Annotated in this window: 54 protein-coding genes, 1 pseudogene and 2 riboswitches (2 of these 57 cut by a window edge); of the genes and pseudogenes, 27 read left to right on the forward strand and 28 right to left on the reverse strand. The window is 71.4% G+C overall.

The window, feature by feature from the left end:
• On the forward strand, positions 1–1,183 hold the 3' end of the coding sequence (locus tag I6J71_RS01065) for a BTAD domain-containing putative transcriptional regulator (RefSeq protein ID WP_204092996.1). 1,589 nt of this gene lie to the left of the window's left edge; only the last 1,183 of its 2,772 coding nucleotides appear in the window; its start codon lies off the left edge, out of view; the stop codon is at positions 1,181–1,183.
• Positions 1,184–1,504: 321 nt separating this feature from the next.
• Here I6J71_RS01065 and I6J71_RS01070 read toward each other — a convergent pair whose 3' ends face one another.
• The 6 genes from I6J71_RS01070 to I6J71_RS01095 all read right to left on the reverse strand — a co-directional run bounded on the left by I6J71_RS01070 (position 1,505) and on the right by I6J71_RS01095 (position 6,208).
• Entirely contained in the window at positions 1,505–2,110 is a 606-nt protein-coding gene (locus tag I6J71_RS01070; protein ID WP_204092997.1) for a hypothetical protein, read from the reverse strand.
• A 594-nt stretch (positions 2,111–2,704) separates the two neighbouring features.
• A complete protein-coding gene (locus tag I6J71_RS01075) occupies positions 2,705–3,589 on the reverse strand; it encodes a hypothetical protein (protein WP_204092998.1) in 885 nt (294 codons plus the stop codon).
• Entirely contained in the window at positions 3,586–4,062 is a 477-nt protein-coding gene (locus I6J71_RS01080; RefSeq protein WP_204092999.1) for a hypothetical protein, read from the reverse strand. The genes I6J71_RS01075 and I6J71_RS01080 overlap by 4 nt, the downstream gene beginning before the upstream one ends.
• Before the next feature lie 71 nt (positions 4,063–4,133).
• Positions 4,134–4,553: a LapA family protein gene (locus I6J71_RS01085; RefSeq protein WP_204093000.1), complete on the reverse strand. Its 420-nt coding sequence runs from the start codon at positions 4,551–4,553 to the stop codon at positions 4,134–4,136.
• Between the two features lie 5 nt (positions 4,554–4,558).
• The gene (locus tag I6J71_RS01090) at positions 4,559–5,293 is read right to left on the reverse strand and encodes an OmpA family protein (protein WP_239154353.1); all 735 of its coding nucleotides are present in this window, start codon (positions 5,291–5,293) and stop codon (positions 4,559–4,561) included.
• 87 nt (positions 5,294–5,380) lie between these two features.
• A complete protein-coding gene (locus I6J71_RS01095) occupies positions 5,381–6,208 on the reverse strand; it encodes an SGNH/GDSL hydrolase family protein (RefSeq protein ID WP_204093001.1) in 828 nt (275 codons plus the stop codon).
• A 276-nt stretch (positions 6,209–6,484) separates the two neighbouring features.
• Between I6J71_RS01095 and I6J71_RS47440 the strand changes: the two are divergent.
• Positions 6,485–6,676 (forward strand): annotated as a pseudogene (locus I6J71_RS47440) (DUF3159 domain-containing protein); the annotation flags it as partial.
• 151 nt (positions 6,677–6,827) lie between these two features.
• Here the strand turns inward: I6J71_RS47440 and I6J71_RS01100 are convergent.
• Positions 6,828–7,832: an N-acetylglucosamine kinase gene (locus tag I6J71_RS01100; RefSeq protein ID WP_204093002.1), complete on the reverse strand. Its 1,005-nt coding sequence runs from the start codon at positions 7,830–7,832 to the stop codon at positions 6,828–6,830.
• Entirely contained in the window at positions 7,829–8,872 is a 1,044-nt protein-coding gene (locus I6J71_RS01105) for an SIS domain-containing protein (protein WP_204093003.1), read from the reverse strand. The genes I6J71_RS01100 and I6J71_RS01105 overlap by 4 nt, the downstream gene beginning before the upstream one ends.
• A 156-nt stretch (positions 8,873–9,028) precedes the next feature.
• Between I6J71_RS01105 and I6J71_RS01110 the strand changes: the two genes are divergently transcribed.
• A complete protein-coding gene (locus I6J71_RS01110) occupies positions 9,029–9,784 on the forward strand; it encodes a GntR family transcriptional regulator (RefSeq protein WP_204093004.1) in 756 nt (251 codons plus the stop codon).
• Between the two features lie 133 nt (positions 9,785–9,917).
• Positions 9,918–11,405, forward strand: a complete 1,488-nt coding sequence (locus I6J71_RS01115) for an MFS transporter (protein ID WP_204096801.1) — start codon at positions 9,918–9,920, stop codon at positions 11,403–11,405.
• A 1-nt stretch (position 11,406) separates the two neighbouring features.
• Here the strand turns inward: I6J71_RS01115 and I6J71_RS01120 are convergent, their stop codons facing one another.
• Positions 11,407–12,351: a threonine/serine dehydratase gene (locus tag I6J71_RS01120; RefSeq protein ID WP_204093005.1), complete on the reverse strand. Its 945-nt coding sequence runs from the start codon at positions 12,349–12,351 to the stop codon at positions 11,407–11,409.
• Positions 12,352–12,502: 151 nt separating this feature from the next.
• On the opposite strand from I6J71_RS01120, the gene I6J71_RS01125 reads away from it, so the two are divergent.
• Positions 12,503–13,321: a hypothetical protein gene (locus I6J71_RS01125; protein ID WP_204093006.1), complete on the forward strand. Its 819-nt coding sequence runs from the start codon at positions 12,503–12,505 to the stop codon at positions 13,319–13,321.
• 4 nt (positions 13,322–13,325) lie between these two features.
• Here I6J71_RS01125 and thiE read toward each other — a convergent pair whose 3' ends face one another.
• Positions 13,326–13,991: a thiamine phosphate synthase gene (gene thiE, locus I6J71_RS01130; protein ID WP_204093007.1), complete on the reverse strand. Its 666-nt coding sequence runs from the start codon at positions 13,989–13,991 to the stop codon at positions 13,326–13,328.
• 30 nt (positions 13,992–14,021) lie between these two features.
• Positions 14,022–14,127, forward strand: a riboswitch (TPP riboswitch).
• Here thiE and thiO point away from each other — a divergent pair.
• The 4 genes from thiO to I6J71_RS01150 all read left to right on the forward strand — a co-directional run bounded on the left by thiO (position 14,122) and on the right by I6J71_RS01150 (position 16,868).
• Positions 14,122–15,222 (forward strand): glycine oxidase ThiO, encoded by a 1,101-nt coding sequence (gene thiO, locus I6J71_RS01135; protein WP_204093008.1) that lies wholly within the window; start codon positions 14,122–14,124, stop codon positions 15,220–15,222. It overlaps the preceding riboswitch by 6 nt.
• Positions 15,222–15,422 (forward strand): sulfur carrier protein ThiS, encoded by a 201-nt coding sequence (thiS, locus tag I6J71_RS01140; protein ID WP_204093009.1) that lies wholly within the window; start codon positions 15,222–15,224, stop codon positions 15,420–15,422. Before thiO ends, thiS begins: the two co-directional genes overlap by 1 nt.
• 1 nt (position 15,423) lies before the next feature.
• On the forward strand, positions 15,424–16,179 hold the full coding sequence (locus I6J71_RS01145) for a thiazole synthase (RefSeq protein ID WP_204093010.1): 756 nt from the start codon (positions 15,424–15,426) through the stop codon (positions 16,177–16,179).
• Between the two features lie 257 nt (positions 16,180–16,436).
• Positions 16,437–16,868 (forward strand): MarR family winged helix-turn-helix transcriptional regulator, encoded by a 432-nt coding sequence (locus I6J71_RS01150; protein WP_204093011.1) that lies wholly within the window; start codon positions 16,437–16,439, stop codon positions 16,866–16,868.
• 118 nt (positions 16,869–16,986) lie between these two features.
• Here I6J71_RS01150 and thiD (I6J71_RS01155) read toward each other — a convergent pair whose 3' ends face one another.
• Positions 16,987–17,820, reverse strand: coding sequence for a bifunctional hydroxymethylpyrimidine kinase/phosphomethylpyrimidine kinase (gene thiD / locus I6J71_RS01155; RefSeq protein ID WP_204093012.1), 834 nt, complete (start codon positions 17,818–17,820; stop codon positions 16,987–16,989).
• 115 nt (positions 17,821–17,935) lie between these two features.
• On the opposite strand from thiD (I6J71_RS01155), the gene I6J71_RS01160 reads away from it, so the two are divergent.
• Positions 17,936–18,955, forward strand: coding sequence for a phosphatidylinositol-specific phospholipase C domain-containing protein (locus I6J71_RS01160; protein ID WP_204093013.1), 1,020 nt, complete (start codon positions 17,936–17,938; stop codon positions 18,953–18,955).
• A gap of 49 nt (positions 18,956–19,004) precedes the next feature.
• Here I6J71_RS01160 and I6J71_RS01165 read toward each other — a convergent pair whose 3' ends face one another.
• Positions 19,005–19,928 (reverse strand): NADP-dependent oxidoreductase, encoded by a 924-nt coding sequence (locus I6J71_RS01165; RefSeq protein ID WP_204093014.1) that lies wholly within the window; start codon positions 19,926–19,928, stop codon positions 19,005–19,007.
• Between the two features lie 163 nt (positions 19,929–20,091).
• Here I6J71_RS01165 and I6J71_RS01170 point away from each other — a divergent pair, with 163 nt between their 5' ends.
• Positions 20,092–20,256, forward strand: a complete 165-nt coding sequence (locus I6J71_RS01170) for a winged helix-turn-helix transcriptional regulator (protein ID WP_239154354.1) — start codon at positions 20,092–20,094, stop codon at positions 20,254–20,256.
• 54 nt (positions 20,257–20,310) lie between these two features.
• On the opposite strand, the gene I6J71_RS01175 is transcribed toward I6J71_RS01170, so the two are convergent.
• From I6J71_RS01175 to I6J71_RS01190, 4 genes are all read right to left on the reverse strand, one after another.
• Positions 20,311–20,523, reverse strand: a complete 213-nt coding sequence (locus I6J71_RS01175; protein ID WP_204097629.1) for a hypothetical protein — start codon at positions 20,521–20,523, stop codon at positions 20,311–20,313.
• A gap of 17 nt (positions 20,524–20,540) precedes the next feature.
• On the reverse strand, positions 20,541–21,359 hold the full coding sequence (gene thiD, locus I6J71_RS01180; RefSeq protein ID WP_204093015.1) for a bifunctional hydroxymethylpyrimidine kinase/phosphomethylpyrimidine kinase: 819 nt from the start codon (positions 21,357–21,359) through the stop codon (positions 20,541–20,543).
• Positions 21,360–21,391: 32 nt separating this feature from the next.
• Positions 21,392–23,035 carry a phosphomethylpyrimidine synthase ThiC gene (gene thiC, locus I6J71_RS01185; protein ID WP_239154355.1) on the reverse strand — a complete coding sequence of 548 codons (1,644 nt, stop codon included), beginning with the start codon at positions 23,033–23,035 and terminating at the stop codon, positions 21,392–21,394.
• A riboswitch (TPP riboswitch) is annotated at positions 23,029–23,160 on the reverse strand. Its footprint overlaps the gene before it by 7 nt.
• 194 nt (positions 23,161–23,354) lie before the next feature.
• Positions 23,355–23,933 (reverse strand): peptide deformylase, encoded by a 579-nt coding sequence (locus tag I6J71_RS01190; protein WP_204093016.1) that lies wholly within the window; start codon positions 23,931–23,933, stop codon positions 23,355–23,357.
• A 137-nt stretch (positions 23,934–24,070) separates the two neighbouring features.
• Between I6J71_RS01190 and I6J71_RS01195 the strand changes: the two genes are divergently transcribed.
• Positions 24,071–24,379: a DUF3263 domain-containing protein gene (locus I6J71_RS01195; protein WP_204093017.1), complete on the forward strand. Its 309-nt coding sequence runs from the start codon at positions 24,071–24,073 to the stop codon at positions 24,377–24,379.
• Positions 24,376–25,014, forward strand: a complete 639-nt coding sequence (locus tag I6J71_RS01200; RefSeq protein WP_204093018.1) for a LytR C-terminal domain-containing protein — start codon at positions 24,376–24,378, stop codon at positions 25,012–25,014. Before I6J71_RS01195 ends, I6J71_RS01200 begins: the two co-directional genes overlap by 4 nt.
• 79 nt (positions 25,015–25,093) lie before the next feature.
• Here the strand turns inward: I6J71_RS01200 and I6J71_RS01205 are convergent, their stop codons facing one another.
• The 3 genes from I6J71_RS01205 to I6J71_RS01215 all read right to left on the reverse strand — a co-directional run bounded on the left by I6J71_RS01205 (position 25,094) and on the right by I6J71_RS01215 (position 29,190).
• A complete protein-coding gene (locus tag I6J71_RS01205) occupies positions 25,094–27,373 on the reverse strand; it encodes an AAA family ATPase (RefSeq protein WP_204093019.1) in 2,280 nt (759 codons plus the stop codon).
• A 96-nt stretch (positions 27,374–27,469) separates the two neighbouring features.
• The gene (gene pssA / locus I6J71_RS01210; protein WP_204093020.1) at positions 27,470–28,474 is read right to left on the reverse strand and encodes a CDP-diacylglycerol--serine O-phosphatidyltransferase; all 1,005 of its coding nucleotides are present in this window, start codon (positions 28,472–28,474) and stop codon (positions 27,470–27,472) included.
• Between the two features lie 2 nt (positions 28,475–28,476).
• On the reverse strand, positions 28,477–29,190 hold the full coding sequence (locus I6J71_RS01215; RefSeq protein WP_204093021.1) for a phosphatidylserine decarboxylase: 714 nt from the start codon (positions 29,188–29,190) through the stop codon (positions 28,477–28,479).
• A 254-nt stretch (positions 29,191–29,444) separates the two neighbouring features.
• Between I6J71_RS01215 and I6J71_RS01220 the strand changes: the two genes are divergently transcribed.
• The gene (locus tag I6J71_RS01220; RefSeq protein ID WP_204097630.1) at positions 29,445–29,615 is read left to right on the forward strand and encodes a hypothetical protein; all 171 of its coding nucleotides are present in this window, start codon (positions 29,445–29,447) and stop codon (positions 29,613–29,615) included.
• A gap of 48 nt (positions 29,616–29,663) precedes the next feature.
• On the opposite strand, the gene I6J71_RS01225 is transcribed toward I6J71_RS01220, so the two are convergent.
• Entirely contained in the window at positions 29,664–29,948 is a 285-nt protein-coding gene (locus I6J71_RS01225; RefSeq protein WP_204093022.1) for a GlsB/YeaQ/YmgE family stress response membrane protein, read from the reverse strand.
• 59 nt (positions 29,949–30,007) lie between these two features.
• Between I6J71_RS01225 and I6J71_RS01230 the strand changes: the two genes are divergently transcribed.
• Both I6J71_RS01230 and I6J71_RS01235 read left to right on the forward strand, forming a co-directional pair.
• Positions 30,008–30,559 (forward strand): helix-turn-helix domain-containing protein, encoded by a 552-nt coding sequence (locus I6J71_RS01230; RefSeq protein ID WP_204093023.1) that lies wholly within the window; start codon positions 30,008–30,010, stop codon positions 30,557–30,559.
• A gap of 571 nt (positions 30,560–31,130) precedes the next feature.
• Positions 31,131–32,381, forward strand: coding sequence for an MFS transporter (locus I6J71_RS01235; protein WP_204093024.1), 1,251 nt, complete (start codon positions 31,131–31,133; stop codon positions 32,379–32,381).
• An 82-nt stretch (positions 32,382–32,463) separates the two neighbouring features.
• On the opposite strand, the gene glp is transcribed toward I6J71_RS01235, so the two are convergent.
• The gene (gene glp, locus I6J71_RS01240) at positions 32,464–33,657 is read right to left on the reverse strand and encodes a gephyrin-like molybdotransferase Glp (protein WP_204093025.1); all 1,194 of its coding nucleotides are present in this window, start codon (positions 33,655–33,657) and stop codon (positions 32,464–32,466) included.
• A gap of 75 nt (positions 33,658–33,732) precedes the next feature.
• On the opposite strand from glp, the gene I6J71_RS01245 reads away from it, so the two are divergent.
• From I6J71_RS01245 to groL, 5 genes are all read left to right on the forward strand, one after another.
• A complete protein-coding gene (locus I6J71_RS01245) occupies positions 33,733–34,410 on the forward strand; it encodes a TIGR00266 family protein (protein WP_204093026.1) in 678 nt (225 codons plus the stop codon).
• Between the two features lies 1 nt (position 34,411).
• Entirely contained in the window at positions 34,412–35,032 is a 621-nt protein-coding gene (locus I6J71_RS01250; RefSeq protein ID WP_204093027.1) for an AIM24 family protein, read from the forward strand.
• A 103-nt stretch (positions 35,033–35,135) separates the two neighbouring features.
• A complete protein-coding gene (locus I6J71_RS01255) occupies positions 35,136–35,342 on the forward strand; it encodes a cold-shock protein (protein WP_204093028.1) in 207 nt (68 codons plus the stop codon).
• A gap of 69 nt (positions 35,343–35,411) precedes the next feature.
• Positions 35,412–37,025, forward strand: coding sequence for a serine/threonine-protein kinase (locus I6J71_RS01260; protein ID WP_204093029.1), 1,614 nt, complete (start codon positions 35,412–35,414; stop codon positions 37,023–37,025).
• Positions 37,026–37,286: 261 nt separating this feature from the next.
• Positions 37,287–38,915, forward strand: coding sequence for a chaperonin GroEL (gene groL / locus I6J71_RS01265; RefSeq protein ID WP_204093030.1), 1,629 nt, complete (start codon positions 37,287–37,289; stop codon positions 38,913–38,915).
• Positions 38,916–39,212: 297 nt separating this feature from the next.
• On the opposite strand, the gene I6J71_RS01270 is transcribed toward groL, so the two are convergent.
• The gene (locus tag I6J71_RS01270; protein WP_204093031.1) at positions 39,213–39,428 is read right to left on the reverse strand and encodes a PspC domain-containing protein; all 216 of its coding nucleotides are present in this window, start codon (positions 39,426–39,428) and stop codon (positions 39,213–39,215) included.
• Between the two features lie 872 nt (positions 39,429–40,300).
• The gene (locus I6J71_RS01275) at positions 40,301–41,236 is read right to left on the reverse strand and encodes an o-succinylbenzoate synthase (RefSeq protein ID WP_204093032.1); all 936 of its coding nucleotides are present in this window, start codon (positions 41,234–41,236) and stop codon (positions 40,301–40,303) included.
• A gap of 68 nt (positions 41,237–41,304) precedes the next feature.
• On the opposite strand from I6J71_RS01275, the gene I6J71_RS01280 reads away from it, so the two are divergent.
• Positions 41,305–44,058, forward strand: coding sequence for a BTAD domain-containing putative transcriptional regulator (locus I6J71_RS01280; RefSeq protein WP_204093033.1), 2,754 nt, complete (start codon positions 41,305–41,307; stop codon positions 44,056–44,058).
• A 287-nt stretch (positions 44,059–44,345) separates the two neighbouring features.
• On the opposite strand, the gene I6J71_RS01285 is transcribed toward I6J71_RS01280, so the two are convergent.
• The 3 genes from I6J71_RS01285 to I6J71_RS01295 form a co-directional block, all read right to left on the reverse strand.
• Positions 44,346–45,185: a DUF72 domain-containing protein gene (locus tag I6J71_RS01285; protein ID WP_204093034.1), complete on the reverse strand. Its 840-nt coding sequence runs from the start codon at positions 45,183–45,185 to the stop codon at positions 44,346–44,348.
• Between the two features lie 286 nt (positions 45,186–45,471).
• Entirely contained in the window at positions 45,472–46,233 is a 762-nt protein-coding gene (locus I6J71_RS01290) for a DUF4253 domain-containing protein (RefSeq protein ID WP_204093035.1), read from the reverse strand.
• A 525-nt stretch (positions 46,234–46,758) separates the two neighbouring features.
• Positions 46,759–48,405, reverse strand: a complete 1,647-nt coding sequence (locus I6J71_RS01295) for a DNA repair helicase XPB (protein WP_204093036.1) — start codon at positions 48,403–48,405, stop codon at positions 46,759–46,761.
• Between the two features lie 89 nt (positions 48,406–48,494).
• On the opposite strand from I6J71_RS01295, the gene I6J71_RS01300 reads away from it, so the two are divergent.
• The gene (locus I6J71_RS01300; protein ID WP_204093037.1) at positions 48,495–49,124 is read left to right on the forward strand and encodes a hypothetical protein; all 630 of its coding nucleotides are present in this window, start codon (positions 48,495–48,497) and stop codon (positions 49,122–49,124) included.
• Here I6J71_RS01300 and I6J71_RS01305 read toward each other — a convergent pair.
• On the reverse strand, positions 49,121–50,086 hold the full coding sequence (locus I6J71_RS01305) for an ABC transporter substrate-binding protein (protein ID WP_204093038.1): 966 nt from the start codon (positions 50,084–50,086) through the stop codon (positions 49,121–49,123). The two genes, I6J71_RS01300 and I6J71_RS01305, sit on opposite strands and share 4 nt — an antisense overlap.
• 196 nt (positions 50,087–50,282) lie before the next feature.
• Here I6J71_RS01305 and I6J71_RS01310 point away from each other — a divergent pair, with 196 nt between their 5' ends.
• The 4 genes from I6J71_RS01310 (at position 50,283) to I6J71_RS01325 (ending at position 55,315) form a co-directional block, all read left to right on the forward strand.
• Positions 50,283–53,063 (forward strand): nitrate- and nitrite sensing domain-containing protein, encoded by a 2,781-nt coding sequence (locus tag I6J71_RS01310; protein WP_204093039.1) that lies wholly within the window; start codon positions 50,283–50,285, stop codon positions 53,061–53,063.
• A gap of 11 nt (positions 53,064–53,074) precedes the next feature.
• The gene (locus I6J71_RS01315; RefSeq protein WP_204093040.1) at positions 53,075–53,752 is read left to right on the forward strand and encodes a copper homeostasis protein CutC; all 678 of its coding nucleotides are present in this window, start codon (positions 53,075–53,077) and stop codon (positions 53,750–53,752) included.
• 216 nt (positions 53,753–53,968) lie between these two features.
• Positions 53,969–54,547, forward strand: a complete 579-nt coding sequence (locus I6J71_RS01320) for a GAF and ANTAR domain-containing protein (protein WP_204093041.1) — start codon at positions 53,969–53,971, stop codon at positions 54,545–54,547.
• 27 nt (positions 54,548–54,574) lie between these two features.
• Complete coding sequence (locus I6J71_RS01325) at positions 54,575–55,315, forward strand: GAF and ANTAR domain-containing protein (RefSeq protein WP_204093042.1); 741 nt, start codon at positions 54,575–54,577, stop codon at positions 55,313–55,315.
• 235 nt (positions 55,316–55,550) lie between these two features.
• On the opposite strand, the gene I6J71_RS01330 is transcribed toward I6J71_RS01325, so the two are convergent.
• A protein-coding gene (locus I6J71_RS01330; RefSeq protein ID WP_204093043.1) for a sigma-70 family RNA polymerase sigma factor crosses the window boundary here: on the reverse strand, positions 55,551–56,000 show its 3' portion. 141 nt of this gene lie beyond the right edge of the window; only the last 450 of its 591 coding nucleotides appear in the window; the start codon falls outside the window, past its right edge; it ends in the stop codon at positions 55,551–55,553.

Below are 56,000 nucleotides of genomic sequence, written 5' to 3' on the forward strand. Positions count from 1 at the left end.
GTTGCCGGTGCGGCAGGTGGGCCCGCACCTGGCCGCGGCGGTGGCGTCCGTGCCAGTGGTCCAGGCCCGTCGAGTGTTGCGCACGCTCGCGGCGCACAACCTGCTCACCGAGACCGCCCGCGACGTCTTCGCGCCGCACGATCTCGTGCGGCTGTACCTGCGCGAGCTCGCGGAGTCCGAACTGGACGCTGCCGAGCGTGCCGCGGTGCTCTCGCGCGCGGTGCGGTTCTACCAGGCCGCCTCCGACACGGCGCGGCGGCGGATGCTGCGGATCGTCGACCCGCTCGATCTGAGGGAGCTGATGCCGACCGACGCGCTGCCGGTCTTCCCCGCGTTCGACGAGGCCCAGGACTGGTTCGCGGCGGAGTGGGCGAGCATCCTGGCCCTGCTCGACGCCGCCTCCGCCGCCGGCCTCCACACCGACACGTGGCGGCTCGCGCGCGTCGCCCACACGTACCGCGTCGTGTGCCCGCTGCTCGACGAGTGGACGCGCGTGGTCGACCTCGGCCTGGCGGCGGCCGAAGCGTCGGGCGAGGTGCTCGGCCAGTGCTGGATGCTCATCTCGCGCTGCGCGATCGCACTGACCTTCGAACTGCCCTCGCTGTGTCCCGGGGACGCCGAACGCGCCCTCGAACTCGCGGTCCGGCTCGGCGACGAGCGCTCCGTCACGGTCGCCAACATCCACCTCGGCAGCATGCTGTCCCTCGAGTCCCGCCACGACGAGGCCATCTCCCGCCTCCTGGACGCCGTGGCCGAAACCGAACGGACCGGCGACCTCGAACTTCGCGGCCAGGCCCTCAACAACTGCGCGGAGACGGAAAAACGGGCCGGCCGGCTGGAGGACGCGGTCGCCCACGAACTCGCGTCGCTCGCCATCGACCGCAAGCTCGGCGACGACAGCTACGCGACCGTTTCCCTGAACAACTTGGCCGAACTGTCGGTGCGGCTGGGCGACCCGGCGGCCGCTTCGCGCTATGCCCGCGAGGGGATCGCGCTGGCGCACGCCCGCGGCTTCGACCTGCACGAGGCCATCCTGCGGGTGACGCTGGCGCGGATCCTGCGCCTGGCGCCGGTGACGGTCGCGTCGGCTCGGGAGCAGTACGAGCTGGCAGCGCAGCTGTACGAGCGGGTGAACCCGCGGCAGGTCGCGGACGTCCGCGCTGAGGCGGCTTCGCTCGGCTGAAGATCGCCTCGGACGATCCGTGCAAGCGGGTTCTTGGACAATGTTCACCCGCGTTTGCGCAGGCCGGGGATACCCTGGCCGGGCATACTTAGCGGTTTCTTAGCGTCCCGGGGGCGAGGCCGCGTAGGGTCGGTGACGGTGCCGGCGGAGCCCTAGGGGAGGGGCAGGCTGTGAAGCCGGCGCCGCGGGCTCGCAGTCGCGTGCGGTGGGCCCGGAAGAGCCGCCAGGAGCGGCTCGGTGGCGGTTGGCCGGCCGACTTGGGGGTAGGCCGGCCGGCCGCCAGGCCCCGGGCAAGTGGCCCGAAACCCCGAAGTACCAGGCTTACTCGACGTTGGCGGTGCAGAGCGCGATCGTCGAGCCGCTGTTGTCGGCGACCTTCTGGCCGTCGACGGTGATGGAGCAGGAGATCTGGTTCGCGACGCTCGCGTTCGCCGTATCGGCGGTGAGCGAGAGGATCGGGGTGCCGCCGCTGAAGGAGCCGCGGCCGTGCCAGTCGTCGGTGCTCGCGGGTGCCGTTTCCGTGCGCTGGTCGTTCAGCGTGCCGTAGCGGACGGTCGCCCCGCCTGCCGAGGTCACGACGAAGTCGACCTGGTGCTGGTCGCCCGCCGCGGGCGGGATGTGGAGTTCGCCGGCGCTGCGGGCGCCGAACGCCGACGGGAACAGCACCATCGTCGCCGCCAGCAGCGCCGCCACGACCGCGACGACCACCGCCACGACCGCGATCGCCTTGCCGCGCGCTTTCCCGCGCGCGGACTGGACCACACCGGCGACCCCGAGCACCAGCCCGACGCCCGCCAGCGGCCAAGCCACGTACGCGTAATCGGGCACGAACACCGCCCCGGCCGCCGCGAGGCCCAGCACCACGCCGACGATCCCCAGCACGTTCTGCTTCGGCGGCGCCGGCGGCCGGTTCCGCGGCACCGGCACCACACCACCCGGGGCCGAGGCGGGCTGCCGCGCGGCCACCCCACGGGGATCGGCAGCCCGGTCGAGCCGTCGCGAACCGCCGAGCGGATCGGCCTGCCGCGAACCCGGGTCGCCACGGCCGGTCCGCGCCGCGGCGCCCGGCTCCACCGGCCACGAGCCCGAGTCCGAAGGGCCGCGAGCGGCCGGCCACGAGCCCGAGTCCGAGCCACCCCGACCCGGCGCCGATCCCGAGTCGCCCGGCGGAACCGCACGCCGGTCGCCCGGCGGTCCGGGTACGCGTCCAGTAGATCGGCCGTGGCGCGCGGGTGCGGACGGGTACCGCGGATCGGACGTCATGCGTGTGGGGCCTTCCGGGTCGAAGTGCGACGACGTTAACCCACACGTACGTGCAAGAGGCGAAATCGTTACGTACTGGAAAACGTCAGCTATTCACCACGCCGATGAACCACCGGTCATTTACCGCCCGCGGAACCAGCCTGTGACCTGGTCATTCGGCGCCCGGAAAGTCGGAAGACCCACCGAATAGGCCGCCTGTATACGCGGCGCATGCGAAACGGGACCGAATTCACGCTGGTGAACGAACCGAGCCCGATTTCAGTGGTCGAACAAGCTGACTTCGGGAGTGATCTCCAGCAGTTCGTGCACGGGCCGGCCGCGGCGCCCGTCGATGGTCGTCGTGCGGACGACGCGCAGGCGCGCCGTCACCGGCCGGTCCAGGTTTTCCTTGATCTGGTCCAGCAGGTCCTCGGCGACGGCGCCCTGGATCGTCCCGCCCGATTCGCGCTCGAGGTAGAAGATGCGCCGCCGCGTGCGGACGCCGTCGAGCCGGCCCGTCACGGTCTCGTAGCCGACCGCCTCGCGCGACTCGCGCAGGCTGCCCTGCAGCACCCGCGCCTGTTCGGTCGTCATGCTCCGCGTCACCTGTTCGCCCGCGGTCGGGGTCAGCGCCATGCCGATCCCGGCGTGCTTGCTCACCGCGTTGACGATGTCGCTCACCGCGTTGCGCACGGTGTCGCGCTGCAGCAGCACGGCATCGAGCGCGCCATCGTCGGAACCGTTGGCCGGCAGGAAGTCGCACAGTTCCTTGACGGCCCGCTCCGACAGCGTCTCGATGCCGTCGTGGATGAGCGCGTCGTCGAGTGCCGGTTCGGGGAAGCCGAAGAAGATCGCGTTGCCCGCCTGGCCCTTCTGGATCAGCGGCGCCTTGTCGCGGTCGGCCTGCTGGACGAACGTGACCTCGTTCGACGGGTTCCGGATGATGTGCCCGATCTTCGCCGTCGCGTCCTGCAGCGCGCGGCTGATGTCGGAGAACGTGTACGCGTCGATGTGCGTTTCGCCGATCACCGACACGTGCAGCAGCGGCGAGCGCGATGTGCGCTCGAACTTCGCGTTGGCGGCCATCGCCGACGCGCGTGCCAGGTCGTCGAGCCACGTTCCGCCGGGGATCTCGTCGGCGATGCGCCGGAACTCGTTCCTCACCACACCAACTCCGGAATCCCCTTGCCGCCCTCGGCCCACACGGATTCCCACACGTCCTCGTCGCCGGGCCGGCACAGGAACCCGTCGAGCATGCCGCCCACCGGCTGGACCTGGTCGAGGTACATCGCGGGCTGCCCGACGATGACTCCACGCAGTGTGAGCAAGCCGTACAACGCCGTCCGCCCGCTGTCGTCGAGCCGCTTGAGCGCACCCCACTCGTCGGGCAGCAGCACCACGTCGAGGCCGCGCGGCGGGTGGGCCGTGCGCGTGACGTACGCGCCGCCGATCCACGCGCGCCCCGACGGGATCACCCGCTGGGCGACGCCGAGGTAGCTGTTGAGCGCGCTGAACAGGATCTCGCGCTCGTTCTGGTGGGGTGCGTCGTACACGAGCCGCTCGTAAACGTCCGCGAGGTCGGCGTGGTGCCGGCCCGGCGGCAGCAGGTTCTGCGGCGTCCAGTGCGGGAGCGCCATCGGACCTCCTGACGTTGTCCGGGGCTCACGGCTCCCGCTCACAGTGCGTAGCCGAACTTACCAGGTGGGTGTCAGCCACCTCGCCCAGGCCGCCGGGGTGCGGACTCGTGCGCCTCGTCCTCGCGCGGCCAGTCGCCGGCGGGCCCGTCGGCGGCCGGCCAGTTCAGGTCGCCGGACAGGCGCGGTTCGGCGTCCGGTAGTTCTCCGGTCCGGTGGCCGGATTCGTTGTCCGCGGCGTACGGCTCGTCCGGATCGACGTCGGGGTAGTCGTTGTAGACGCGTTCCGGCGGCTCGTCGTAGTGCGTCACCGGGATGTACTGGGTGCGTTCGGCTTCCACGGGTTCAGGCACTTCGACGCGCTCCGGCACCGCCGCTTCCGCTTCGCGGCGCGGCTTCGGCCGGGCCGCGCGCGTGATCAGCCACATCACCAGCGCCCCCAGCAGGAACGCGACGAGCAGCCACAACCAGATCTGCCCGAAGAGCCACAGCATCCCCGTCACCTCTCTTCGACCGTGATCTCGACGCGCCGGTCGCCACCCTCACCCGGCGCCGCGGTCCCCGTGCCGCGCGCCAGCAGCCGGTTGGCCGGCACGCCCGACGCGGTGAGCAGCCGTACCACCGCCCGCGCGCGGCTCTGCGAAAGCCGGATCGCCGACGCGCGCCCGCCGGGGCCTTCGCCGACGTGCCCCGTGATGCGGTAGCGCAAGCTGTTCGGCGCTGCCGCGAGCAGCTTCGCGACGGCCCGCGCGGCCTGCGTGCCCTCGGGCGTGAGCTGAGCGCTGTTGGGCTTGAACGTGATCGGCGCGTCGGCCAGCTGCGCGTCCACCTCGTCCTGCACACCCGCGCGGTCGGTCGGCGGCGCCGACGACGTCGTGGTCGGTGCCGCGCTGCTGGACGGCGGCTCCGACGCCGCCGTGGTCGAGGGCGCGGGCGATGGCGGCACCGGCGCGGGCCCGCCGGACACCTGCGCGGACTCGACACCCTCCACTCCCTGCACGATCCCCAGCGCGCGCCCGGCCTGCTCCGCCCGCAAGCCCGACAGCGTCGCCTGGCGGCCGGAGAACGTCACGTCGCCGCCCGTGATCCCGGCGGCGGCGAGCGCGGAGCGTGATCGGCCGGCGAGGTCCGTTTCGATCCCGTCGGCCCGCACCAACGTCGCCACGCCCGCGAGCACGGCCGTCACGAGAAGCGCGATCGGGATCAGGCGGAGCCACCCGCGTACACCGGACATAAAGGGACCATAGGCCGGGCCGGGCCCGATGGCGACCTGGTCGGGGGCGCCATTCGGGTGGCGCTCGCCCGATCGGACCACCGTCGGTCAGCTCGCGGTGGCGTTGTCCTGGAAGTCGCCCAGGCCGAGGTCGAACGCGGCCGCGTCGGCTTGGACGAGCGGGGAGAGTTGCGGGCGCTTCGGTGACAGCCCGTCACCCATGGACTCGCCGCGGAGCTGTCGGCGGATCCAGGGCAGCAGGTGCGTTTTGGTCCACGTGAGGTCCGACCGGCGCGACGTGATCCACGTGGCCGGTTCGGTGCTCGCGGGGTAGGGCTCGCGCCAGTCCTCGGTCACCGGCACGCCCAGGACCTCGGCCGTCAGCAGCGCGATGCGGCGGTGCGCGTCGGGCGTGAAGTGCAGGCGGTCGTCGCTCCAGGCGCGCCGGTCGTGCAGCGGCTCCATGGTCCAGAGGTCGACCATCTTCGCGCCGTGCCGGGCCGCGATCGCCCACAGGTACGTGTTGTAGATGCCGATCTTGCCGCGCAGCACGCTCATCACCGACAGCGCCTTGGTGTCGGGTCCGTTGAAGATCACGACCGGGATGCCGGCCTCGCGCAGCTTCACGATCCCGGCTTCGAAGCGGGCGGCGATCGCATCGACGTCGGCGCCCGGCACGATCACGTCGTTGCCGCCGGCGCACAGGGTCACCAGGTCGGGCTTGAGCTCGAGCGCGATGGGCACCTGCTCTTCCATGATCTCGTCGAGCATCTTGCCGCGCAGAGCGAGGTTGGCGTACTGGAAGTCCGGCCGGCCCGCGGCGAGCATCTCGGCCAGGCGGTCGGCCCAGCCCCTGAAGGAGCCGTCCGGCAGCCCGTCGTTGAGGCCCTCGGTGAAGCTGTCACCGATCGCCACGTAACTGTCGATTCCGAACACCCTGGGATCCCCTTTCCCCGTCTTGCGCGCCTACCCCGAGTGAAGTTGTACACCACAACTAACAATCGGACGTCCCCGTATCCTTCCCATCCGCCACCCCTGGTTCAGCCGGAAGCCACAGTCTCTTACCTTGTCGGCACTTCCGTCGCTCGTATTACGGGAATTTCACCGTCGAGCGGGGTGACGAAGCACTCGGATGAGCACCGAGCGGGCACGCTGTGTGGTGAAGATCTCCCGGTCCGGGACGTTCGCGCAGGTATCGGGCAGGCTGGGAATGTGACGGATGAGACGACGCCTCCGCGCGAGTCGCTCACGCAGATCCTCGGCGGCCGCCGAGGCGCGATCGACGCCAGCATCCCGCCCGTGGTTTTCGTGATCGGCTGGCTCGCGACCGGGCGCTCGATCTCCTGGGGTGCGATCATCGCGATCGGGGTCGCCGTCGTGCTCGGTGCCTACCGGCCGCGCCGGAACCGGGTTCGGAACCGCATCCGGAAAACGGACCCAGGGCATAAGGCGGCCCCCGGCGAGGGGGGAGGGTCCGGGGGCCGATCCCTACGGTACCCGGAACGGAGGGGTTGAGTCGACGGTTTGGACACTTCGAACCCGGTTTTGCTGGGGTTCACGTTCGGGAAGGGCGCGCCGCGGACTCCCCCCAAGCGTCCACAGCGGCCAGCCACGCGGCGCCGAGCACGCCGTCGGAGCTGGTCAGCACGTCGAGACCGGCCAACTCCGCCCGCACGAGCCGCCCGACGGGACCGGTTTCCGCCAGGACGCTGCCCACGAGCACAACCGGAGTTTTCTCGTCCGGGTCGCGCGTGGCGAGCGCCGTTCGCACGAGGTGCTCGGCCGCTCGGGTGACGATGTCCGTCGCCGCCGGCTCCCCGGCGGCCGCCGCGGCGCTCACGAGCGGAGCGAACCGGGCGAGCCGGATGGGCGGTTCGGCGTTGACCCGAGTGATGAGCGCACGCGCGGTACTCAACCGATTCGCTTCCGTGACAGGCGAATTGGGGAAAGTCTGGTTGCCGCAATCCGCCCGGCCCGGGTCGCGCACGTCCACAGCGGACGGTGCGAACGCCTCGGTGAGCACGGCGGCCGGCAGCCCGGCGAGCTCCGGCCCGCGGCTGAGCGCATCCAATGTGGAGCGCACCGCCTCGCGCCCGAGCCAGAACGCCGAACCCTCGTCGCCGAGCAACCAGCCGTAGCCGCCCGCGGTGGCGATCATCCGGCGCCCGCGGACGCGGCCGGCGATCGAGCCGGTGCCGGCCACGAGCACCGTGCCGTCCGGGGCCGACGTCGCCGACGCGTACGCGACTTCGGCGTCGGCGACCACGCGGACCAGGCCAGCGAGCCCGATCCGGTCCCACGCGTCGGCGAACACCGCCGCGACGATCGGGTCGGACAGCTTGCTCACCCCGGCCAGGCCGACCACGGCGGCGAGCACGTCGGTGCGCCCGCCCAGCGCACGTTCGACGGTGTCGGCGATGCGCGCCGCCGCCTCGGCGGGCGAGTGCGAGTTCGGGTTGGCGCCGCCGCCCGTGGCGGTGCCGAGCACGGCGCCGGTGGCGTCGACCGCGAGCGTGCGGGTCGACGTGCCACCGGCGTCGACACCGACGACCAGGCTCACCGGGTCTTGGTCACCTTCAGCAGCCCGCGCGGGCTGTCGGGGTCGCCGCCGCGGGCGAGCGACAGACCGAGCGCGATGCGCTGGATCGGCAGGATCTCGAGGATCGGCGCGAGCTCTTCGGCCGTCGGCGCCACCGGGATGCGCAGCGCGGCCGGCACGTCGGCCGAGGCGGAGCCGACCGCGAGCACGTCGGCGCCGCGCTTGCCGACGGCGTCGAGGACCTCACGCATCGCCTCGCCGCCGTGGCCGGAGCTGGTCACCGCGAGCACGGCCGTCTCGCGGTCGACCGCGGCGACCGGCCCGTGGAGGAGGTCGGCGCCGCTGTACGCACGGGCCGCGAGGTAACTCGTCTCGGCCAGCTTCAGCGAACCCTCGAGCGCGGTCGCGTACGAGTAGCCGCGGCCGGTGGTGAGCACGCGGTCGACGAAGCGGTAGCGGTCCACCGCGCGCTGCACGCCCTCGCCCGCGCCGTCGAGCGTCTGCTGCGCGAGCTCGCCGAGGTCCTGCGCGTCGGCCGCCTTGCCGCCGCGGACGGCGTCGACGAACAGGTACAGCGCGAGCAGCGTCGCGGAGTACGTCTTGGTGGCGGCCACCGCCTTCTCGACGCCGGCACCGATGTCGACGCCCAGCTCGGCCGCCGCGCGCAACGGCGAGTCCGGCGTGTTCGTGACCGACACCGTCAGCGCGCCCTGGCGCCGCGCGGCTTCGGTGACCTCGATCAGGTCGGGGGAGCCGCCGCTCTGGCTGACGGTGACGAAGAGCACGTCTCGCAGGTCCGGTCGTGCGCCGTAGAGCGTGGCGGTGGACGGTGACACGAGACCCGCGGGAAGACCCAGGAGCACCTCGATCAGGTACTTCGCATACAACGCGGCGTGGTCGCTCGAACCCCGTGCGGCGAGCAAAGCGAAACGGGGCGGCTGTTGTGAAATCTTTTCAGCTACTTCGGCTATTTCGCCCTGCCGCTCGACGAGGCCGGCCAGTACGGCAGGCTGCTCCGAGATTTCCGCGGCCATGTGCTCGCCGGGGCGTTGTTGGGTCATCACTTTCCTCTCCGCCGGGACTGGGAGCCCCGGGTGTGCTGAGCGGCGTGCGTCCAGGTCTAGACCAATGCTAGCCGGGCGGAGTGTTTGTGGTGAAGGGTACGTTTCTTGACGGGGATGTGGCGCGATAGTGAGGGAAAGCTGAGGGAGCCGGTCATGTTGGAGACAACCCCCGCGAGTGAGGCGGGGACCACGGCGGGTGTGCGCGGTCAGCGCGAACCCAAGTACTGGGCGTTGAAACAGCACCTGCTGGATCTGCTCGACACCATGCCGCCTGGGTCGCCGATCCCGACGGAACGGGCGCTGGCGGGCGAGTTCACCGTCTCGCGCACCACCGTGCGGCAGGCGCTTGCGGACCTGACGGCCGAAGGCCGCTTGCACCGCGTTCAAGGGAAGGGCACGTTCGCCGCCGAGCCGAAGCTCGCTCAGCGGTTGCAGCTCTCCTCGTACACGGAGGACATGCGCAAGCAAGGCCTGAAGCCGTCGTCCAAACTGCTCGAACTCGAGGAGTTGCCCGTGGAAGGTGAACTCGCGAAACTGCTCGGGATCCGGCAGGGTGCGAAAATTCTTCGCCTTCGTCGCCTTCGGCTGGCCGATTCCCAGCCGATGGCGCTCGAGACGACGCACCTGCCGCTGGGCCGCTTCCGCGGGCTGCGCAAGCACATTTCTGCGGGCGGGTCGCTCTACGCGGTGCTCCAGGAGCACTACGGCGTGGAGCTCGAGCGCGCGGAGGAGACGATCGAGACGTCGCTCGCCGGCCCGGAGGAAGCCGAGATGCTCGGCGCCGACGTGGGCATGCCAGTGATGATGCTGACGCGGCACTCGTTCGCCACCGACGGCAAGCCGGTGGAGTTCGCGCGCTCGGTCTACCGCGGGGACCGCTACAAGTTCGTCACGACACTGCTGCCGTGAGCCGCAAACGGGCGCCGGGTGCGGGTGGTTGCGCCCGGCCGTCCGGTTCGCCACCGTGTGCGCATGAGCTTCGAGCGTGCGCGGTGACCGCACGGTGACGACGACAGACAGCGGGGTTCGCTGGGGCACGCCCGTGGCGCGCGGGGTGCTGGCGACGACGATCCTCGGCTCGGGCATGGCGATGCTCGACGGGACGATCGTCAACGTCGCCCTGCCCCGGATCGGTGAAGAACTGCAGGCGTCGGTGGCCGGCCTGCAGTGGATCCTCGACGGCTACATGCTGGCGCTCGCCGCCCTGATCCTCGTCGCGGGTTCACTCGGCGACCGCTACGGGCGGCGCCGCGTGTACCTGATCGGCGTGATCTGGTTCGGCGTCGCGTCGGGGCTGTGCGCGATCGCGAACTCGACCACCGAGCTCGTCGTGTTCCGGATCATCCAGGGCATCGGCGGCGCGCTGCTCACCCCCGGGTCGCTGGCGATCCTGCAGTCGACCTTCGCGCACAACGACCGGGCGCGCGCGATCGGCGCGTGGTCCGGACTGGGTGGTCTGGCCGCGGCAGTCGGACCACTGCTCGGCGGTGTCCTCGTCCAGGTCTGGTCCTGGCGGCTCGCGTTCCTGATCAACCTGCCGCTGGCGCTCATCGTGGTGCTGATGGCCCTCAAGTTCGTGCCCGAGTCACGCGACGAGACGGCCACCGGGCACCCCGACTTCGTCGCCGCCGCGACGGGGGCGATCGGCCTGGCCGGCCTCACCGGGGCGCTGGTCGAGGCCCCCGTGCGCGGGCTGGCCGATCCGGTCGTGCTGATCGCGCTGGTCGCCGGCGTGGCCGGGCTCGGGCTGTTCGTGTGGCTGCAGCACCACTCCCACGAGCCGCTGGTGCCGCCGAGCCTGTTCCGCGACCGGACGTTCACGCTGTCCAACGCCCTCACGTTCGTGGTCTACGCCGCGCTCGGCGCCGTGATGTGGCTGCTCGTGCTGCAGCTGCAGGTGTCGCTGAACTACCCGCCGACGCTGGCCGGGCTGGCCGGGCTGCCGATCACGATCATCATGCTGCTGCTCTCGGGCCGCTCGGGCGCGCTGGCGCAGCGCATCGGGCCACGCCTGCAGCTCGTGGTCGGCCCGATGGTGATCGGGGTCGGCATGCTGCTGCTCATCCGCGTCGAACCCGGCTCGTCGTACCTCGGCTCGGTGTTACCCGCGGTGGTCGTGTTCGGCCTCGGTCTCGCGTGCACGGTGGCGCCGGTGACCGCGACGGTGCTCGCCGCGGCCCCCGACCGATTTGCCGGAGTCGCCTCCGGAGTAAACAACGCGATCGCCCGAACGGGTGGACTTCTTGCGGTCGCGGTGCTCCCCGCGGCGGCCGGACTGACCGGTTCGGCGTACCGCGACCCCGTCGCGCTGACCGCCGGTTGGCGCATGGCGTTGCTCATCTGCGCCGTCCTGGCAATCGCCGGCGGCCTCATCGCGTTGGGGATTCACAACGGCGTGCTCGGCGCGGGCGCGGCCGAGCCCGAGCAGAAGCGCGTTGTGGACGACGAAGCTCCACATCCCGGCGAGTGCTTCCACTGCGGGGTGGAGGGACCGCCGACCCACGTCCGCCCGGGCCCGGCGCGCGGCTGACCTACCCGAGCAGCTCGGCGAGCAGCGCCGGGTCGATGTTGCCGCCGGAGACGACGGACACGGTCTTGCCGCCCGGCAGTTCATCGGCGTGGTGCAGGTACGCGGCGGTGGCGGTCGCACCACTGGGCTCCGCGACGATCCGCGCGCGGCGGGCCAGCACGCGCACGGTGTCGCGGATCTCGTCCTCGGTGACGGTGACGATCCCGTCGAGCACCTGCTGCAGGTGGGCGAACGTGAGGTCCGACGGCTCGGCGCGCAGGCCGTCGGCGATCGTGCGGGCCCGCCGCTCCATGGGCCACGCGACGCGCCGGCCGGCCCGCAGGCTCTCAGCGGTGTCGGCGGCCAGCTCGGGCTCCACGGCGTAGACCTTCGCGCGCGGGCACAGCGCCTTGATCGCCGTGCCGACGCCGGCCGCGAAGCCGCCGCCGCTCACCGGCACGAGCACCGTGTCGACGTCCGGCAGGTCGGTGGCGATCTCCAGGCCCGCGGTGCCCTGTCCGGCGATCACGTGGGCGTGGTCGAACGGCGGGATGAGCGTGAGCCCGCGCTCGGCTGCGAGCGCGTCGGCGGCCGGCGCCTGGTCCGCGATCGGCACCTCCACGACCTCCGCTCCCCAGCGCCGGGTGGCCTCGACCTTGAGCCGCGGCGCGACGTCGGGCACCACGATCACGGCCGGGATCCCGAAGGCGTTCGCGGAGTAGGCGACTGCCTGCGCGTGGTTACCGCTGGAGTAGGCGACCACGCCGCGCGCCCGGGCGGCGTCGTCGAGCGAAGCGATCGCGTTGAAGGCGCCGCGGATCTTGAACGCGCCGATCTGTTGCAAGCTCTCGGGTTTGAGCCACAGTTCGCCGTCCGCCCAGGGCTGGCGCAACAACGGAGTGTGCACGGCGTGGTCCGCCACGCGCTTCGCCGCGGCCTCGATTTCGGAGATCGTCACCAATCGCATGTGGTGAGTATGTCAGGAAAGTGTGGGTCATGATCCATCCACTGTGGACGGTCGACGTGTCGTCGCTCACGCTTGTGCAACGCCGGGAGTTCGCCGAGCGCCTTCATCGTTGAGGAGTTTTGGGGATGAGACGGGACTACAGAACGGGATCATGGTCGACGAGCGGGAAAAGACTGCGGAGCAGGGCGAGAAGAAGAGCCCGCGGACGGTGCAGGTGCTCGCCACCGCGCTGGCCGCGGTGACGGCTGCGCTGCTGGGTTCGACGCTCGGCGTCACCGGCACCGTGGTGGGGGCCGGGGTCGCGAGCGTCATCACCACCGTGGGCGGCGAGCTGTACCTGCGTTCGCTGCAGCGCGGGCGCGAGGCCGCGTTGAAGGCGCGCGACGTGATCGTGACGGCGGGACAGCGGCGGGCGAGCCGGCCGGGCTTGCGGCCGGTGGACGACCCCGCGCAGATGCCGACCGTGCTGCTGCCGCTCGACCCGTCGGAGATGCCGACCGTCCGACTCTCGAAGCTCTCGCCGACGGCTCAGGCGAAGACCCAGCCCGAGGAACCCGAGTCGTTCGCCGACAAGCTGCGAAAGCTGCGCTGGCCAATCATCATCGGCACGAGCGTGCTCGCGACGGCGATCGCCATCGCCGTGTCGCTGGGGCTCGATGCGACCACTGGCGGTGCCGTCGGCCCGGGGGTCTTCTCCGCCCGCAACAACCCTGCGACGACGCAGCAGCAGACACACGACGACAACCCGCCGGCGACGTCGGAGAACAGCCCGCCGCCGTCGACCGGTGTGTCGCAGACGCCGCCGCCGACCACGTCGTCGTCCAGCACGTCGACCACCGAGACGCCGACGTCCGGCAGCTCCGGCAGCTCCGTCAGCGAGACGCCGCCGCCGTCGAGCACGGGTGGCGCGACGTCGACCACGCAGAGCCAGCCGCGGACCAAGGCGGGGTCGGCGACCCCGACCCCGTGACGCCTCAGCCGAGCTGGGCCTTGAGCTTGCGTGCGGCTTCGGCCGGGTCGTCGGCGTCGGTGATGGCGCGGACCACGACGATGCGCGACGCGCCGGCCGCCAGCACCTCGGGCAGGCGCTGCTCGTCGATGCCGCCGATCGCGAACCACGGGCGGCCGGTGCCGCTCGCCGCGGTCGCGCGCACCAGGTCGAGGCCGGGGGCGTGGCGGCCGGGCTTGGTCGGCGTCGGCCAGCACGGGCCGGTGCAGAAGTAGTCCACGCCGTCCTCCGCGGCGGCTGCTTCGGCCTGCTCGACGGAGTGTGTGGAGCGGCCGATCACGACGTCGTCGCCGAGGATCCGGCGGGCGAGCGGCACGGGGATGTCGTCCTGGCCGAGGTGCAGCACATCGGCGCCCACGGCGAGCGCGACGTCGGCGCGGTCGTTCACCGAGAGCAGTGCGCCGTGGCGCGCGCAGGCCTCCGCGAGCACTTCCAGAGCCGCGATCTCCTGGGCTGCTTCGAGCGGCGCGCCGCCGGACTTGTCACGCAGCTGGACGATGTCGACGCCGCCGGCCAGCGCGGCGTCGGCGAACTCGGCGAGGTCGCCGCGCGAGGAGCGGGCGTCGGTGCACAGGTACAGCCGCGAACCGGCCAGGCGGGTGCGGATCTGTTCTCCGGTGAAGGCGGGCATGGCGGCGACGTTACCCGCGCGCTACGGTGGGGAGGTCCGCACGGGAGCCCGAGGCACGGGCTGAGAGGGAGCTGCCGCTCCGACCGTGGAACCTGATCCGGGTCATGCCGGCGCAGGGAGCGTGATTTTCATGAGCAAGACCCTCACCGTCGTCGGCGGCGGTGTGATCGGCCTGTCCGCGGCCTGGCGCGCGGCGGCCCGCGGCTACCGCGTGACGGTGCTCGACCCTTCGCCCGGCGAGGGCGGTGCGTCGTGGGTGGCCGGCGGGATGCTGGCGCCGGTCACGGAGGCGTGGCCGGGTGAGGAACACGTGCTCAGCCTGGGCGAGGAGTCGCTGCGGCGCTGGCCGGCGTTCGCTCGTGACCTCGAGGCCGAGGGCACGGACCCCGGACTGGCTGGGCACGGCACGATCGTCGTGGCGTTCGACAGCGCCGATGCGGGGCACTTGGACATCCTCGCGGAGTACCTGACGTCGCTGGGCCGCTCAGTCGAGCGGCTCACGGGCCGGGCGGCGCGCAAGCTCGCGCCGGGGCTCGGGGCCGTGCGCAGCGGTCTGCACGTGCCCGGCGACCTGGCCGTGGACAACCGGAAGCTGCTCACGGCGCTGCTGCAGGCGTGCTCGAAACGCGGGGTCGAGTTCTCGCCGGCGCGGATGTCCCGGCTCGACGAGGTGACCGGTCCCGTCGTGCTGGCGGCCGGTGCGTGGACGGGCCGATTGCACCCGCTGCTGGCCGACGCCGTGCGGCCGTTGAAGGGCGAGATCCTGCGGCTGCGGCCACGCCGGGGTTGCCTGCCGCCTCCGCCGTACACTGTGCGCGCGATGGTCGAGGGCCGGCCGATCTACCTGGTGCCGCGCGCCGACGGCGAGCTGGTGCTCGGCGCGACGCAGTACGAAGCGGGCTTCGACGTGGCCGTGACCGCGCGGGGCGTGCGTGAGCTGCTCGAAGGCGCCGAACGGATCCTGCCGGGGATCACGGAGTACGAGCTCGTCGAGACGGCCGCGGGCCTGCGCGCGGGCAGCCGCGACGCGTTGCCGTACATCGGCGAGCTCGGCGAAGGCGTGTACGCGGCCACCGGCCACCACCGCAACGGCTTGTTGATGGCCCCCGTGACCGCCGACGCCGTGGTCGCCTGGCTGACCGGCGAGCGGCCGCCGGACGAGATCGGTGCGGCCACGCCCGCCCGGTTGCCCGCTTCGCGTCCGAATTCCGCAGTGGAGGAACGAGTCTGATGGAGATCAAGGTCAACGGGGACTGGCGCGAGTTCCCCGACGGCGCGACGGTGGCACAGCTGCTCGACGCGCTCGACGTTTCGCCCCAGGGCGTGGCCGTCGCGGTGAACGGCGTGGTCGTGCGCCGGGGCGAGTGGGGGGAGTCGGTGGTGCCGAAGGGTGCGAACATCGACGTGCTGACCGCGGTTCAGGGAGGTTGAGGTGGACGACGCTCTGGTCATCGGCGAGCACAAGCTCTCGTCGAGGCTCATCATCGGAACCGGTGGCGCGGCGAACCTCTCGGTGCTGGAACGCGCGCTGATCGCGTCGGGCACCGAGCTCACGACCGTCGCCATGCGCAAGGCGGACGCCGAGCACGGCACCGGTGTGCTGGGTCTGGTGCGCCGGCTGGGCATCAAGCTGCTGCCGAACACGGCGGGCTGCCGCACGGCCGCCGAAGCCGTGCTGACAGCGGAGATGGCCCGCGAGGCGCTCGAGACGGACCTCATCAAACTCGAGGTCCACGCCGATGACCGCACCTTGCTGCCCGACCCGTTCGAAACGCTGGACGCCGCCGAGCGGCTGGCCGCAGACGGGTTCACCGTGCTCGCGTACACGAACGACGACCCCGTGCTCGCGCTGCGCCTGGAGGAAGCCGGCTGCGCGGCCGTCATGCCGCTGGGCGCGCCGATCGGCACGGGCCTCGGCATCCGCAACCCGCACAACATCGAGCTGATCGTCGCGCGCGCCATGGTCCCCGTCATCCTCGACGCGGGCATCGGCACCGCCTCCGACGCGGTGCTCGCGATGGAACTCGGCTGCGACGCCGTGCTGCTGTCCACCGCCGTCACCCGGGCCAAGGACCCCGAGCGCATGGCCGCGGCCATGAAGGCGGGCGTCGAAGCGGGCCGCCTGGCCCGCGACGCCGGGCGGGTGCCGCAGCGGTTCTGGGCGCACGCGTCCTCACCGCCGCGCTGACCCGAAGGCGCTGACCCGGACGCGCTGATCGCTCCTGCGCGTGCTGGGCCGACCACGCGCAGTCGCCTTGCCCCGTGGGGATTTCATCCCCCGCGGGGTACACGCGGGTAAGCCGCCTGGTGCGTCTGGGCCGCGTTTCGCACCCCAGTCGGTGATTTCGTCCGCGCTTAACGCCGATCGAGCACCGCGAGGCCTTATGGTGGACGGCACCTTTCCGGCGCACCAGCGGCGGGCAACAGCAGCAGGAGGAGCCAGCCGTGACACTGTCCTCGGTCCAGGATGTCTCGGGCAGGTTGTACCTGGCCGTCGGACGCCTCTCGCGCTCCTTGCGGCAGGCGGGCGTCCCCGGCCCCGGCCACGGTGCGATCTCCGCCCTCGCCACGCTCGTCCACTTCGGTCAGCTCCGCCTCGGCGACCTGGCCGCCAAGGAAGGCGTCGCCGCCGCGACGATGTCGCGGATCATCGCCACACTCGTCGAGTCGGGTTACGTCACGCGGGAGTCCGATCCCGTCGACCGTCGCGCCTGGCTCGCCCGCGCGACGGAGGAGGGTGAGCGCCTCGTGTCCGGCGTGCGGTCCACCCGCGTGCAGGAGCTGAATCGCCGCCTCGACAAGCTGAGCCGCGAGGACCGCGACGCGATCACCGCCGCCCTCCCGGCCCTCGAAGCCCTCATCTCCGACGACAACTAGGGGCTCCACCCGCGACTTCCGCGCGAATCGTCGGCCGCCATCGCCGGACAGGGACCGGCGCCCTGTTTCGGCTGCGCGGGGAACCGGGCGGTGATCCACCAGCACCCGGCAGTCCGGTCTAGCGCTCCTCCGGCGCCAGCCGCCAGAACGCCGACACCGGGCCGACCTTCGCGCCCATCGGGTACGAGTGCTCTACCGCGTGCGACACGAACCACTTGCCGTAGCGGGCCGCGTCCTCCACCGACATGCCCTTGGCGAGACCGGCCGTCAAAGCGGACGCCATCGTGTCGCCCGCGCCGTGGGTGTGCGGGGTGTGGAAGCGCGGCCCCGGCAGCTCGATGAACTTCGCTCCGTCGAAGAGGAGGTCCACGCACTCCGGGTCCGCGACGAGGTGGCCGCTCTTCACGAGCACGTACTTCGGCCCCAGCCGGTGCAGCACCACGGCCGCGGCGTGCATGCCTTCGCGATCGGTCACCGTCAGGCCCGTCAGCAGCCGCACCTCGTCGAGGTTCGGGGTGAGCACGGTGGCGCGCGGCAGCAGTTCCTCGCGCAGCGCCACGAGCCCGTCGGCGTCGAACAGCGGGTGCCCGGTCATCGACGCCGCCACCGGGTCGACCACGAACGGCACCTCGCGATCACGCCCGATGCCCGCGTTGTCGCACGCGGCCGCCACGGCGTGGATGATCTCGGCCGAGGCCAGCATGCCCGTTTTCGCCGCGCCCACACCCATGTCCGACGCGACGGCCTCGATCTGGCCGGCCACTACGTGTGGCGGGATGTCCGCGCGGTCGTGCACCCCCAGGGTGTTCTGGACCGTCACGGCCGTCACGGCGACGAGCCCGTGGACGCCGCACGTGAGGAACGTGCGCAGGTCGGCCTGCAGCCCGGCGGCGCCGCCGGAGTCGGAACCGGCGATCGTCAGCGCGGACGGGGGGCTCGGGTTTTCGGTCATGGTCGCTTTCCGACTTCTGGTCTAGTCCATTTGGTCAGCTGGCCTTCATCCACAGTCCACCACGGTGGCACAGTGTGAAAGCTGTTGCACTACCGGTGTGGGCGAAGGGGACGGGATGAGGTTCTCGCACGTGGTTGTGGTGGTCGGTGCGCTGGTCGCCGCCACGTTGTCCGGGGCGGCCGCGGCGAACGCGGACAGTCCGAAGCTCTCGCACGTGACGATGGTCGGCGTGCACAACACCTACGACCCCGCGGCGTACCCGTTCCTGGCGCAGGCGCTGGACAACGGTTCGTCACTGATCGAGCTCGACGTGTGGCCCGACATCATCACGCACGAGTGGAAGGTGAGCCACTCGAACCCGTTGGGCAACAGCAACAACTGCGTCGCCGCGTCGACCACGGCCGACCTGTACCAGGGTGGCGCGAACAAGGACCTCGAGTACTGCCTCGACGACATCCGCATCTGGCTCGCGGCGCACCCGGGCCACGCGCCGCTCACCCTCAAGCTCGAGATGAAAACGGGCTTCTCGGACAACCACGGCCTCGGCCCGGACGAACTCGACGCCGCGTTCCGCGCCCACCTCGGTGGCGCTGTCTTCAAGCCGGCCGACCTCCTCGGCGGCTACGCGACCCTCGACGACGCGGCCAAAGCGGACAACTGGCCCACCGCGGACGCGCTGCACGGCAAGGTGCTCACCGAGATCATCCCGGGCACGGTCGAGGAGCAGAACCCCACCGACACGCTGCACACCGACGTCGAGTACGCGAACTACCTGCTGGCGCAGAAGAACGCGGGCGAGCTCGGTGCCGTCCAGATCTTCCCGACCGTGCACGGCGCCGTCGGCGGCGACCCGCGCGACCAGTACGCGGCGAACCTCAAACCGTGGTTCGTGGTCTTCGACGGCGACGCCAACGCGTGGGTGACGCAGACCGGCCCGTGGTGGTACGACGCCAACCACTACTACGTGATCATGACCGACGGGCAGAACGTCGCACCCGCCATCGACGACCACAACCCGACCGTCGACCAGGCGAACCAGCGCGTGGCCGACCTCGCGAAGCAGCACGCTTCCGTCGTGACGTCCGACTGGACCGGCCTGACCACGGTGCTGCCGCAGGTGATCGCGCGCGGCTGAGTGTCCACAGTGCACGGCCCCCGGATGCTCGCCCGGGGGCCGTCTCACGTCACACGGTCAGGACGATCTTCCCGGTCGCCCGGCCGGCCTCGCCCCGTTCGTGGGCCTTCGCGACCTCGTCGAGCGGGAACGTCTGGTCCACGCGGACCTTCAGCTTCCCCTCCTCGACCAGCTCGACGAGCCCGAGCAAGCCGATCCGGTCCGGTTCCACGAGGAGCGGCGACGTCCGCACGCCGCGCTTCTCCGCTTCGGCGCGCACCGCCGGCGCCACGCCGCCGGGCACGCTGATCACCAGTCCGCCTTCCTTCACTGCGGGCAGCCACCGCAGGTCGCCGCGTTCACCGACGAGTCCCAAGTGGACGTCCACGTCGGACGCGGTGACGGTTTCGTCGCGGTAGTCCAGCGGCTCGTCCACCCCGATCGAACGGAGGAAGTCGTGTTTGGCCGCGCTGGCCGTGCCGAGCACGTACGCCCCGCGCGCCTTGGCGATCTGCACGGCGAGGTGCCCGACGCCGCCCGCGGCCGCGTCGACGAGCACGCGCTGTCCACTCCGGACACCGGCTACGTCCACGAGTGCCTGCCACGCCGTGAGCCCCGCCAGCGGCAACCCGGCCGCTTCGACGTGCGACAGCCCGGCCGGCTTGCGGACGAACTGGCGCGACGGGGCCGTCACGTACTCCGCGTAGGCGCCGGCCTCGCGCGGGAACCACGGCATGCCGAGCACCTCGTCGCCCGGCTGCACACCGGTGGCGCCGAACCCCACCTCTTCGACCACTCCGGACACGTCCCAGCCCAGCGTGTAGGGCGGCTTGCCCAGGAACACCTCCTGCGCCCGCGACTTCCAGTCGACGGGGTTGACGCCGGCGGCGTGCACCCGCACCAGCACCTCCGTCGGCCCGGGCACCGGCCGCGGCGCCTCGACTACCTGCAGCACCTCCGGTCCGCCGAACTCCTGCTGCGTGACCACTCGCATCCGTGCTCTCTCCTTCGTCGTGGATCTTCACCACCCATGCTCCGGCGATCCGTCACTTTCCGCCAGAAGGCACTTCCCGGTAAACGCGCCGTCGGGGCATCAGCCAGGAGATGCTCACGCAGGACCTGCGCAGCCTCGAGCGCGACGGGTTCGTACCCGCACAGTGTCCCCGACCACCCCGCCGACGGTCGAGTACGCGCTCACCGAAATGGGCACCGAGGTGAGTGAGCACCTCGTGGCGCTGAGCCGTTGGTCGCAGACCGACTTCGATCGGATCCGCGAGGCGCGCAGCGTCTACGACTCGCGCTCGCCCGAACCCGTCACGTGATTCCGCGCGGTACGGGCGGTTTCGTCCGTACCGCGCGGAATATCCAGTTCGGGCTCAAGTGAAGCGTGGTGGCGGTTTCAGCACGCTCGCCCGGTAATCGGTCACCGCGCGGCTCTCGGCGATTCCGGGCTTGGGGTTCAGGCCCCACTTCCGGATCACCTTGAGGGCCTGCGCCGGCCGGTTGTCCGAAACCAGTTTGTCGACCTCGAACTGCAGGTCCAGCGGCATGGTGGCCCACAGAGCGCGGGCGGCGGCGTCGTCGGTCACGGGTCCAGTGTGGCCGGTCAGTGGGCCAGCCGCCAGAACGGGGAGACCGGGCCCACGCCCGCGCCCAGCGGGTAGGCCTCGGCGACGCAGCGTTCGATGAACCGCTTGGCTTCGCCCACGGCCGTCGGCACGTCGGCGCCCTTGGCGAGCGACGACGTGATGGCCGAGGCCATCGTGTCGCCGCCGCCGTGGGTGTTCTCCGTCGCGATCCGCGGTCCGCTGAACTCGACGACATCGGTGCCGTTCGTGAGCAGATCCACGCAGTCCTCGGCCTCGTGGAGGTGCCCGCCCTTCACGAGCACCCACGACGAACCGAACTCCAGCAGTGCTTCGGCCGCCGCGCGCTGGGTTTCGGTCCCGGTGACCGTGACGCCGGTGAGCAGCCGCACCTCGTCGAGGTTCGGCGTGATCAGCGTGGCCCGCGGGAAGAGCTCGGTGCGGATGGCTTCGAGCGCCTCCTCGCGCAGCAGCGCGTGCCCGGTCATCGAGGCCGCGACCGGGTCGACGACGAACGGCGTGTCCGTGTCGCGTCCGATGTGGACTTCGTCGAGCGTCTTCGCGACCGCCTGGATGATGTCGGCGGTGGCGAGCATGCCCGTCTTGGCCGCGTTGACGCCCATGTCGCCGGCGACGGCCTTGATCTGCGCCGTGACGACGTCGGCCGGGATCTCGGTGAAACCCTGCACGCCGAGCGAATTCTGCACGGTCACCGCAGTGAGGGCGACGAGCCCGTGGACGCCGTTGGCGAAGAACGTGCGCAGGTCGGCCTGCACGCCCGCACCACCGCCGGAGTCCGATCCGGCGATGGTGAGGGCCGTGCGGGGGGTGCTGGTCATGACTTTCTCCGGTTGTGCTGGTGCTGCTGGTGCTACTGCCCGACAACAGGCAGGTAGACCTTGTTGCCCTGCTCACCGAACTCGGCGGACTTCTCCGCCATGCCGGCCTCGATGGCCTCCACAGTGGACAGGCCGTGCTCCTCGGCGTACTTGCGCACGTCCTGCGTGATCCGCATCGAGCAGAACTTCGGGCCGCACATCGAGCAGAAGTGGGCCGTCTTCGCCGGCTCCGCGGGCAGCGTCTCGTCGTGGAACGAGCGAGCGGTGTCGGGGTCGAGCGCGAGGTTGAACTGGTCGGTCCAGCGGAATTCGAAGCGGGCCTTGGACAGCTCGTCGTCCCACTCGTGCGCGTGCGGGTGGCCCTTGGCGAGGTCGGCGGAGTGGGCGGCGATCTTGTAGGTGATCACGCCGGTCTTCACGTCGTCGCGGTTGGGCAGGCCGAGGTGCTCCTTCGGCGTGACGTAGCAGAGCATCGCCGTGCCGTACCAGCCGATCTGCGCCGCGCCGATGGCGGACGTGATGTGGTCGTAGGCGGGCGCGATGTCCGTCGCGAGCGGGCCGAGGGTGTAGAATGGCGCCTCGCCGGTGAGCTGCTCCTCGAGTTCGACGTTCTCCTTGATCTTGTGCATCGGCACGTGGCCGGGGCCCTCGATCATCACCTGCACGTCGTGCTCCCGCGCGATGTGTGTGAGCTCACCGAGGGTTTCGAGCTCGGCGAACTGGGCGCGGTCGTTGGCGTCGGCGATCGAGCCGGGCCGCAGGCCGTCACCGAGGGAGAACGTGACGTCGTACTTCCGCAGGATCTCGCAGAGCTCCTCGAAGTGCGTGTACAGGAAGGACTCCTGGTGGTGCGCCAGGCACCACGCGGCCATGATCGACCCACCGCGGCTCACGATGCCGGTGACGCGCCGCGCGGTGAGCGGCACGTACCGCAGCAGCACTCCCGCGTGGACGGTCATGTAGTCCACACCCTGCTCGCACTGCTCGAGCACCGTGTCGCGGTAGACCTCCCACGACAGCTTTTCCGGCTCCCCGTTGACCTTTTCGAGCGCCTGGTAGATCGGCACGGTGCCGACGGGCACGGGGGAGTTGCGGATGATCCACTCGCGGGTCTCGTGGATCCGCTTGCCGGTGGAGAGGTCCATGATGGTGTCGGCGCCCCAGCGGGTGGCCCACACCATCTTGTCGACCTCTTCCTCCACTGAGGACCAGACGGCCGAGTTGCCCATGTTGGCGTTGATCTTCACCAGGAACTTCTTGCCGATGATCATCGGCTCGGTCTCGGGGTGCTTGCGGTTGGCGGGGATCACCGCCCGCCCGCGCGCCACCTCGTCGCGCACGAACTCCGGCGAGCACCGCTCGCGCGCGGCGATGAACTCCATCTCGCGCGTGATCACGCCGGCTTTGGCCCAGCCGAGCTGGGTGTTGTGCGCGCGGCCGTCGGCCCAGCCCGCGCGCAGCGGGTGAAGTCCACTGTGGACGTCGATCGTCACTTCGGTGTCCGTGTACGGACCGGACGTGTCGTACACGTCGAAGTGGTCACCGTTCGTCAGGTCGATCCGCCGCGCCGGCACCCGCAGGCCGGATTCGGTGTGGTGGTAGACCTTGCGCGAGCCCGTGATCGGCCCCGTGGTCACGGAAGGCGTGATGGTGGGCTCGTTCTCCAGCGTCGTCAACGACGTTCACTCCCTACGCCGGCATTACCCGGTCAGGTTCATGCGGTCGGCGGCACCGGGTGTCCTCAGACAGACACCAGCCGCCCTCTCAGCCCGCCAAGGCGCGAGCTCCCGCGTTGGTTATGGGGTTGTCCCCCGACCATGCCACGGCGGATCACGCGAGCACAAGGCGACTTGTCGACCCGTGTGTTCTTCACCGGATCGGAGCAGGCGGACGGCAGCGCTTCACGGAAGAGCGCACGAGCACGACACCCCGCGACACAAAAGAGCCTCCCCGCCCACCAGGGCGAAGAGACTCCTCGAGAAACCACCGAGACCGTCAGGCTTCAGCAGACTCCTCCGCGCCTTCCTTCGGCGGCAGCCAGCTCAGCCCCGGCACTCCCCACTTGTTCTTCTTCAGCATCTTCTTCGCCGCCCGCGCGTGGCGGCCCACGAGGCGGTCCAGGTACAGGTACCCGTCGAGGTGATCGGTCTCGTGCTGGAGGCACCGGGCGAAGTAGCCCGTGCCCTCGACGGTGATCGGCGTGCCGGACACGTCGAAGCCCGTCACCCGGGCCCAGGACGCCCGCCCGGTCGGGTAGGACTCGCCGGGAACCGACAGGCAGCCTTCCCAGTCGTCGTCCGGGTCAGGCATCGTTTCGGGGATCTCGGAGGTCTCCAGCCGCGGGTTCACCACCACGCCGCGGTGCTCGACGCCCTCGTCGTCGGGGCAGTCGTAGACGAAGACGCGCAGGTCGAGGCCGATCTGGTTGGCCGCGAGGCCCACGCCTTCGGCCGCGTACATCGTCTCGAACATGTCCTCGGTGAGCGTGCGCAGCTCGTCGTCGAACTCCGTGATCTCACGGGTCGGCTGGTGCAGCACGGGATCGCCGGCGATGCGGATGGGGTGGACGGTCACGAGCAGCGAGTTTAGTCCGACCCTCCATTACACCTGGATCGGACCGTGACGCGCCGCGCCGGATGCCCATGTCGAGCATCGGTTCCGTGGTTCAATGACGCCCGCGGAAGGACAGCCGAAGCGATTGCGAGGACCGCATGGACGCCGCGGAGTCGATGGCTGGTGATCAGCCGTCGCCGCCGGAGAGTACGGGTGGCCTGACCGAGCGCGAGCTGGACATCCTCGCGTTCGAGCGCCAGTGGTGGCGGCACGCCGGTGCCAAGGAGAACGCCATCCGGGAACGCTTCTCGCTGTCCTCGACCCGTTATTACCAGCTGCTGAACACGCTGCTGGACAAGCCTGAGGCCGTGGCGGCCGACCCGATGCTGGTGAAGCGGCTGCGCAAGACGCGCGCCGCCCGGCAGCGCAAGCGCGGCGCCCGGCGGCTGGGGATCGAACTGTCATGAGCTTCTTCTCGGGACTGTCCCGGCCCATGCGGGCCGCGGGCGTCGCGCTCATCGGGGTCGCCGTGATCGCCGCGATCATCGGCGGCGTCACCGCGCTGTCGGGCGGCGGCCCGAGCGCCAACAACGCCGGGCCCACCAGCAGTTCGGGCAGTCCGTCGGCTTCGTCACCGGCCCCGGGTTCGTCGTCGTCCGCGACGCCGCCCTCGTCGTCGGCCGTGTCCTCGGCGCCGTCCTCCGCGCCGGGCAGCCCGTCCGGACAGCCCAGCACGCAGCCGGGCCAGCAGAGCGGGCAGCCCGGCCAGCCGGGACAGCCGGGCGACCAGCAGGCGTCCAACAAGTGGGTCACCCTGCGCGTCTACAACAACTCCCTGGTCCAGCACCTCGCCGAACAGGCCGCCAACGACTTCCGCGGCGGGGGCTGGAACGTCGCCGAGGTCGGCAACTACTCCCAGGGTGTGATCCCGCACACCACGGCCTACTTCCGCCCCGGCACCGACGAGGAAGCCGCTGCGAAACAGCTGGCCGCCGAGTTCGGCTTCGTGGCCGAGCCCCGGTTCGAAGGCATCCAGAACTCGAGCCCGGGTGTCATCGTGATCATCACGAAGGACTACCAGAGCGGCCACAAGGGCAGTTGACCGGCGAAAACAGGAGGACCCGCCGCCCTCGGGCAGCGGGTCCTCCTGTGTTTGGCCGGTCAGCCGGACAAGTGATCGTTCAGCGTTCTCGCTGCGCCTGCGCGTAAGCCTCCAACGTCGCCAGCTGGGCCGGGTCCAGTGAAGGCCGCACCGTTTCCCGGGCCTTCGCCAGGTGAGCGGCCGTGACCTCGCGCGCGTCTAGCGATTCGCGCATCGCCGTCAGGGCCGCCTCGCGGATCAGGGCGGCGCAGTCGGCGGCGGAGTAACCGTCCAGGGTGGACGCGAGGGCCGCGAGATCCACATCGGACGCCAGTGGGGTGTTCTTCGACGCCGCCGTGAGGATGGCGGCACGGGAGTCGGCGTCGGGCGGCGGCACGTAGATGCGGCGCTCCAGGCGGCCCGGCCGCAGCAGCGCCGGGTCGACGAGCTCGGGCCGGTTCGTGGCGCCCAGCACCACGACCTCGCGCATCGGCTCCACGCCGTCGAGCTCGGTGAGCAGGGCGGCGACCACGCGGTCGGCCACTCCGGAGTCGGAGGACTGGCCGCGTCGCGGCGCCAGCGCGTCGATCTCGTCGAGGAAGATCAGCGACGGCGCGGCGTCGGCGGCCCGCCGGAAGAGGTCGCGCACCGCGCGCTCGGATTCGCCGACCCACTTGTCCAGCAGCTCCGCGCCCTTGATCGCGAACACGTTGAGCGCGCCCGTGCCCGCCAGCGCTCGGACCAGGAACGTCTTGCCGCCGCCGGGTGGGCCGTAGAGCAGCACGCCGCGCGGTGGGTCGATGCCGAGCCGGGCGAACGAGTCGGGGTAGCGCAGCGGCCACAGCACCGTCTCGGTGAGGGCCTGCTTGACGTCGACCATGTTGCCGACGTCCTCGAGCGTCAGCCCGCCCGTGGCGAGGTTGTCCGAAGTGGACAGGGAGATCGGCCGGACGGTGGCCAGCGCGTCGAGCAGGTCCTGCTGCGAAATGCTCGGCTCCTCGACGTCACGCTGGCGCAGGGCGGCGCGCAGCGCGGCGTCGCGGCGCAGCGCGATGAGGTCGGCGGCCACGAACCCGGGTGTCTTCTCGGCGAGCACGCCCAGATCGGCGCCCGGTTCGACGGGGACGTCGCGCAGCAGGATCCGCAGCAGCTCCACCCGGGACTTCGCGTCGGGCAGCGGCAGGCCGAGCTCGCGGTCGAGCAGGTCGGCGGCGCGCAGCCGCGGGTCGACGGACTCGGCGCGCTGCGTCGTGGCCACCACGGCGATGCCCTCGAGCCGCATCGCCCCGCGCAGCTCCTCCAGCACGACGGTCGCCACCGGCGGCGGCTGGCTGGCCGGCAGGAGCGCGTCGACGTCGTTGATCAGCAGCACCCCGGGCCCGTCCCCGTCGGCGGCGTGGCCGATGGCCTCGCGCAGGCGCGCGTGCACGGTGCCGGGCTCGAGCACGGCGATGTTCGGCGCGGTCAGCGCCACCACGCGCACCTTCTCGGCCTGCGCGACGGACCGCACCAGCGTCGCCTTGCCGACGCCTTCGGGGCCGGACAGCAGCACGCCGAGGTGCGCCGACGTGCCGAGCCGCTCGAGCAGGTCCGGCCGGTGGAACGCCAAGTCGAACCACTCGGCGAGCTTGCGGGCGGCACCCTCGGCGCCGACGAGGTCGGTGACGGGCGGGACCGTTTCCACCAGCTCCTCTGCGGGCTCCTCGACGATCTCCGCGTCGAGGTAGTCCTCGGCCGCCGTGACGGCCGTCCTGCGCACGAGGGCGGTGGCGCTGCGGACGGGCGCCGGGTCACCGGCCGGTTCGCCGGTGCGCGCGCCGTCGCGCCAGCTGACCACTGTGGACGGTCCGACGACGACGGCGCCGACGGGCTCCGTCGCCGTGACGGTGAGCAGCTCATTGGTCCACGTCGCCCCGATCACCCGCGAGAGCTGGCCCCGCACGGCCGCGACGTCGGCCCCCGGCGCCGGGGCGAGGTCCTGTGGCAGCAGCGACACCGCGTCGCCGCGCGTGAGCACCTTGCCGGTCAACGCCAGCCGCAGCGTCTGCGGCGGTACGGAGACGCTGGCCAGCCTCGATCCGGCCACCGTCACCGTCTTGGCGGCCGCCACGTCGGCCGGCGCCACCACGACCTCGCCGCCCTCGGACACGCCCAGGTTCGACAGGGTGACGTCGTCCACCAGCACGACGCCGGGTATGCCCTCTTCTCCGGACGGCGCGGCCAGCGCGGCGCTGCGGCGCGCCCCGGTGAGGTGCACGGCGTCCCAGGGCCTCAGCCCGAGCGCGTCGAGCACCTCGGGGTGCAACCGCACAACCCCCCGTCGCGAATCCAGCGCGGACGGCGTGTGCCGGACGGTCAGCGTGATCTGCGGAGCGCTCACGCCGTTCACCCTAGCGACGCGAGGCCGCCCCATGTGCCGAACGACGGGATGTCGCGCACCGGCGGGGGGAGAACTTCCGCTGCCCTTCGGTCCTGATCAGCGCCGGCGGATGCCGATCCGCCGCCACGACCGCCGGCGCTGGCCCGGGCCCGACGCGCCGTTGCCGCTCGCCCCGCCGACCGTGCCGGTGGTGCCCCGGTCCCGGTCCCGCAGCGCGCGCGTCACGCGCACGAAATCCGACCCGTTCCGCGGCAACCGCACCGCGCGCATGGCGCCCGCGACGCGGCGCGAAGCCGGCCGCAGCCGCAGCCGGCGCTGCGAGCGGGCCCGGCGGATGGCGCGGCGCTCGCGCGGCGGCACCGTCCAGGCCTCCGGGTGGGCGGCCAGCCAGCGGTGCCGGTAGACCGAGTACGGGATGTGCAGCAGGTACAGCACCAGCGCGATCGCCAGTGCGACCAGCGGGAACTGGATGATCGCCGCTGCCAGGAGGCCGACGCCGACCAGCAGCGGTGCGATGGCCTTGGCGGGGGCCTTGACGGTCTTCAGCGACAGCGTCGGGATGCGGCTGATCAGCAACGCGGCCACGGCGATCGTCCAGACGATCACCACGTACTGCTCGGACCACCAGCCCTCGCCCCACTGCAGCGTGGCGATGAGCGGCAGCAACGCGACCAGGCCCCCCGCCGGGGCGGGGACGCCCACGAAGAACTCCGCGGCATACGGGGGCTGCTCGGTGTCGTCGAGCAGCGTGTTGAAGCGCGCGAGCCGCAGGATCATGCAAACGGCGAAGATCAGCGACGCGACCCAGCCGATGCGATCGCCGTGCGACTGCCACACGTACAGCACCAGCGCGGGCGCCACGCCGAACGAAATGCCGTCGGACAGGGAGTCGAGCTCGGCGCCCATCTTGGACGTCGCGTCGAGCAGGCGGGCGATGCGGCCGTCGAGGCTGTCGAGGACGGCCGCGATGCCGATCGACGCGATGGCCATCGCGTAGTTGTTCGTGAGCGCGAACTGCACGGCCGACAGGCCGGCGCACAGCGCGAGCACGGTGATGGCGTTCGGCAGCAGCCTGATGCCGGGGGTGGTCACGCGGACCATGATCAGCCTTCTCCCAGTGCCGGGAGTTCGGCGAGCACCGTCTCGCCGCCGACCGTGCGCTGGCCCTTCGAGACGAGCACGCGGCTGCCGGGCGGCAGGTAGAGGTCGACACGGGAGCCGAACCGGATGAGGCCGTAGGTGGCACCGGCGGCCACCTTGTCGCCCTCGCGGATCTCGCACACGATGCGCCGCGCGACGAGGCCGGCGATCTGCACGACGACGAGCTCGTGGCCGTCGACGGTGCGCATGAGCACGGAGTTGCGCTCGTTGTCCTCGCTCGCCTTGTCCAGGTCCGCGGAGAGGAACTTGCCGGGCCGGTAGGCCACCTTCTCGACGACGCCCGGGGCCGGGATCCGCTGGACGTGCACGTCGAACACGGACAGGAACACGCTCACGCGCATCCGCGGCTCGGCGGGCAGCCCCAGCTCCGGCGGCGGCACGGCCTCCTCGATGAGGGACACCAGCCCGTCGGCCGACGCCACGGCGATGTTCGGCCGTTCCGGCGCGACGCGCTTGGGCTCGCGGAAGAACGCGGCGGTCGCCGCCGTCGCGAGCGCGCCCACCACGCCGAGGCGCTTGGAGAACCGGCGCAGCACCAGCGTCGCCGCCAGCCCGCCGAGGACGAACGGGCGTCCGGCGGGGTGCATCGGCGGGATGGTCTCCCGCGCGAGCTCCACTGCGTGGGTGAGGGGATTGCCGGTGGGCTTGCCGCTCATGGATCGGTTCCCCGCGTTTCGTTGCGATCGGAGGGAGGGGACGGTTTCACGTCCGATTTGGGCGTCACCACGCTACCGCCCGTCGGCGGGCGGACACGCCCAGGGCTGGCGGGCTCTCTCCCGCAAGGGTTTCCCCGCAGCGGGTGGGCATGCCCACAAACCGGTAACGACGAGTCGAATTCCTCGACAACTCCCAGTAGTACCAGCCGCTCGGGCCCGGTGCCCGAGCCGAAACCGCCGAGGAAGCGATGGCCGTGCCCGATCCGCTCATCGAGCTGCTGTGCGCCTGGCGACGGGAGATCTCCGCCGCGCCGATGCCCGTGCTCGTGGACACGGCGCTGGCCGTGCGCGTGGTCAGGGAGGCCGCCAGGGCGGGCCGGGTGCATGCATCCCCCGACGACGCATGCACCCGGGCGCGGAACTGACCAGTTTAGGGGTTTCGGGGACGTTACTGACGGTTCGTGGGCAAACCGTTACAAACGGTCACTGGGCCGCCGGCCGATCGCGCTGATCAGCCGCAGGATTGCCAGCAGCACGATCGCGCCGAGGATCGCGACGCCGAAGCTGGGGAAGTCGAATTCGAACCGCTGCTGCTCACCGGTCGCGAGGCGGTAGATGAAGCCGCCGAGGGCCGCTCCGAGCACGCCGACGAGCACGCTGACCAGGCATCCCTGCCGGCGCCGCTCCGGCCCGCCGACCACGAGGTTCGCGAGCCAGCCGACCAGTGCGCCGAAGATGATCCAGGTGAAGAAGCCCATGGCGTGAGGATACCTGCCGGTATTGTACAAGAGTTGTTGTACAACTACTCTTGTGTGCCATGGCCCACGAGATTCGCGATTCCCGGGTGCTCGCCGCGATGTCCCACCCGCTGCGCCGCCGCCTCCTCGACGTCCTGCGCCTCGACGGCCCGGCGACGGCTTCCGGTTTGGCCGCTTCGCTCGGTTCCGCGGTCGGGAACGTCAGCCACCACCTGAAGGTGCTGGCGGGCGCCGGCCTGGTCGAAGAGGCACCGGAGCTGGCGCGCGACCGCCGCGAACGCTGGTGGCGCCGGCCCGACGGCGCGCTGTCGTGGTCCACTTCGGACTTCGTCGGCGACCCCGTCGGCGACGCCGCGGAGATCGTGGCACTCGACCGGCAGACTTCGCTGTCGCGGTCGTGGCTGTCCGCTTTGGAGACCGCACCGGCCGAGTGGCGGGATTCGTGGTTCACGAACGAGACCTGGGCGCGGTTGTCGCCTGAGGAGCTGGCTTCGCTGAGCTCGCGGATCCTGGCGCTGTTCGCCGAGTACGCCGACCGCGAGCCGCCCGACGACGGAGTCGAGCGGCAACCGGTGTTCCTGTTCGCGCGTGGCTTCCGGGCTGAACCGTGACGGTTCGGTCGGCCGGGCTGCGTGTTGGGGTCGAGCGGGCTGGGCTGGCCGCGGAGGTTGAGCGGATCGGCTCGGGTGTCGTGGTTGAGCCGGCTGGTATGGCTGGTGTGGTTGGTCTGGTGGAGCTGGCTGGTATGGCTGGTGTGGTTGGTCTGGTGGAGCTGGCTGGTCTGGCTGGTGTGGTCGGTCTGGTGGAGCTGATTGGTCTGGTTGAGCTGGATCGGGCGGTCCCGGCGGTTGCACTGATGCAGCTGGTCGACCTCGACGGCCCGGTCGCTCCGGTCGGGAGGCGGGGTTGTCCACAACTTGGCTCTCCTGTGGACAACCTGGCTGAGCGAGCCGTTTTGTCGGTGGGGGCCGATATACTGGACAAGGGCCGTCCCCCTGAGGTTGGGCGGGGGCTCGCTTGCTGGCGGGGTTGCCCGCGACAGCAGGGTTGGGCGCGGAAAGTTGTTGCGCTGCAACGAAGATCGGCCACTTGTGCGGTGAAGGACCGTAGGCAACGGAGTTCGGTTCTCAGCAGGCGGCGATCGGGCGCGATTTCTTGCCGGCGGCCGAATCCGGCTCGCGCATGAGCACCCGCGTGAGTCTCCGGCGCGACCGGGACTTCCGTCTCGTGTGGACCGGCGAGACGATCAGCACCCTGGGCAGCGCGGTCGCCGGCACCGCGCTTCCCCTGACCGCCCTCCTGGTCCTCCACGCGACCACTTTCGAAGTCGCCGCGTTGTCGGCTGTCGCGTGGGCGCCGTGGCTGGTGGTTGCCCTGCCGGCCGGGGCGTGGGTGGACCGGTGGCGCAAGAGGCGCGTGATGCTGGTCTGCAACGTCGTCTCCGCGCTCGCCTTCGCGGCGGTGCCCGTCGCGTACGTGACCGGCCTGCTGTCCATGCCGTTCCTGCTCGCGGCGGCGCTCGTGGGTGGCGTCGCGAAGGTGTTCTTCTCCCTGGCCTACCGGGGGTACCTGCCGGCGCTCGTGCCCAAGGACCGGCTGCTCGAGGCGAACGTCAAGCTCCAGGGCAGCGAATCAGCCGCCCAGGTGGCGGGCCCGGGGCTCGCCGGGGTGCTCGCCGCCGCGGCGGGACCGGTGACGGGGGTGCTGGCGAACGCCGTCAGCTTCGCGATCTCCGTGCTCTGCCTGCACCGGGTCCGCAAGGAAGAACCGCGGCCCGAGCCGCGGAAAACCCGGCTCCGCACCGAAATCGCCGAAGGACTGCGGTTCCTGGCGAAAGACCCGTACCTGCGCACGCTCGTCGCGGCCGCCGCGATCGCCAACCTCGCCCTCGACGGGTACGCCGCCATCCAGGTCGTCTTCCTCGTCGATGACCTCCACACCGGCGCGACGGCCACCGGCGTCGTCCTGGCCCTCGCCGAGGCCGGCGGAGTCGCCGGGGCGCCCCTCGCCGCCCGGCTGGCCAGGAAGGCCGGCACCGCGCGCGCCTTCCTCCTCTGCGAAGGACTCGCGGCGCCCGCGATGCTGCTCGGCCCGTTCGCGGCGCCCCGCGCCGGTCTTGTCCTCTTCATCCTGTCCGGCACGGGTGTCGCCGCCGGAATCGTCGGGTCGAACGTGCTCGCCGGCACCTTCCGCCAGGAGTACTGCCCACCCGGGCGCTACGGCCGCATCACCGCGAGCTCCGCCGTCGTCAACTACGGCACCATCCCGCTCGGCGCGCTCCTCGGCGGCGTGCTCGGCGAAGCGCTCGGCGTGCGCGAAACGCTCTTCGCGATGGCCGCGGTCCAGCTCGGCTCCCTCACGGTCCTGCTCACCAGCCCGCTTCGCCGCCACCGGGACTTCCCGGCGGCGGCAGCAGCTCAGCAACCCGGGTGACGGCCCCTACAACAGCAGCACGTCCACTTCCGCGCTTTCGGCGGCTTCCGTCGCAGCCCGTGGTGGTCGCTGCGTGAGCTCCCTACAGCAGCAGCACGTCCACTTCCGAACCTTCGGCGGCTTCCGTCACCTCCTCCGGCAACACGATCAGGCAATTGGCCTGCGTGAACGCGGCCAGCAGGTGCGAACCCGGCCCGCCGCGCGGCCCGACGACGCCGGTGACCTGGCCCTCCGTCGGCGTGTAGTAGCCGCGCCGGAACTGGCGCCGGCCGCCCGGCGACGTCATCGCCTCGGTCAGCCGCGCCCGCACGCGACGGCGGTCGAGCACCGTGTGCCCCATCGCCGACAGCAGCGCCGGGCGCAGGAACGCCTCGAACGACACCAGCACGCTCACCGGGTTGCCCGGCAGCGTCACCACGGGCACGCCGTTCCACCGGCCGCACCCCTGCGGCCCGCCGGGCTGGATCGCGACCTTCCGGAACTGGACGCCCTGCCCGGTCAGCGCGTCCTTGACCACCTCGTACGCACCGGCGCTGACGCCGCCCGACGTCACGAGCAGGTCGGCGTCCGCGAGCTTCGGCTCGATGATCTTGCGGAACTCCTCGACGTCGTCCACCACGCTGCGCACCACCGCCACGCGGCAGCCCAGCTCGCGCAGCGCGGCGGCGAGCATGACGCTGTTGGACTCGTAGATCTGCCCGTGCCGCAACGGCTTCGGCGCTTCCACGAGCTCCGTGCCGGTCGACACGACGAGCACCGACAACGGCCGGTACACCTTCAGCTCGGCCAGCCCGACGGCGGAAGCGAGCCCCAGCTGGGAGTGGCCGAGCACGGTGCCGGCGTACAGCGCCACCGTCCCCTGCGTCACGTCCTCGCCGGTGCGGCGCACGTGGTCGCCCGCGGTGGCGGCCGTCGAGATCAGCACCTGCTCGGTGCCGCGGTCGGTGTCCTCGACCATCACGACGGCGTCGGCCCCCGGCGGGATCGGCGCGCCTGTCATGATCCGCTGCGCCGTACCCGGCTCCAGCGGCCGGACGTCCACGCGTCCGGCCGGGATGTCGTCGGCGACGGGCAGGGTCACGGGCACTGCGGCGACGTCGGCGGAGCGCACGGCGTACCCGTCCATCGCGGAGTTGTCGAACGGTGGCAGCGACACTCCCGCGAGCACGTCTTCGGCGAGGACGAGCCCGGCGGCGTCGGCCAGGGGCAGGGTGGTCACGGGCGCGCGGCCGAGCAGCTCGGTCACGGTCTCGCGATAGGCGTCGACGGAGATCACGCGGACCATCCTCCCCCGCGCGCGCGGGCGTGCAACACTCTCCCGCGGCAAGAGTCGGGGTTCAGGGGAGAAGTCATGCAGGTACAAGTGCGCCACCAGCCGTCGTTCGCGGTGGCGCGGCCGGAGCCGGCGCCGGGCGAACCCGTGCAGGTCGACGCGGGCGCGATGATGGCGACCAGCTACGGCGTGACCGTCCAGTCGCAGTCGCAGGGCGGGCTCATGACGGGCCTGGGCCGCTCGTTCCTGGAGGGCGAATCCTTCTTCATCTCCACCTTCACCGCTCCGCAGAACGGCGGCTGGGTCGCCGTCGCGGCCAACCTGCCCGGCGACATCCAGACCGTGACCCTCGACGGCCGCACCGGCTGGTGCATCACGCAGGGCAGCTGGCTCGCCTCGTCGCACGGTGGGCAGACCGAGACGCGCTGGGGCGGCTTCAAGAACCTGGCCGGCGGCGAGGGCGGCTTCCTGCCCCAAGCCACGGGCCAGGGCCAGGTGCTCGTGTCCTGCTACGGCGGGCTCGACCTCATGACGCTGCAGCCGGGCGAGGCCGTCACGATCGACACCGGTCACGTCGTCGCGTACGCCGACACCGTGCAGTATCAGGTCCGCAAGGTCTCGAAGGGCGTGATCCAGTCGATGAAGAGCGGTGAGGGCCTCGTGTTCGACTTCGCCGGCCCGGGCCAGGTCCTCACGCAGACGCGTAACCCGTCTGCGCTGATCAGCTGGATCCTGTCCTCCGTCCCGTCCCGCTGACATGCGAGTCCACACGAGGCACACGCCCAACTTCGGCGTCGCGCGGGTGCTGCTGGCGCCCGGCGAGGCCGTGCAGTCGGCGGCCGACACGATGCTCGCGACCAGCTTCGGCGTGCGCGAGAGCGCGCCGCCGGCCCGCGGGGGCTCGCGCAAGCCCGGCCTGTCCGTGTTCACCGCGCCCGCCGAGGGCGGCTGGGTGGACCTCGCGCCGATCGGGCCCGGCGACGTCTACCCGCTGGAGCTCACCGGCACCACCGGTTGGTCGGTGCACCACGACGCCGTGCTCGCGCGGCCCGCGTCGGTGCGCCACGACCAGGCCTGGGCGCCGTTGCAGCAGCTCTTCGGGTCCGACAGCGGGTTCCTCGACCACTACAGCGGTACCGGGCCGCTCGTGCTCACGGCGCCGGGTCCGGTCGACTCGTTCGAGCTGAAGCCGGGTGAGCTGGTGACGGTGCGGCCGGACTACGTGCTGGCCTACCCGGACACGCTGCAGTGCCGGCTGCGCGCCGTCGACCCGAGCGGCCCGCAGTCGCTGCGGACGGGGGAAGGTCTGGTCCTCGATTTCGCCGGACCTGGCACCGTTCTGGTCCAAGCGCGGAACAGGCGGGTTTCGCGCGCCTGACGAATCTCCGAATTGACCATTGCCGAAGTGCGTAATTCCGGTAGCGTGAACTGCACTTCCAGCCGCTACCGGGAGAGCGGATCTTGTCCTGAGGGAGGGCGCCGTGGCTGTCGGCACCGTTAAATGGTTCAACTCGGAAAAAGGCTACGGCTTCATCGAATCGGCGGAGGGTCCGGACGTGTTCGTCCACTATTCGGCTATCCAGGCCGAAGGATTCCGCACACTCGACGAAGGCGACCGCGTGGAGTTCGAGGTCCAGTCCGGCCGCGACGGGCGAAGCCAGGCCGCGGACGTCCGCAAGGTCTCCTGAGTTCTCCTCGCCCGACCGGTTGGGCGAACCCCCCATCGCTGCGGATTGCTGGGCGTTAAGCTGCGCAGCGTGACAGGCGATGTGTCGGGGGACCTCACCGGTCGCCGGCTGGGCAACTACCGCATCGACTCGGTGCTCGGCAAGGGCGGCATGAGCGTGACCTACGAGGCCACCGATGTGCGGCTCGGCCGGAAGGTGGCGCTGAAGGTCATCGGCGACCACCTGGGCACCGACGCCGAGTTCCGCGAGCGGTTCGTGGACGAAGCGCGCAACACGTCCGCGATCGACCACGCCAACATCGTGCCGCTGTACGACTTCGGCGAGCTCGACGGCATGCTCTACATCGCCATGCGCATGGTCGACGGCGGCGACCTCGCCGGGCTCATCTCGTCGGGCCCGATCGCGCCTGCTCGAGCCCTGACCCTGCTCGACCAGGTCGCCGACGCCCTCGACACCCTGCACAACCGCGGCCTGGTGCACCTCGACGTGAAGCCCGCGAACGTGCTCGTGACCAATCGCGAGACGTCCCGCGAACACGTCTACGTCGCCGACTTCGGTCTGACGCGCCGTGGCGCCACCGGTCACCGCACCCGCGGGGGCGACTTCCTCGGTTCCCCGACGTACGCCGCGCCCGAGCACCTGCGCGGCGAGCCGCTCGACGGGCGCACCGACCAGTACGCCCTCACCTGCGTGCTCTACGCGTGCCTCACCGGCAGCCCGCCCTTCAAGGGCGACGTGCCCACGGTCATCAAGGGCCACCTCAACGGCGAACCGCCCTCAGTGGCGCGTGTGGTCGCGCTGCCGTCCGCCGTCGACGACGTCATCCGCAAGGGGATGGCGAAGAACCCGGCCGACCGCTACCCGAGCTGCGTCGCGATGATCGCCGCCGCCCGCACCGCCCTCGGCCCGCTCGCGACGTCTGACACGCCGCCAGGCCCGCCGGGCACCCAGCAGAACGGACCGCCCGCGCCGGTGCAGGGGGAGGGAACCGCCGCGCAGCCCTTCGGCGGACGGCAGCCCTACGCCCAGAGCGGACCGGGGAGCAACGGTGGCGGTCAGTGGCCGGGTGCTCCCGGTGCGCCGGGTGGGCAAGGCACTCCCGGGCCTCCGGGTGCGCCCGCTGGGCCCGCTGGTCCGGGTGTCCCTGGTGGACCGGGTGCGCCGGGTGTCCCCGGTGGACAACGCGCTCCTGGTGTCCCGGGTGGACAGGCCGCGCCCGGTGTGCCGGGTGCGCCCGGCGGGTGGCCGGGAGCACCGCAGAACCCAGCCCAGGCTCCGCCGCTCGGTTACGGCTACCCCGGCGCGCCGCAGGGCCCCCAGGGCCATCCCGGCTACGGCTACCCGAACCGGCAGCAGGGCTACTCCGCCGTGCCGCCGGGCTACGGCCCGCCCGGTGATCCGATGCGCCTGCGCCCGCCGTCACCGGCCGGCGGGGCCGGAACGTTCCAGCAATCCCGCGGCGGCGAGCTGAAGTGGCTGTGGCTCGTGCTGGGGATCGTCGTGATCGCCGGCCTGGTCGTCGGCGCGATCTTCCTCTTCGGCGGTGATGACTCCGGCGGCGGCACCACCACGCCCACCACCGCCCCGAACATCCCCGTCGGCCCCGACGGCTCGCAGCCCAACGCGCCCGGGTCGTCCCTCAACGCCCCTCCGACGTCGATCCCCATCCAGCCGAGCCGTTGACCACCGCTCGCCACTGACCTGCGATTCTTGCACTCTCACCCCGAGAGTGCTAAACACGGCATTGGCACTCGGCGCCGTCGAGTGCCAGGCAGCGGTCGCGGACCGCTCGCCTGAAGGTCGGGACGGTGAGGCTGACCCATCCGGTCAGTCGTCCGTCGCGGGCACCGAGCCTGGCCAACGCAAGAGTCCTGCTGCCGCCGCTGCTGAGAGATTCGAAGCATGCCGCGGCGGTGGCGCCCAATACCGGAGGACCACACCGCAATGGCCAAACTGATCGCGTTCGACGAGGACGCCCGCCGCGGTCTCGAGCGCGGCCTGAACACCCTCGCCGAAGCCGTCAAGGTGACCCTCGGCCCGCGTGGCCGCAACGTCGTGCTCGAAAAGAAGTGGGGCGCGCCGACGATCACCAACGACGGTGTCTCCATCGCCAAGGAGATCGAGCTCGAGGACCCGTGGGAGAAGATCGGGGCCGAGCTCGTCAAGGAAGTTGCCAAGAAGACCGACGACGTCGCGGGTGACGGCACCACCACCGCCACCGTGCTCGCCCAGGCTCTCGTCCGCGAGGGTCTGCGCAACGTGGCCGCGGGTGCCGACCCGATCAGCCTGAAGCGCGGCATCGAGGCGGCCGTCGAGGCCATCACCGAGCAGCTGCACAAGGCCGCCGTCCAGATCGAGACCAAGGAGCAGATCGCTGCTACCGCCTCGATCTCGGCCGCTGACCGCACCATCGGCGAGCTGATCGCCGAGGCGCTGGACAAGGTCGGCAAGGAAGGCGTCGTCACCGTTGAGGAGAGCAACACCTTCGGCCTCGAGCTCGAGCTCACCGAGGGTATGCGCTTCGACAAGGGCTACGTGTCCGGTTACTTCGTGACCGACCCGGAGCGCCAGGAAGCCGAGCTGGAGGACCCCTACATCCTCCTCTTCGGTTCCAAGATCTCGAACGTCAAGGACGTTCTGCCGCTGCTGGAGAAGGTCATCCAGTCCGGCAAGCCGCTGCTGATCATCGCCGAGGACGTCGAGGGCGAGGCCCTGGCGACCCTGGTGGTCAACAAGATCCGCGGCACCTTCAAGTCCGTCGCCGTCAAGGCTCCGGGCTTCGGTGACCGCCGCAAGGCCATCCTGCAGGACATCGCGATCCTGACCGGTGGCCAGGTCATCTCGGAGGACGTCGGCCTCAAGCTGGAGAACGCGGACCTGTCGCTGCTGGGCCGCGCCCGCAAGGCCGTCATCACCCGTGACGAGACCACGATCGTCGAGGGTGCGGGCGACGCGGACCAGATCCAGGGTCGCGTCAACCAGATCCGCGCGGAGATCGAGAACTCGGACTCCGACTACGACCGTGAGAAGCTGCAGGAGCGCCTCGCGAAGCTGGCCGGCGGCGTCGCCGTCATCAAGGCCGGTGCCGCGACGGAGGTCGAGCTCAAGGAGCGCAAGCACCGCATCGAGGACGCGGTGCGCAACGCCAAGGCCGCTGTGGAAGAAGGCATCGTCGCCGGTGGTGGCGTGGCCCTGATCCAGGCCGCCGAGGCCGCGTTCGCGGGCCTGAAGCTGACCGGTGACGAGGCCACTGGCGCCAACATCGTCAAGGTCGCCGTCGAGGCTCCGCTCAAGCAGATCGCGATCAACGCCGGCCTCGAGGGCGGCGTCGTGGCGGAGAAGGTCAAGTCCCTCCCGCAGGGCCACGGCCTCAACGCCGCCACGGGCGAGTACGAGGACCTGCTCGCGGCCGGCGTGCCGGACCCGACGAAGGTCACCCGCTCGGCGCTGCAGAACGCCGCCTCCATCGCGGCGCTGTTCCTGACCACCGAGGCTGTCGTGGCGGACAAGCCGGAGAAGGCTGCTGCCGCTCCGGCCGACCCGTCCGGTGGCATGGGCGGCATGGACTTCTGAGTTCGCCTGGCTGCTAGACCCGGAAAAGCCCGGCCCGCTTCGGCGGACCGGGCTTTTCCCTGTGTTGATGCCAGATCGGTGCCCCCCGCGCGCATCCGGCCGGCGACTTCCGTTGCGCGGCTTCGGGTGCTTCGCCAGGATCCGGCGGCCGGCACCACACCGTTACGCGAGGGGCACGGTCCGGTGTGGACGCAGGAAAGAGCCCGGACGCTCCCCGACGCGCCCGGGCTCTTTCTCCCCCTTTGTGGTGCCACCCCGTTCCCCCAGCGACCGCGGCCCTCCCCAGGCCGCGGCGGATCAGGAAGCCGCCTCCGGGGTGAGCACAGCGGCGGCGAGGTAAATCGGCACGGCCAGCCCGGCGGACAACACCGCCGCGGCCACCACGGCGATGCGGACCATCGACGGGTCGACACGGAGGTACTCGGCCCAGCCCCCGCACACGCCGGTGATCATCCGGTCGCTGCGGCTGCGGTAGAGCTTCTTGGTTTCCGGGGTGTACACGCTGTTCGTCATGCCATGAATACTCCGCCCGGCGGCCGCTGGGCACATCGGGGAACGCCCCGGAGACCAACCCTGGACTCCGACCCCGAGACCACCTCGGGGAAATCCGGATGCCCGGGTGTCGAGCGCCCAGCCGGCGCCGTAGCGCACTCCTGCCTGGACTCCGAAGACCACAGTTCTGCGCCGGTCCCTCCACGGACACCGGTCGCCGGCTGTACCCAAGACCTGTCTGCGCGTCCGGTTGGTTGCGCCGTCGGCCCAGCCGGGCCCGCACCTCCGCCGTACTTGTTTTCGGCTGCGTTCGCACTCCGCCTGCGCCCCGACCTCGACTGTGCCGCAAAATCGCTGGCACCTTCGATCTCGCCGCCGGCATTGCCTGTCGCAGATGCGCCCGATTTCGGGCCACCGTAGGTGGGCACATCGCTACCGACCACACCCCCAAGCGGCGCCGCGCGTCAGTCCATCGCTCGATGGCCATCCACAGCCCAACCGAGTTGTGGACAAATCGACTGCGCTGCAGGAGATTCTCAAGAACTGTCGGCGTTGGCCAGTAGAATGGACATGGGACGCCCCCTCAGGGAGGGCGGGGGCATGTCCGGGCCGCCGCCGGGGCAGGGGCTCCGGCAAGCGCGGCGTGGCCTCTCATTGTGCGGGCGTCGCGGCACTGTTCGGGCGAGCTGGCGAAAGACCCGCCGTGCCCGGGGCATCACTACGGGCCGTCGTCGTGGTCCGGTTCCGCTCGGTTCCGGCGGCGCGGTCGTGCCACGCGTGCCGAGGCCGCTGCGGGACGGTTCGCGTATGTGCCGCGCCGTTGCCCGAGGAGCCCGACGAGGAGTGGGCCGACGACTTCCTCGTCCGCGCGCACCTGGCGTACTGGGCGTGAGTCAGAGCAGCGCGTGGACGCGCTCGAACCGGGCGCGCCACGCCTGCGTGACGTCGGGCGAAGCGGCGAAGTCCTCGAAGCGGTCCGGGGCGGGAGCCTGCCGCGGCACGGGGAGGTAACCGTCCACAGGCGACAGCGACGACGTGCACACGTCCCCCGCCAGCAGGGACACCGTGCCCAGCCCGCAGGCGAACTCGAGCGAGGGCAGGGCGCCCGCGAGCGCCAGGCCGGCCGCGAGGCCCACGCTCGTCTCCACGGCGGACGACACCACGCACGGCAGCCCGCACGCCTCGGCGACCTCCAGCGCGCGGCGGACCCCGCCGAGTGGCGCGACCTTCAGCACGGCGATGTCGGCGGCACCCGCGACGGCCACCTTCAGCGGGTCCTCCGCGCGGCGGATCGACTCGTCGGCCGCGATGCGCACCGACACGCGGCGGCGGACGGCGGCCAGCTCGTCGATCGTGCGGCACGGCTGCTCGGCGTATTCGAGCCCGCCGGCCGCCTTGTCGAGGGCGGCGAGCGCCGTCACCGCGGTGTCGACGTCCCACGCCATGTTCGCGTCGACGCGGATCGCGCCGGCCGGGCCGAGGGCGTCGCGCACGGCTTCGAGGCGCGCGCAGTCTTCGGCGAGGGAAGAGCGCTTGTCGGCGACCTTCACCTTCGCCGTGCGGCACCCGGACGCGCGGACCAGTGCGTGAGCGCGGTCCGCGGGCACGACCGGGACTGTCGTGTTGATCTCGACGCGATCGCGCACCGGCGCGGGCCAGCCCTGCTCACTCGCCTCGAGCGCGCTCGCCAGCCACGGGACGCCTTCGACGTCGGAATAGTCCGCGAACGGGCAGAACTCACCCCATCCGGCGGGCCCTTCGAGCAGGACGCCTTCACGGACGGTGATGTCCCGGAACCGGTTGTGCAGAGGCAGCGCGTAGACCTTCATCACCGCAGATCATGCCACCTGCCTCCAAACGCGGAAGGCACGTGCCGAACGGCCCGTCACCGGCCAGAATGGGGCGGGTGGACGGCCTCGACTTCCGGGTGCTCGGCCCGGCTGAGGTCGTGGCCGAGGGCCGCGCCGTGCCGCTGGGCGGGAGCCGGCCGTTGATCGTGCTGGCCGGGCTGCTGCTGCGCGCCAACCGCGTGGTGTCCGTCGACGAGCTGAGCCGCTGGCTGTGGGACGACGACCAACGTCGATCGAAGGGTGCGCTGCAGACGTACGTGCTGCGGCTGCGGCGCGCGCTGGGTGAGGCCGTGGTGATCCGCACCGAGCGCGGTGGGTACGTGCTGGAGATCGACCCCGACGCGACGGACCTGGGCCGGTTCCGCGAATTGACCGTCCGCGGCCGGGCCGCCGCCGAGCAGGGGGAACACCGGCGGGCGGCCGCCCTGTTCGCGCAGGCGCTGGCGGAGTGGCGCGGGCCGGCGCTGCAGAACGTCGAGTCCGACGCCCTCCACCGCGACGAAACCGGCCAGCTCGCCGAGGAGCGCACGCGCGTGCGCGAGCAGTGGGCCGACGCGCTGATGGCCGTCGGCGAGTACGGCACGGTCGTGCCGGAGCTGACGCGGCTCACGCGGGAACACCCGCTACGGGAACGGCTGCACGAACAGCTGATCCTCGCGTTGTTCCACTCCGGACGACAGGCCGAGGCGCTGGAAGTGCACCGGCGGATCAGCGCGGTGCTGGCGGAGGAATTGGGGCTCGACCCGGGCGCGGGGTTGCAACGCGCGCACCGGTTGGTGCTGGGCGGCGCCCCGTACCAGCCGGCCGCCGAGCCGCAGGTGCCGCACCAGCTGCCGCCCGATCTCGGGGCGTTCGCCGGACGCGAGGCGGACCTGAAGGCGCTGCACGCGCTGCTGCCGGCCGACGACAGCACGTCGACGCCCATCGCGTCCGTCGAAGGCATGGGCGGCATCGGTAAAACCACCTTGTCCGTCCACTTCGCACACGGGATCGCCGACCGGTTCCCGGGTGGGCAGATCTTCCTGAACCTGCGCGGGTACGGGCCCGGTGAACCTGTGGAACCGTTGGCCGCGCTGGAAACCCTCCTCGCCGCGCTGGGTGTGCCGGCCGAACAGATCCCGACGGACCTCGACGGACGCGCCGCGACCTGGCGCACCCACACGGCCCGGCGGCGGCTGCTCGTGGTGCTGGACAACGCGAACAGCACCGAACAGGTGCGGCCGCTGGTGCCGGGGCCGGGGTGCCTGGTCGTGGTCACGAGCCGCTGGCAGCTGCGTGGGCTCGTCGCGACGCACGGCGCGCGGCGGATCGCGCTGGAGGAGCTGGACGAGCCGGACGCCGTCGAGCTGCTCGCGTCCGCGATCGGCGTCGACCGCGTGAACGCCGATCCCACGGCCACTGCGCGGTTCGTGCGGTACTGCGGCGGGCTGCCGCTGGCCATCCGGATCCTGGCGGTGCGGGCAGCGCAGTTTCCGGACTACCCACTGGGGTCCTTTGTGGACTCCCTGGAGCCCGACCGGCTCGGGTCGTTCGACCTCGGTGACGGCGACGAGACGAACATCCGGGCGGTGTTCTCGTACTCCTACCGCGCGTTGCCCGTCCAGGCGGCGCGGCTGTTGCGGTTGCTGGGCCTGCCGTCGGGGCCCGACGTGACGCCGGACGTGGCTTCCGTGCTGCTGGGCGAACCCGCGTCGGCTGCGTTGGACGCGCTCGTTTCGGCGCACCTGCTCGCGCAGCCGCAGCCGGGGCGGTACCAGTTCCACGACCTGATCCGGGCATACGCCGCGGAGCTGAGCCACCGCGTCGACAGCGACGAGATGCGCTCGGCGGCGCGGCTGCGGTTGCTGGACTTCTACGTCGCTTCGGCGTTGAACGCGTCGCGCGCGATGCGGCCGGAGCGGATCTACGAATCGCTGGGACTCGAGCCGGTCGACGGCGGCCTGGCGTTCGCCGGCTACCACGCGGGGCTCGCGTGGTTCACCGAGGAGTACGGCAACCTGGTAGCAGCCGTGCACTTGGCCTTCCGGCTGCGGTACTTCAGGCACTGCTGGCAGCTGACGTGGCTGATGTTCACGTACTTCGCCGGCCGCGGGCGCATCGATGAGTGGCGTGCGCTCAACGAGCTGGCTCTGCGCGGCACCCGGCTCTCGGGTGATCGCCGCGGCGAGGCGGGGATCTTGAACTGCCTGGGCGTGATCGACGGCGTGGTGCGGGACTACGCGTCGGCGCGGCTGTACTTGTCGCAGGCGTTGGAGCTGCAGCGCTCGCTCGGCTCGCGGCTGGGGGAGGCGCGGGCGCTCTACAACCTCGCCATGGCCGCGGACAGCCGGGACGACTACCCCGCTGCGCTGGCCCACGGCTACGAGGCCCTCCACATCGTGCGGGACCTGCGGCTGGTCGGATTCGAGGCCAACGTGCTGCGCGCCCTGGGCGACTTGTGCGCGCGCTTCGGCGACTACCCGCGGGCGCTGTCCCTGGCCGACGCGTCCCTGTCCCTGGTCGACGGCGATCCGCGCGCGGGCCGGTTCTCCTTGACCACGCGCGCGAAAGCCCTGCTCGGCCTGGGCCGGCACGCGGAGGGCATCGAGTGCATGTCTGACGCGGTGGACCAGTTCTTCGCCGTGGACGAACACTACGAAGCCGCCGACGTCCTCTCCCAGCTCGGCTCGGCCCACCAGCGCCTCGGCCACCCGGCCGCCGCGCGCGACTGCTGGCTCCGCGCCGCCCGCCTCCTGACCGACCTCTCCCACCCCGACGCCGACGACGTGCGCGCCAAACTCGCCGCGCTGGTCGGCGGCTGAGCGTTGGTGGGTAGGTGCCGCCCGGCCGCGGTCGAGCTGCGCGGCGGTTGGCCGGCGAGGTCTGCGGCGCTCGGCGGGTGAGTTGCCAAAGCCTCGGGAGTGCCGGGGTGGACGTCAGCTTGCCGGCGGACGTGGTGGCTTGCCACGGCGGAACGCGGCTTGCCATAGGGGGTGGCGGCTTGCCGAAGGGCAGGTGGTGCGGTGGTCTGCATGCCGACCCCCAGTGACAGCAGGCAGACCACCCGCACCCGTATGCGTCACCCAACCGGATGGCGCTCACTGTGCGCTCACTGCGCCGGGGGCAGGCCCAGGAGGTTCTTGAGAGTGATGGCGTTGCGGGGTGCTTCGACTTTGACGTCGTTGTCGAAGTAGACGTGGACGTCCCGGCGGCCGGAGTCGTGCCAGGCGGTCACCTTGCCGGCCCAGGTGCGAAGGGCGGAGTCGGTGTAGCCGCTGGTGTAGAGCTCGACGTCGCCGTGGAGGCGGACGTACGTGAAGTCCGCGGTCTGGTCCTCACGGTACGGCCAGCGCCCCGCGGTGTCCGCGACGACCAGCGCGACGCCGTGGTGCCGGAGCAGTCCGAGGGCCTCGGGCGTGACGAAGCTCGGGTGGCGGACTTCGAGCGCGTGGCGAACCGGACGTTCCTCGCCCGGTTCCAGGTGGGGCGGAGCCTTGAGTTTTTCGTCGTGCTTCGCGCCGAGTTTCGCAGCTTCGGCGGTGGTGCGGGGAAGCAGGCCGAGAAAGGTGTCGACGCGGTCCGGGTCGAACTGGAGCCGCGCCGGCAGTTGCCACAGGACAGGGCCCAGTTTCGGGCCGAGAGCGAGCAAGCCGGACGCGAAGAAGTTCGCCAATGCGGGTTCGACGTCGCGCAGCTGCTTCATGTGGGTGATGAACCGCCCGCCCTTCACGGCGAACACGAAGTCGGCCGGGGTCTGCGCAGCCCATGAGCGGTACCACTCCGGCCGCTGCAAGGAGTAGAACGACCCGTTGATCTCGACCGCGTTCACCTGACGCGACAGGTACTCCAGTTCCCGCCGCTGCGGCAGGCCCGCAGGGTAGAACTCGCGCCGCCACGGCGGGTACCGCCAGCCCGACGTGCCCACCCGAATCTCGGCGATCGTCCTCACCGCCTTCCTGTGCCGCGAATTTCCCCGCCGCCGGTTGCGGTAAACGCGCCCGCGCAACGGTCGTCCGGACACGCGCACCGGAGTTCGGGACAGGTGACCCAACCTGGCGGACAGTCGTCTCACGGGATCACCGCCCGCTCGATGAACCGGGGCCCGACGTGGCGAGCGCGGCCGCGATCGTGCGCCGTCCTCACCGCTGAGCTCGTCAGCTGGGTTCGGCCGAGCTCGCGCGTGGTGAGGGGTACCGGCCGGCCCCGGGGTCCGGGAGGTCGGCCGGCCTCGCGGGTCATGCCCATGAGAACTTCCACCGGCGGGACTGCACGAGGGTGCTCGCGTACTCCCGCAGGTTTCCGGGCTGCGACAGGTACGTGGGCAGGCTGAAGGCGCGGTGCTCCGCGGCGACGGTAAGCGCCCGCGCCAGCGTGCGGGGCGGCGCGGAGACGGACAGCTCGAGCGAATCGAACCCCATCGACAGCAGCGTGGCGCCGAAGCGGTCCTCCCAGCTGCGGAGGACGGCGGACAGCTCCGCGACCTGGTCGGTGGACTTGATCATGCCCGTCCAGCCGAGGAGGGCGGGAACGTCGGCCGGGCGGTCGGTCTGGACCAGGCCGAGGCGGTGCGGCGCGCGGGCCGCCAGGATCGAACCCGTGTTGCCGGCCTCGGCGAGCGGGTCGGCGCGGCGGTGGGTGCGGCGGGCGAGCCCGGGAAAGCGGGCGCCGAAGGGGCGCAGGCACGCGCCGTCGCAGCAGGAGGTGTCCCACCACCGCGCCAGGGCCGCCGCGGGGTCCGCCGAGTCGATCCGGTGCCCGGCCGGCGCGAGGCGGCCGCGGTCGTCGAGCCAGTCCTCACCGCGCGCGGCGAATCGCTGGTCGTGCGGGATGAGAACGGGCCAGAGGCCGGAGCGCTCGAACTCGGCCACGCACGCCAGGTATCGCTGCGGCTGCGAGAGCGGCTCGTCGGACACCCAGATCCGCCCGTGCCACCTCCCGGGCGGCAACGTCTGGACCGGCGGTGCGCCGACGCTGGGGCGGAACGGAGCGATCGTCATGAGCTTCCCCTCGAACTGGTGTTCGGTCCTGCTTGTCGAACAGTAGTTCGAGGGGCCGACAATTTCCAGGGGTTTGCTCGCTCATCCGTTCGAGTGAATCGAGAAAAGTGCAGGTCGGAGGTACTCCTGTGACACATGGGGCGATTGGGCCGGATGGGTAGTCGAAAAGGCCGGCGACGGGCGGGCAGGGAGCGCCCGTTGTCCACAGGGCGGTCGGGTTGTGGACAGGCAGCCTCTCGGCCGGCGTGGCCGGCGGCTGATCGTTCACCATGGGCTTGACCAGCGGTGGAGCCCGCGGCGGATCATCGGCAGCCGGCGCGATCCCCCCGGCCAGTTTGGGTGACGGGTGACGTCCGAAACGATCTACCAAGCCCGCAGATCCGCCGGCGGCCGCACCCACTGCGCTGCGCGACGCGCTCGTCGCGAAGAGCGCGACCCTGCCCAGACAGCCACAGCGCCGGCTGACTGACCTGGGGCCAGAGCGGCGAAACGCATCTGCACGGCAGGTCCGGGGCGAACCCGCCCTTACAACGGCCGGCGCAGGTCCTCCGCGTCGACGATGCGGTAGGCGTACCCCTGTTCCGCCAGGAAGCGCTGCCGGTGGGCCGCGTACTCGGTGTCCACGGTGTCCCGCGAGACGATCGAGTAGAAGTGCGCCTGGCGACCGTCGCCCTTGGGGCGCAGGAGCCGGCCCAGGCGTTGGGCTTCCTCTTGGCGGGAGCCGAACGTGCCGGAGATCTGGATGGCCACCGAGGCTTCCGGCAGGTCGATCGAGAAGTTCGCCACCTTCGACACCACGAGGGTCCGCAGTTCGCCGCGGCGGAAGCGGTCGAAGAGTTCCTCCCGCTCCTTGTTCTTGGTCGCGCCCTGAATGACCGGGGCGTCGAGCTCGGCGCCCAGCATCTCGAGCTGGTCGAGGTACGCGCCGATCACCAGGGTGGGCTCGCCGGGGTGACGCTCCACAATGGACTTGATCACCGGCGTCTTCGTCATGGCCGTGGCGGCGAGCTTGTAGCGCTCGTCGGCGTCCGCGGTGGCATAGGACAGCCGTTCGGCGTCGGTCAGCGTCACGCGGACCTCGGTGCACTCCGCGGGCGCGATCCAGCCCTGCGCCTCGATGTCCTTCCACGGCACGTCGTACCGCTTGGGCCCGATCAGCGAGAACACGTCGCCCTCGCGGCCGTCCTCGCGCACCAGCGTCGCGGTGAGGCCGAGGCGGCGGCGGGACTGCAGGTCGGCCGTCATGCGGAACACGGGCGCCGGCAGCAGGTGCACCTCGTCGTAGACGACCAGGCCCCAGTCGCGTGAGTCGAAGAGCTCCAGGTGCCGGTATTCGCCCTTGGTCTTGCGCGTGATCACCTGGTACGTGGCGATCGTGACCGGCCGGATCTCCTTCTTCTCGCCCGAATACTCGCCGATCTCGTCCTCGGTCAGCGACGTGCGCGCCACCAGCTCACGCTTCCACTGCCGCCCGGCGACGGTGTTGGTCACCAGGATCAGCGTGGTCGCCTGGGCGTGGGCCATCGCGGCAGCGCCGACGAGCGTCTTGCCCGCGCCGCACGGCAGCACGACGACGCCGGAACCGCCGGCCCAGAACGCTTCCGCGGCCTTGCGCTGGTAGTCGCGCAGGTGCCAGTCCTGTTCCTCCAGCGCGATCGGGTGCGCTTCACCGTCGACGTAGCCCGCGAGGTCCTCCGCGGGCCAGCCGACCTTCAGCAGTGCCTGCTTGAGCCGCCCGCGCTCCGACGGGTGCACCACCACGGTGTCGTCGTCGATCGACGTGCCGAGCATCGGGCTGATCTTCTTGTTGCGCGACACCTCCAGCAGCACTGCGCGGTCGGTGGTCGTCATCACCAGCCCGTGGGCCGGGTGGTTCGCGATCTGCAGCCGGCCGAAGCGGCCCATCACGTCGACGACGTCGATGAGCAGCGGCTGCGGCACGGGGAAGCGCGAGTACGTCGTCAGCGCGTCCACGACCTGCTCCGCGTCGTGCCCGGCGGCGCGCGCGTTCCAGAGCGCCAGCGGCGTGATCCGGTACGTGTGCACGTGCTCGGGCGCTCGTTCGAGCTCGGCGAACGGCGCGATCGCGATCCGCGCGTCGTCGGCCTTCGGGTGGTCGACCTCGAGCAGCACGGTCTTGTCGGACTGGACGATCAGGGGGCCATCAGTCACCCGTCCTTTATACGTTCTCCCGGGCCGTCCCTCCCGTCGCGCCCGCGCGGGTGCCAAGATGATCGGCAGGAAAAAGCTGGAGGGGACCTTTGACCACACCACCGTTCGGCGTCCCGTCGGCCGCGAACCCGTTCCAACCGCCGAGCGCGCCGCCGGGCCCACCGCCGGGCGTGCGGCGCGGGGTCGGCGGCACGGCCAAGGCGCTGATCGCCGCCGGCATCGTGGCGGCGCTGGGCGTCGGTGTGCTCGCCGCGTTCGGCGTGGCTGCGATCGCGCGCTCGGCGGGCACCCCGGTGGCGGGCAGCTGCCTGTACCTGTCCGACGTCGGCTCGGGTTCGCAGAGCTACCACGGCATCAGCTGCTCCGAGCAGCGCGCCACCTACCGCGTCGACGACGTCGAGAACGGTTCGTCGAGCTGCCACGGCGACGACTACGTGCGCTTCCAGCTCTTCGGCGCGTCGAGCAGCAGCCGGAGCACTTCGCCGCGCGAGACGCTGTGCCTCGCGCTGAACGTGAGCACTGGCGACTGCCTGCGCGACGTCGACGACGAAGCCGAGGTCAGCAAGATCAGCTGCAGCGACCCCGACGCCGAGGCCCGCGTGACCGTCCACGACGGCGAGGCCTCCGGCGACACCTGTGGCGACGACGGCACCGCGCTCGTCTACGCGGGGCCGCCGGAGCGCACGGTGTGCCTGGCGCCGGCCGGCGAGAACATCTAGGGCCGGCCCTCGGCGGGCAGCATCGCCTGCACGTCGAGCCGGCTCGGGATGAGGTTCGACGTGTGCATGAGGTCGGCCACGCGCTGCAGCCGGATCGCGGACAGCGTGGTCGGGTACGAGCCCAGCGAGATCAGCGCCGCCGTAGTCGGGTCGATGTCGGAGAACGTCGGCAGCGCGTCGCGGACCGTCGCGGGGTCGGCGGCGGCCTGCTGAGTCTGCATGAGCACGCGCCGGAACGCCGCCAGCGAGCGCGGGTTGTTCCGGGCGAAAGCGCCGGTCGCGGCGTAGCCCGAAGCCGGGAAGTCGAGCGTGGCGCCGGTGGAACCGTCCGCGAGGATCTGCGCGCCGAGCTCCTTCTCGGCGCGCGTGATGTACGGCTCCACCATGAGCGCCGCGTCGACGTCGCCCGCCTGCAACGCGGCGGGCATCTGGTCGAACGGCTTGGCCTGGAAGTGGATCCGCGCCGGATCGACGCCCGCGGTCGTGAGCACCGACCGCGCCGTCAGCGCGCCGATGTCGTCGACGTCGTCCACCGCGATCTTCGGGGACTTCTCGGCCGTCGGCTCGGTGTAGCCGGAGTTCGGCAGCGTCACGAGCGCGATCGTGTTGCTGCCCGACGTGTACGCCTCGCCCTGCAGCTGCAACGCGGTACCTGAAGCGGCCGCGCGGAACAGCGACACGTCGCTCGCGAACGTCACATCCAGTTGCCCCGCGGCGAGTTGCGTGATCCCGTCGCGGGCCCCGAGCTCGACGAGAGTGACGTTCAGCCCGGCCTCGCGGAACTTCCCGACGGCCGCGGCGATGCGCAGCGGTGCGGTGTCGATCGGCCCGCCGACGCCCACGCGCAGCGTGGTCCGCTCCAATACCGGGGGCGGCGCTGCGTCACCTGAGGAGAACAGTGAGCAGCCGCTGACGGCGAGCAGGACCACCACCAGCGGCAACACCATTCCGCGCACGTTCATCCGCTCTCACCTACCGGGAGAATGTCCCCATCAAGCTGGATCGTATGGGCCACTGCCCATACGATCCCCGACAGGGCCGTGAGCCCGCCAGTGCGGCTGCCGGTCCGGTGACCGATACCTACTGTTCAGTAGACTGGCGCCGGACAGCCTCGAGGTCGTCCGCGGGTGAGGTCCCGCGGTGGAAAAGGAAGCTTAGGTGAGCCGTCGCGACCAGCGTCCCCCGAAGGGCGACGCGACGGATTCCGCTGCGGCGAGAAGGGTCGGGAGCCGCTGGCGGCTGCGCAACTGGCACTTGCGCACCAAGCTCTTCGTAGTCCTGCTGATCCCCGCGCTCGCCGTGATCGGGCTCGTCGGCCTGCGCGTGAGCACCGATCTGCGCGACGCCCAGCAGCTCGCCGAGTTCGCCGCCCGCAGCCGCGTGGACAGCACCGTCGCCGAGGTCCTGCACCAGCTGCAGCGCGAGCGCGATGTGACCGTCCGCTTCGTCGCCGGCAACCGGCAGGGCGCCACGACCGACCTCGCGGGCCAGCGCACGCGCGTGGACCAGGCCATCGGCACGTTCGAGAAAACGCTGGCGGACAGCAAACCGCGGCTCGACCAGGTCGCGGCCGGCAGCCTGCAGCAGAGCGACGACCGGCTGCGCGTGCTCGGCGGCCTGCGCTACTCCGCCGAGCACTCGGCGTTCCCCGCGGACGCCGTGCTCCGCTCGTACAGCGAGCTGATCTCCGGCCTGCTCGACATCAGCGACATGGCCGCGGCCGACGTGTCCGACCCCGACCTCGCTCGGCTGCGCCTGGCCGGCAACGCGCTCGCGCGGATCAAGGACCAGATGTCGGTCAAGCGCGCGATCATGTCCGAGGCGCTGGCCGTCGGCAGCCTCAACCGCGAGCGCACGCGCGCACTGCTCGGCGCCGAGGCCGAGCTCAACGCCGCGCGCAACGACTACCGCACCTTCGCGACGCCCGACCAACAGCGCATGTACGACGACACCGTGATCGGCCTCGTCGTCGACATCGGCAACGATATGGTCGAGTCCGCGCTGACGCGCGCGGAGAACGGCCAGTCGCTGCAGGGCCTCGACTCCAACCAGTGGGACACCGCGGCCACCTACACCATGAACCTCGCGCACCAGGTGCAGGAATCGCTGCTCGTCCAGCTCCAGCAGCAGACCGACGCGCAGGCCGCCCGCGCCCGCACGTCGACGATCTGGGACGGCGGCATCGTGCTCGCCGTGCTGCTCGTGGCGGGTGTCCTGTCGGTGGTCATCGCGCGCTCACTGCTGCGGCCGCTGCGCGTGCTGCGGCGCACGGCCCTGGACGTCGCCGACCACCGCCTGCCGGAGGCCGTGCAGCGGCTGCTCACCGATCCCGATCCCGCGCCCGAAAACCTGCGCCACCGAGCGGCTGTGGCGCCCGTGCCGGTGTTCACGCGGGAAGAGGTCGGCCAGGTGGCGCGCGCGTTCGACGCGGTCCACGGCGAGGCCGTGCGGCTCGCGGCCGAACAGGCGATGCTGCGCGAGAACGTCAACTCGATGTTCGTCAACCTCTCGCAGCGAAGCCAAGATCTCGTCGAACGACAGCTGTCGGTGCTCGACCGCATGGAGGCTGGCGAGCAGGACCCGGACACGCTCGCGGGCTTGTTCGAGCTCGACCACCTCGCCACGCGGATGCGCCGCAACAGCGAGAACCTCCTGGTGCTCTCGGGCACCGATCTCGTGCGCGAGGACAGCGGGCCCGTGGTGGCCGACGAGATCATCGGTGCCGCACTGTCCGAAGTGGAGGACTACCAGCGCATCGAGCTCGGTTCCGCGCCCGCGCTCGCGGTGCGCGGCGAAGTCGTGAACGACCTCGTGCACGTGGTGTCCGAGCTGCTCGAGAACGCCACCCGCTACTCCGCCGAGCGCGCAAGCGTCACCGTCGAAAGCGAACAGACGCCCGAGGGCGACTGGCTCATCGAGATCACCGACCGCGGCGCGGGCATGCCGCAGGCCGAGATCGACCGCACCAACGCGCGGCTGGCCAACCCGCCGGAAGTCGACGTCGAGGTGTCGCGCCGGATGGGCCTGTACGTGGTCGCGACGCTCGCCGGGCGCCACCACATCGACGTCTCGCTGCGGCTCGCCGAAGGCACCGGCATCACCGCGACGGTGCTGGTGCCGGCCGCACTGATCGTCGAAGCGCCGCCGCTGCCCGAACCGCCCGCGCCGGCGGCTCCCGCGGAACCCGAGCCGGAGCTGCTGCCGCCACTCGCGCCGCTGGTCCCGGTCGCGGAGGAAGAGGAACCGGAGCCGGCCGAGGAGTCGCCGATCGGCCCGGTCCTGGAGCCCGGCCCGCCGCGCCGCGCGCCGGTGGTGGAGAGCACGCCGCAGTGGCCCACGCCCGAAGACCGCTCCCACCTGGACCTCGACGCCCCGACCGAGCGCATGCCGGCTTACCGCGACGTGCTGTCCCGCTGGTTCGACGCCGCCTCGCCGCCGCCGCAGGGCCGCCCGGCCGCGCCGGCTGAACCGCTGCCGGTGGCCGAACCGGTGCCGGCACCGCAGGCCGGGCCGGAGCCGCAACCGCCATCCGAACCGGAGCCGCCCCCGTCACCACCGGCGGCCGAACCGGAAGCACGGCACGTCCGCGCGGCCCTCGAACCGGAGTTCACCGGGCCGGGGTACGCCGAATCGGCGTACCCGCAGAACGAGTTCCCCACGACCGACCCGGACGACGAGATCCCCGAACCGGCGCAGGAACCGCTCCAGTGGCCGACGTCCGACGAGCTCGAACAGGAGGACGGCAGAGAGGACACCTGGCCCTTCCTGCGGATCTCGGACGTCGGCGCGGTGGCAGCCGGCGGCCCCGGGCAGGTGCCCGAGCAGCGGCCGATACTCTCGCTTTCCCCCGAAGCGGTGCGCGAGCGGATGACGAGCCTTCAAGGCGGGTTCCGGCGTGGTCGTCACGCCCGGGGGGACGAAGCCCCACGACCCGATTGAACGGATGACCGATGAGCTCGAAGACCGCCCTGCTGGAAGTGATCGCGCTGGGCGCCGAGGACGCGGAGCGCGCTCAGGAAGGCGGGGCGGACCGGCTCGAGCTGGTCGCGAACATGGCCAAGGACGGCCTCACGCCTTCGGAGCAGACCGTGCGCGACGTCCTGGCGGCCACCGACCTGCCGGTTCGCGTCATGCTGCGCGCCGCGGACGGCTTCGCCGCCGGTGACCTCGACGCCCTTCGCGCCGACGCGGCCCGCCTCGTGGCCGCCGGCGCGCGCGAATTCGTCTTCGGGTTCTTGACGGACGGCAACGAGGTCGACGTCGACGCGTGCCGCGCGCTGCTCAAGGAGCTCGACGGTCGCGCCTGGACTTTTCACCGGGCGATCGACCGCGCGCGCGACCCGCTCGCTGCCTACGACGTCCTGACCGAACTCGGCTGCGACACAGTGCTGGCGGCGGGCAGTCCGCACGGCGTCGGCCGCGGGCTTTCCGTGTTGCAGCAGCTCGCGCGACGGACGGACGGCCCGGCTCTGCTCGTCGGCGGCGGACTGCGGGCGCAGCAGGTGCACCTCCTGCGGGCGGGTGGGGTGCGCGGATTCCACGTCGGCAGCGCCGTTCGCCGGAACGGGTGGCCGTCCCCTGTGGACGTCGCGGCGGTGCGCGAATGGGCCGAACGCATCAAGGGTTGAGTTAGCATTTCGGCAGTTCTCCGGTCCAGCCGGGTAGTCGAGCCGAAAGCGCGGGCCGTGGAGGCGAGCGAGCACGGAAGAAGGGACGACAGCGCGCTTTCCCGTGCCTGGGAACGGGTCAACGAGCAGGCGCGGCGATTGCGCAGCGACGTCACCGTTTCGATCTTGTGCCAATCGGCGGTCGCGTGGCTGGGGGTGGCCGGAGGATGCTTGTCGGTGAGCACCGGGCCGGGTACGCAGGAAGTCCGGGCGGCGACCGACGAACTCGCCTCCGTGCTCGCCGAATTGGAGATCACTGTGGGGGAGGGACCGGTGCGCAGTGCCCGTGAGCTGGGCTCGCCCGTGCTGGTCGGGGACTTCGACGGCCTCGAGAACTCGCGCCGCTGGCCCCTGTACGCCCCGCTCGCCGTGCAGGCCGGGGTCCACTCCCAGTTCGTGCTGCCGCTGCGGGTCGGGCTCATCGACGTCGGCACGCTCGTGTTCCACCGAAAGGCCGCTGCGCCCCTGGAACCCGTTCTGCTCGCGGACGCGCTGGCCTACGGTGAACTGATGCTCCTGCTGTTGCTCGACGAGCAGTCGGGGCGCGGGCATCCCGAACCCGTCGGCCTTTCGCTGCGATCGACATACGTGCACCAGGCCACCGGCATGGTCGCGGCGCAACTCGACGTGAGCCTCGACGACGCTTTCGCCGCTCTGCGCGCGGGGGCCTTCGCGGAGCAGCGTCCCCTCTCGGAACTCGCCGCGGATGTCGTGGCCAGGCGGTTTAGGTTCGAACGCAATGGGGGAACCCAATGAAGTTGGGGTGTGGTGTTGTGGTGGGAGATGGTGCGGGTGATTGACGGACGCCTCGTCGACACATTCGTCGAATTGGCGGACACGCTCACGGATGATTTCGACGTGATCGACTTCCTGCACTTGCTGTCGGCTCGCAGCGTCGAATTGCTGTCCGTCGACGCGGCGGGTCTGTTGCTCGCCGACGCGCACGGCGAGCTGCAGCTCGTCGCCAGTTCGAACGAGCAGGTGCGGCTCCTGGAGCTTTTTCAGCTCCAGCGAGACGAAGGCCCCTGCCTCGACGCCTTCCGGCTGCGTCAGTCGGTGACGATCTCCGACCTGAGTGCGGACCCGGGGAAGTGGCCCTCGTTCGCGACGGTCGCGCTCGACCAGGGCTTCCGCGCGGTGCACGCCTTCCCGATGCGGCTGCGCTCGGAGGTCATCGGCGCCCTCAATCTGTTCTCCACGGGGCCGGGCGAGCTGGCGGCCGAGGACGCGCGGGTGGCGCGCGGCATGGTCGACGTGGCCACGATCGGCCTGCTGCAGGCGCGCACGATCCACCGGCACGAGGTGCTGGTGGAGCAGCTGCAGACCGCGTTGAGCAGCCGCGTGGTGATCGAACAGGCGAAGGGCTTCATCGCCGAACGCCTCGGCCTCGCGATGGACGAGGCCTTCTCCCTGCTGCGCCACTTCGCGCGCTCGCACAGCCGCAAGCTGAGCCTGGTGGCCGCCGACGTCGTGAACCGGGCCGAGACCGTGCGGGAGCTGTTCGACAACCCGCCCACGCGCTGACTTGCGCCGCTCGGAGCAACCTCGCCGCGCGGATTGGGGCTAGCGTGGACTGTTCCGTCCCGGCCCCCGGCGGACTGCGGTTCCGGTCCGGCAGGTGCGGAGGGGCGCGTGATGGGCGTGCGGATCCAGTTCGGGACGCGCTCGAGGACTCGGCGAGGGGTCTCCTCGATAGCGCTCGGCATTCGATGGCTCAGGCGGCTCTCGCACCGTCTGGACCGGAGCCGCCACTGACGGGTCAGTCGTCCTGCTTCGGCAGCGGACCGCCCTGCAGCAGGCGGCGCAGCTTCGCCAGCGCCCGGTGCTGGCTCACGCGCACGGCTGCCGCACTGGGCAGGCCGAGCGCCGTAGCCGTCTCCTCCGCCGTGTAGCCCAGGAGGACGCGCAGCGTCAGCAGCTCGCGCTGGGCCGGCGGCAGGTGGTCCAGGAGCTGTTCGATCTGCAGCCGCGCGTCGGTGCGGGCGTACTCGTCGGGGCCGGGCTTGTTCTCGTCGGCCGGGTCCGCGTGCGGGTCGGCGCGGTTGCGGGCGCGGCGGCGGAACTCGTCGATCACCTTGTGGCTCGCGATGCCGAAGACGAACGGCAGGAAGCTCTCCGGCTCGTAGCGGTAGCGCGGCAGCTCCACCAGCACCGCGAGCAGCACGTCCTGCGCGCAGTCCTCGGCGACGCTGCCCGAGCCGTGCGTGCC

The sequence above is a fragment of the Amycolatopsis sp. FDAARGOS 1241 genome (assembly GCF_016889705.1).
Classification (GTDB): Bacteria; Actinomycetota; Actinomycetes; order Mycobacteriales; family Pseudonocardiaceae; genus Amycolatopsis.

Coding starts and splice junctions, on each gene's coding strand:
- I6J71_RS01085 (WP_204093000.1), bottom strand. CDS start 4,553: ATGCTGTGGCTCTTCGGGCAGATCTGGTTGTGGCTGCTCGTCGCGTTC.
- I6J71_RS01125 (WP_204093006.1), top strand. CDS start 12,503: ATGGTCGACGAGCGGGAAAAGACTGCGGAGCAGGGCGAGAAGAAGAGC.
- I6J71_RS01110 (WP_204093004.1), top strand. CDS start 9,029: ATGTTGGAGACAACCCCCGCGAGTGAGGCGGGGACCACGGCGGGTGTG.
- thiE (WP_204093007.1), bottom strand. CDS start 13,991: ATGCCCGCCTTCACCGGAGAACAGATCCGCACCCGCCTGGCCGGTTCG.
- I6J71_RS01245 (WP_204093026.1), top strand. CDS start 33,733: ATGCAGGTACAAGTGCGCCACCAGCCGTCGTTCGCGGTGGCGCGGCCG.
- I6J71_RS01290 (WP_204093035.1), bottom strand. CDS start 46,233: ATGACGATCGCTCCGTTCCGCCCCAGCGTCGGCGCACCGCCGGTCCAG.
- I6J71_RS01270 (WP_204093031.1), bottom strand. CDS start 39,428: ATGACGAACAGCGTGTACACCCCGGAAACCAAGAAGCTCTACCGCAGC.
- I6J71_RS01305 (WP_204093038.1), bottom strand. CDS start 50,086: ATGAACGTGCGCGGAATGGTGTTGCCGCTGGTGGTGGTCCTGCTCGCC.
- I6J71_RS01165 (WP_204093014.1), bottom strand. CDS start 19,928: ATGCGAGTGGTCACGCAGCAGGAGTTCGGCGGACCGGAGGTGCTGCAG.
- groL (WP_204093030.1), top strand. CDS start 37,287: ATGGCCAAACTGATCGCGTTCGACGAGGACGCCCGCCGCGGTCTCGAG.
- I6J71_RS01160 (WP_204093013.1), top strand. CDS start 17,936: ATGAGGTTCTCGCACGTGGTTGTGGTGGTCGGTGCGCTGGTCGCCGCC.
- I6J71_RS01090 (WP_239154353.1), bottom strand. CDS start 5,293: ATGTCCGGTGTACGCGGGTGGCTCCGCCTGATCCCGATCGCGCTTCTC.
- thiD (WP_204093015.1), bottom strand. CDS start 21,359: ATGACCAGCACCCCCCGCACGGCCCTCACCATCGCCGGATCGGACTCC.
- I6J71_RS01200 (WP_204093018.1), top strand. CDS start 24,376: ATGAGCTTCTTCTCGGGACTGTCCCGGCCCATGCGGGCCGCGGGCGTC.
- I6J71_RS01230 (WP_204093023.1), top strand. CDS start 30,008: ATGGCCCACGAGATTCGCGATTCCCGGGTGCTCGCCGCGATGTCCCAC.
- thiS (WP_204093009.1), top strand. CDS start 15,222: ATGGAGATCAAGGTCAACGGGGACTGGCGCGAGTTCCCCGACGGCGCG.
- I6J71_RS01325 (WP_204093042.1), top strand. CDS start 54,575: ATGGTGCGGGTGATTGACGGACGCCTCGTCGACACATTCGTCGAATTG.
- I6J71_RS01080 (WP_204092999.1), bottom strand. CDS start 4,062: ATGGCGCTCCCGCACTGGACGCCGCAGAACCTGCTGCCGCCGGGCCGG.
- I6J71_RS01250 (WP_204093027.1), top strand. CDS start 34,412: ATGCGAGTCCACACGAGGCACACGCCCAACTTCGGCGTCGCGCGGGTG.
- thiD (WP_204093012.1), bottom strand. CDS start 17,820: ATGACCGAAAACCCGAGCCCCCCGTCCGCGCTGACGATCGCCGGTTCC.
- I6J71_RS01120 (WP_204093005.1), bottom strand. CDS start 12,351: ATGCGATTGGTGACGATCTCCGAAATCGAGGCCGCGGCGAAGCGCGTG.
- I6J71_RS01275 (WP_204093032.1), bottom strand. CDS start 41,236: ATGAAGGTCTACGCGCTGCCTCTGCACAACCGGTTCCGGGACATCACC.
- I6J71_RS01215 (WP_204093021.1), bottom strand. CDS start 29,190: ATGAGCGGCAAGCCCACCGGCAATCCCCTCACCCACGCAGTGGAGCTC.
- I6J71_RS01195 (WP_204093017.1), top strand. CDS start 24,071: ATGGACGCCGCGGAGTCGATGGCTGGTGATCAGCCGTCGCCGCCGGAG.
- I6J71_RS01315 (WP_204093040.1), top strand. CDS start 53,075: ATGAGCTCGAAGACCGCCCTGCTGGAAGTGATCGCGCTGGGCGCCGAG.
- I6J71_RS01280 (WP_204093033.1), top strand. CDS start 41,305: ATGGGGCGGGTGGACGGCCTCGACTTCCGGGTGCTCGGCCCGGCTGAG.
- I6J71_RS01235 (WP_204093024.1), top strand. CDS start 31,131: ATGAGCACCCGCGTGAGTCTCCGGCGCGACCGGGACTTCCGTCTCGTG.
- thiO (WP_204093008.1), top strand. CDS start 14,122: ATGAGCAAGACCCTCACCGTCGTCGGCGGCGGTGTGATCGGCCTGTCC.
- pssA (WP_204093020.1), bottom strand. CDS start 28,474: ATGGTCCGCGTGACCACCCCCGGCATCAGGCTGCTGCCGAACGCCATC.
- I6J71_RS01105 (WP_204093003.1), bottom strand. CDS start 8,872: ATGACCCAACAACGCCCCGGCGAGCACATGGCCGCGGAAATCTCGGAG.
- I6J71_RS01225 (WP_204093022.1), bottom strand. CDS start 29,948: ATGGGCTTCTTCACCTGGATCATCTTCGGCGCACTGGTCGGCTGGCTC.